General features: G+C 62.4%; 52 protein-coding genes (2 of these 52 cut by a window edge). 25 read left to right on the forward strand and 27 right to left on the reverse strand.

Annotated features, from left to right (window positions below):
- The 11 genes from mrdA to QMN23_RS13575 form a co-directional block, all read right to left on the reverse strand.
- A protein-coding gene (mrdA, locus tag QMN23_RS13525) for a penicillin-binding protein 2 (protein ID WP_281999855.1) crosses the window boundary here: on the reverse strand, positions 1 to 1,186 show its 5' portion. 737 nt of this gene lie to the left of the window's left edge; the window shows 1,186 of its 1,923 coding nt (coding positions 1-1,186); its start codon is at positions 1,184 to 1,186; its stop codon lies off the left edge, out of view.
- Positions 1,183 to 1,668, reverse strand: coding sequence for a rod shape-determining protein MreD (gene mreD / locus QMN23_RS13530; RefSeq protein WP_281999856.1), 486 nt, complete (start codon positions 1,666 to 1,668; stop codon positions 1,183 to 1,185). Before mreD ends, mrdA begins: the two co-directional genes overlap by 4 nt.
- Positions 1,661 to 2,485, reverse strand: a complete 825-nt coding sequence (gene mreC / locus QMN23_RS13535) for a rod shape-determining protein MreC (protein ID WP_281999857.1) — start codon at positions 2,483 to 2,485, stop codon at positions 1,661 to 1,663. The genes mreD and mreC overlap by 8 nt, the downstream gene beginning before the upstream one ends.
- 133 nt (positions 2,486 to 2,618) lie before the next feature.
- Positions 2,619 to 3,107, reverse strand: coding sequence for a dTDP-4-dehydrorhamnose 3,5-epimerase family protein (locus tag QMN23_RS13540; protein ID WP_282003908.1), 489 nt, complete (start codon positions 3,105 to 3,107; stop codon positions 2,619 to 2,621).
- Positions 3,091 to 3,999, reverse strand: coding sequence for a glucose-1-phosphate thymidylyltransferase RfbA (gene rfbA / locus QMN23_RS13545; RefSeq protein ID WP_281999858.1), 909 nt, complete (start codon positions 3,997 to 3,999; stop codon positions 3,091 to 3,093). Before rfbA ends, QMN23_RS13540 begins: the two co-directional genes overlap by 17 nt.
- Before the next feature lie 99 nt (positions 4,000 to 4,098).
- On the reverse strand, positions 4,099 to 4,680 hold the full coding sequence (gmhB, locus tag QMN23_RS13550; protein ID WP_281999859.1) for a D-glycero-beta-D-manno-heptose 1,7-bisphosphate 7-phosphatase: 582 nt from the start codon (positions 4,678 to 4,680) through the stop codon (positions 4,099 to 4,101).
- 1 nt (position 4,681) lies between these two features.
- A complete protein-coding gene (gene rfaE1, locus QMN23_RS13555; RefSeq protein ID WP_281999860.1) occupies positions 4,682 to 6,148 on the reverse strand; it encodes a D-glycero-beta-D-manno-heptose-7-phosphate kinase in 1,467 nt (488 codons plus the stop codon).
- 32 nt (positions 6,149 to 6,180) lie between these two features.
- The gene (locus tag QMN23_RS13560; RefSeq protein WP_281999861.1) at positions 6,181 to 7,137 is read right to left on the reverse strand and encodes a hypothetical protein; all 957 of its coding nucleotides are present in this window, start codon (positions 7,135 to 7,137) and stop codon (positions 6,181 to 6,183) included.
- Positions 7,134 to 7,703, reverse strand: coding sequence for a D-sedoheptulose 7-phosphate isomerase (gene gmhA, locus QMN23_RS13565; protein ID WP_281999862.1), 570 nt, complete (start codon positions 7,701 to 7,703; stop codon positions 7,134 to 7,136). Before gmhA ends, QMN23_RS13560 begins: the two co-directional genes overlap by 4 nt.
- A gap of 33 nt (positions 7,704 to 7,736) precedes the next feature.
- On the reverse strand, positions 7,737 to 8,834 hold the full coding sequence (locus QMN23_RS13570) for a glycosyltransferase family 2 protein (protein WP_281999863.1): 1,098 nt from the start codon (positions 8,832 to 8,834) through the stop codon (positions 7,737 to 7,739).
- Positions 8,835 to 8,979: 145 nt separating this feature from the next.
- On the reverse strand, positions 8,980 to 10,023 hold the full coding sequence (locus tag QMN23_RS13575; protein WP_281999864.1) for a rod shape-determining protein: 1,044 nt from the start codon (positions 10,021 to 10,023) through the stop codon (positions 8,980 to 8,982).
- 194 nt (positions 10,024 to 10,217) lie between these two features.
- On the opposite strand from QMN23_RS13575, the gene QMN23_RS13580 reads away from it, so the two are divergent.
- Positions 10,218 to 11,804: a peptidylprolyl isomerase gene (locus tag QMN23_RS13580; RefSeq protein ID WP_281999865.1), complete on the forward strand. Its 1,587-nt coding sequence runs from the start codon at positions 10,218 to 10,220 to the stop codon at positions 11,802 to 11,804.
- A gap of 89 nt (positions 11,805 to 11,893) precedes the next feature.
- Complete coding sequence (locus tag QMN23_RS13585; protein ID WP_281999866.1) at positions 11,894 to 12,784, forward strand: phosphoribosylaminoimidazolesuccinocarboxamide synthase; 891 nt, start codon at positions 11,894 to 11,896, stop codon at positions 12,782 to 12,784.
- A gap of 91 nt (positions 12,785 to 12,875) precedes the next feature.
- Here QMN23_RS13585 and QMN23_RS13590 read toward each other — a convergent pair whose 3' ends face one another.
- From QMN23_RS13590 to rpsA, 9 genes are all read right to left on the reverse strand, one after another.
- The gene (locus QMN23_RS13590) at positions 12,876 to 13,166 is read right to left on the reverse strand and encodes a YciI family protein (protein ID WP_281999867.1); all 291 of its coding nucleotides are present in this window, start codon (positions 13,164 to 13,166) and stop codon (positions 12,876 to 12,878) included.
- A gap of 26 nt (positions 13,167 to 13,192) precedes the next feature.
- Positions 13,193 to 13,693 carry a DUF3124 domain-containing protein gene (locus tag QMN23_RS13595; protein WP_281999868.1) on the reverse strand — a complete coding sequence of 167 codons (501 nt, stop codon included), beginning with the start codon at positions 13,691 to 13,693 and terminating at the stop codon, positions 13,193 to 13,195.
- A gap of 40 nt (positions 13,694 to 13,733) precedes the next feature.
- A complete protein-coding gene (locus tag QMN23_RS13600; RefSeq protein ID WP_281999869.1) occupies positions 13,734 to 14,261 on the reverse strand; it encodes an FUSC family protein in 528 nt (175 codons plus the stop codon).
- A 25-nt stretch (positions 14,262 to 14,286) separates the two neighbouring features.
- Positions 14,287 to 14,898 (reverse strand): HD domain-containing protein, encoded by a 612-nt coding sequence (locus QMN23_RS13605; RefSeq protein ID WP_281999870.1) that lies wholly within the window; start codon positions 14,896 to 14,898, stop codon positions 14,287 to 14,289.
- A 17-nt stretch (positions 14,899 to 14,915) separates the two neighbouring features.
- The gene (locus tag QMN23_RS13610) at positions 14,916 to 15,386 is read right to left on the reverse strand and encodes a flavodoxin family protein (protein WP_281999871.1); all 471 of its coding nucleotides are present in this window, start codon (positions 15,384 to 15,386) and stop codon (positions 14,916 to 14,918) included.
- Positions 15,386 to 17,422: a monovalent cation:proton antiporter family protein gene (locus QMN23_RS13615; protein WP_281999872.1), complete on the reverse strand. Its 2,037-nt coding sequence runs from the start codon at positions 17,420 to 17,422 to the stop codon at positions 15,386 to 15,388. The genes QMN23_RS13610 and QMN23_RS13615 overlap by 1 nt, the downstream gene beginning before the upstream one ends.
- 21 nt (positions 17,423 to 17,443) lie before the next feature.
- Complete coding sequence (locus tag QMN23_RS13620; RefSeq protein WP_281999873.1) at positions 17,444 to 18,514, reverse strand: mannose-1-phosphate guanylyltransferase; 1,071 nt, start codon at positions 18,512 to 18,514, stop codon at positions 17,444 to 17,446.
- Between the two features lie 61 nt (positions 18,515 to 18,575).
- Positions 18,576 to 19,067, reverse strand: a complete 492-nt coding sequence (greB, locus tag QMN23_RS13625; protein ID WP_281999874.1) for a transcription elongation factor GreB — start codon at positions 19,065 to 19,067, stop codon at positions 18,576 to 18,578.
- A 9-nt stretch (positions 19,068 to 19,076) separates the two neighbouring features.
- Positions 19,077 to 20,375 (reverse strand): 30S ribosomal protein S1, encoded by a 1,299-nt coding sequence (rpsA, locus tag QMN23_RS13630; RefSeq protein WP_281999875.1) that lies wholly within the window; start codon positions 20,373 to 20,375, stop codon positions 19,077 to 19,079.
- Positions 20,376 to 20,588: 213 nt separating this feature from the next.
- On the opposite strand from rpsA, the gene QMN23_RS13635 reads away from it, so the two are divergent.
- Positions 20,589 to 22,124 carry a R3H domain-containing nucleic acid-binding protein gene (locus QMN23_RS13635; RefSeq protein ID WP_281999876.1) on the forward strand — a complete coding sequence of 512 codons (1,536 nt, stop codon included), beginning with the start codon at positions 20,589 to 20,591 and terminating at the stop codon, positions 22,122 to 22,124.
- On the opposite strand, the gene ald is transcribed toward QMN23_RS13635, so the two are convergent.
- Positions 22,103 to 23,215, reverse strand: coding sequence for an alanine dehydrogenase (gene ald / locus QMN23_RS13640; RefSeq protein WP_281999877.1), 1,113 nt, complete (start codon positions 23,213 to 23,215; stop codon positions 22,103 to 22,105). The two genes, QMN23_RS13635 and ald, sit on opposite strands and share 22 nt — an antisense overlap.
- A 206-nt stretch (positions 23,216 to 23,421) precedes the next feature.
- Between ald and QMN23_RS13645 the strand changes: the two genes are divergently transcribed.
- The 7 genes from QMN23_RS13645 (at position 23,422) to QMN23_RS13675 (ending at position 32,492) form a co-directional block, all read left to right on the forward strand.
- Entirely contained in the window at positions 23,422 to 23,733 is a 312-nt protein-coding gene (locus tag QMN23_RS13645) for an RNA recognition motif domain-containing protein (RefSeq protein WP_281999878.1), read from the forward strand.
- Positions 23,734 to 23,735: 2 nt separating this feature from the next.
- Positions 23,736 to 24,374, forward strand: coding sequence for a LysE/ArgO family amino acid transporter (locus tag QMN23_RS13650; RefSeq protein WP_281999879.1), 639 nt, complete (start codon positions 23,736 to 23,738; stop codon positions 24,372 to 24,374).
- A gap of 418 nt (positions 24,375 to 24,792) precedes the next feature.
- Positions 24,793 to 28,659, forward strand: a complete 3,867-nt coding sequence (locus QMN23_RS13655) for a choice-of-anchor D domain-containing protein (protein WP_281999880.1) — start codon at positions 24,793 to 24,795, stop codon at positions 28,657 to 28,659.
- A gap of 90 nt (positions 28,660 to 28,749) precedes the next feature.
- Positions 28,750 to 29,436, forward strand: coding sequence for an FKBP-type peptidyl-prolyl cis-trans isomerase (locus tag QMN23_RS13660; RefSeq protein WP_281999881.1), 687 nt, complete (start codon positions 28,750 to 28,752; stop codon positions 29,434 to 29,436).
- Between the two features lie 85 nt (positions 29,437 to 29,521).
- Entirely contained in the window at positions 29,522 to 29,989 is a 468-nt protein-coding gene (locus QMN23_RS13665; RefSeq protein ID WP_281999882.1) for a hypothetical protein, read from the forward strand.
- Positions 29,990 to 30,177: 188 nt separating this feature from the next.
- A complete protein-coding gene (locus QMN23_RS13670; RefSeq protein WP_281999883.1) occupies positions 30,178 to 30,747 on the forward strand; it encodes an SCO family protein in 570 nt (189 codons plus the stop codon).
- Positions 30,744 to 32,492, forward strand: coding sequence for an ABC transporter substrate-binding protein (locus QMN23_RS13675; RefSeq protein ID WP_281999884.1), 1,749 nt, complete (start codon positions 30,744 to 30,746; stop codon positions 32,490 to 32,492). The genes QMN23_RS13670 and QMN23_RS13675 overlap by 4 nt, the downstream gene beginning before the upstream one ends.
- 89 nt (positions 32,493 to 32,581) lie before the next feature.
- Here the strand turns inward: QMN23_RS13675 and QMN23_RS13680 are convergent, their stop codons facing one another.
- The gene (locus QMN23_RS13680; RefSeq protein WP_281999885.1) at positions 32,582 to 33,055 is read right to left on the reverse strand and encodes a response regulator; all 474 of its coding nucleotides are present in this window, start codon (positions 33,053 to 33,055) and stop codon (positions 32,582 to 32,584) included.
- A gap of 338 nt (positions 33,056 to 33,393) precedes the next feature.
- On the opposite strand from QMN23_RS13680, the gene QMN23_RS13685 reads away from it, so the two are divergent.
- The 3 genes from QMN23_RS13685 to QMN23_RS13695 all read left to right on the forward strand — a co-directional run bounded on the left by QMN23_RS13685 (position 33,394) and on the right by QMN23_RS13695 (position 36,518).
- A complete protein-coding gene (locus QMN23_RS13685) occupies positions 33,394 to 33,843 on the forward strand; it encodes an HTH domain-containing protein (RefSeq protein WP_281999886.1) in 450 nt (149 codons plus the stop codon).
- 300 nt (positions 33,844 to 34,143) lie between these two features.
- On the forward strand, positions 34,144 to 35,496 hold the full coding sequence (locus QMN23_RS13690; RefSeq protein ID WP_281999887.1) for a multiheme c-type cytochrome: 1,353 nt from the start codon (positions 34,144 to 34,146) through the stop codon (positions 35,494 to 35,496).
- A gap of 425 nt (positions 35,497 to 35,921) precedes the next feature.
- The gene (locus tag QMN23_RS13695) at positions 35,922 to 36,518 is read left to right on the forward strand and encodes a hypothetical protein (protein WP_281999888.1); all 597 of its coding nucleotides are present in this window, start codon (positions 35,922 to 35,924) and stop codon (positions 36,516 to 36,518) included.
- Between the two features lie 7 nt (positions 36,519 to 36,525).
- On the opposite strand, the gene QMN23_RS13700 is transcribed toward QMN23_RS13695, so the two are convergent.
- Positions 36,526 to 36,759 (reverse strand): hypothetical protein, encoded by a 234-nt coding sequence (locus tag QMN23_RS13700; RefSeq protein ID WP_281999889.1) that lies wholly within the window; start codon positions 36,757 to 36,759, stop codon positions 36,526 to 36,528.
- A gap of 542 nt (positions 36,760 to 37,301) precedes the next feature.
- On the opposite strand from QMN23_RS13700, the gene QMN23_RS13705 reads away from it, so the two are divergent.
- Positions 37,302 to 37,682, forward strand: a complete 381-nt coding sequence (locus QMN23_RS13705; RefSeq protein ID WP_281999890.1) for a hypothetical protein — start codon at positions 37,302 to 37,304, stop codon at positions 37,680 to 37,682.
- A gap of 79 nt (positions 37,683 to 37,761) precedes the next feature.
- On the opposite strand, the gene QMN23_RS13710 is transcribed toward QMN23_RS13705, so the two are convergent.
- Positions 37,762 to 38,232, reverse strand: a complete 471-nt coding sequence (locus QMN23_RS13710) for a nucleoside 2-deoxyribosyltransferase (RefSeq protein WP_281999891.1) — start codon at positions 38,230 to 38,232, stop codon at positions 37,762 to 37,764.
- A gap of 94 nt (positions 38,233 to 38,326) precedes the next feature.
- On the opposite strand from QMN23_RS13710, the gene QMN23_RS13715 reads away from it, so the two are divergent.
- Complete coding sequence (locus tag QMN23_RS13715; protein WP_281999892.1) at positions 38,327 to 38,758, forward strand: PPC domain-containing DNA-binding protein; 432 nt, start codon at positions 38,327 to 38,329, stop codon at positions 38,756 to 38,758.
- Here QMN23_RS13715 and QMN23_RS13720 read toward each other — a convergent pair.
- A complete protein-coding gene (locus QMN23_RS13720; RefSeq protein WP_281999893.1) occupies positions 38,755 to 39,633 on the reverse strand; it encodes an ATP-binding protein in 879 nt (292 codons plus the stop codon). The two genes, QMN23_RS13715 and QMN23_RS13720, sit on opposite strands and share 4 nt — an antisense overlap.
- Before the next feature lie 195 nt (positions 39,634 to 39,828).
- On the opposite strand from QMN23_RS13720, the gene rbr reads away from it, so the two are divergent.
- Together rbr and QMN23_RS13730 are read left to right on the forward strand one after the other, a co-directional pair.
- A complete protein-coding gene (gene rbr, locus QMN23_RS13725; RefSeq protein WP_281999894.1) occupies positions 39,829 to 40,401 on the forward strand; it encodes a rubrerythrin in 573 nt (190 codons plus the stop codon).
- 218 nt (positions 40,402 to 40,619) lie between these two features.
- On the forward strand, positions 40,620 to 41,180 hold the full coding sequence (locus QMN23_RS13730; protein ID WP_281999895.1) for a cytochrome C: 561 nt from the start codon (positions 40,620 to 40,622) through the stop codon (positions 41,178 to 41,180).
- A gap of 57 nt (positions 41,181 to 41,237) precedes the next feature.
- Here the strand turns inward: QMN23_RS13730 and QMN23_RS13735 are convergent, their stop codons facing one another.
- Together QMN23_RS13735 and QMN23_RS13740 are read right to left on the reverse strand one after the other, a co-directional pair.
- Positions 41,238 to 43,526, reverse strand: coding sequence for a sensor histidine kinase (locus QMN23_RS13735; protein ID WP_281999896.1), 2,289 nt, complete (start codon positions 43,524 to 43,526; stop codon positions 41,238 to 41,240).
- 222 nt (positions 43,527 to 43,748) lie between these two features.
- The gene (locus QMN23_RS13740) at positions 43,749 to 44,657 is read right to left on the reverse strand and encodes a hypothetical protein (RefSeq protein ID WP_281999897.1); all 909 of its coding nucleotides are present in this window, start codon (positions 44,655 to 44,657) and stop codon (positions 43,749 to 43,751) included.
- A 143-nt stretch (positions 44,658 to 44,800) separates the two neighbouring features.
- On the opposite strand from QMN23_RS13740, the gene QMN23_RS13745 reads away from it, so the two are divergent.
- From QMN23_RS13745 to QMN23_RS13780, 8 genes are all read left to right on the forward strand, one after another.
- Positions 44,801 to 46,498, forward strand: coding sequence for a mechanosensitive ion channel family protein (locus QMN23_RS13745; protein WP_281999898.1), 1,698 nt, complete (start codon positions 44,801 to 44,803; stop codon positions 46,496 to 46,498).
- Between the two features lie 112 nt (positions 46,499 to 46,610).
- Entirely contained in the window at positions 46,611 to 46,955 is a 345-nt protein-coding gene (locus tag QMN23_RS13750) for a hypothetical protein (RefSeq protein WP_281999899.1), read from the forward strand.
- Between the two features lie 138 nt (positions 46,956 to 47,093).
- Positions 47,094 to 47,933 (forward strand): trehalose-phosphatase, encoded by an 840-nt coding sequence (locus QMN23_RS13755; protein ID WP_281999900.1) that lies wholly within the window; start codon positions 47,094 to 47,096, stop codon positions 47,931 to 47,933.
- A 25-nt stretch (positions 47,934 to 47,958) separates the two neighbouring features.
- Complete coding sequence (locus QMN23_RS13760; RefSeq protein WP_281999901.1) at positions 47,959 to 49,107, forward strand: Na+/H+ antiporter NhaA; 1,149 nt, start codon at positions 47,959 to 47,961, stop codon at positions 49,105 to 49,107.
- Between the two features lie 116 nt (positions 49,108 to 49,223).
- Positions 49,224 to 51,107, forward strand: a complete 1,884-nt coding sequence (locus QMN23_RS13765; RefSeq protein WP_281999902.1) for a potassium transporter Kup — start codon at positions 49,224 to 49,226, stop codon at positions 51,105 to 51,107.
- 225 nt (positions 51,108 to 51,332) lie between these two features.
- On the forward strand, positions 51,333 to 53,171 hold the full coding sequence (gene treZ, locus QMN23_RS13770) for a malto-oligosyltrehalose trehalohydrolase (protein ID WP_281999903.1): 1,839 nt from the start codon (positions 51,333 to 51,335) through the stop codon (positions 53,169 to 53,171).
- A 2-nt stretch (positions 53,172 to 53,173) separates the two neighbouring features.
- Entirely contained in the window at positions 53,174 to 55,633 is a 2,460-nt protein-coding gene (locus QMN23_RS13775) for a DUF3536 domain-containing protein (RefSeq protein WP_281999904.1), read from the forward strand.
- Positions 55,630 to 57,671: the 5' portion of a malto-oligosyltrehalose synthase gene (locus tag QMN23_RS13780; RefSeq protein WP_281999905.1), read on the forward strand. The gene runs 967 nt beyond the window's last position; the window shows 2,042 of its 3,009 coding nt (coding positions 1-2,042); it begins with the start codon at positions 55,630 to 55,632; its stop codon lies beyond the right edge, outside the window. Before QMN23_RS13775 ends, QMN23_RS13780 begins: the two co-directional genes overlap by 4 nt.

Here is a 57,671-nt window from a genome sequence, read left to right on the forward strand (position 1 = left end):
CAGCGATCCGGTCGATGCCAAGCCGTTCGCCAAGTTGGTAAAAGTACACGTCGCAGGACTGTTTGAGGGCGCGCTTCAGGTTCACCGCCCCATGCCCTTTCTTGTCCCAGCAGCGGAAGGTATTCTTACCGAGGGTGTAGGAACCGGTGCAGACCACGGTGCTCCGCTCGTCGATCAGCCCTTCCCCGAGCCCGGCCAGAGCGGTAATGACCTTGAAGGTCGACCCCGGAGGATACTGTCCTTTCAGTGCCTTGTTCTCTAACGGATGGCGTTTGTCTTCCAGATAGCTTTTCCATTTATCCGGCGGCATGCGGCCGGCAAAGAGTGCCGGGTCGAAGCCAGGATTGCTGACGAATGCCAGGATCTCCCCACTGTTGACATCCATGGCAACCGCTGCCCCGGCCTGCTCGCCAAAGCTCTGCTCCGCCCGCTTCTGCAGATCGGTGTCAATGGTCAGGACGAGACTGCTGCCGACCACCGGCGGCGTTTCCGAAATGGTCCTGAGCACCCGGCCACGGGCATCGACTTCGATCTGCCGGCCGCCGTCCTTGCCACGCAAGATATTCTCCCAACTTCGCTCGATGCCGCTTTTGCCAACGTAATCACCCAGGTTGTAGCCGTTATAGGCGGGATTCTTCAACTCATCGTCCGAAATCTCGCCAATGTAGCCCAACAGATGGGAGGCCAGCATCCCGTCCTCGTATTCCCGGATCGGCTTCATTTCCACTTCCAGCCCCGGTAGCCACAGCCGCTTTTCCTCGAGCAGTTCCATCTGATCGCGGGTAATGTCAGAGGCAAGCACCACCGGGTAGTAACGAGCCCGGCCCTTCCCCTTTTCCCATTTGTCGACCAATTCCTGGCGATCGATGTTCAGGTATTGCGCCAACCGGCTGAAAAACGTCTCGCGATCCCTCACCTCCTGAGGGATCATTGCCACGCTGAACGACGGGCGATTGCTGACCAGCACCTTGCCGTTGCGGTCAAAGATGGTCCCCCGCGACGCGGCAACGGGAACGAGGCGCAAGCGGTTGTTTTCGGAAAGGTTCTGAAAATTTTCGGCTTTGACGATCTGCAGATACCAAAGCCTGGTCAGCAGCAGGAAAAAGACAGCTGCCGCGAACAGGGAAAGCAGAATGATCTGCTTCTTCGGTTCCTGGCTTTCTCGAACAAACCGGTGGTCTGTCATCGGGCTTCTCCCAGTCGGGCCAAGGGGCTGAAGGTAAAGATTATCGATGCCGCCAGGGCATTGACCAGCGCTTGCGGGATCAGGCTCTGCAGCAGGGTGGCATAGATCCCGTCCGCCGCGGAGAAGAGGATCAGCAATAGGAGGTTGAGTACTCCGTTGAGGAGGGTGGCAGCAAGAACGCCGAGGATCATCAGCGACCGCCGGTCGGTAAACAACCGGTCGGCGACCAGGGTCAGCAGGAGGAAAATGATCAGGTAGGAAAACCCGTCGAGCCCCAGGTAGAGGCCACTGAAGCTATCCTGGATAAGGCCGAGGAAATAGGCGAGAATGCCCCAGGCGAGCGATTCCCGGAGGCCCATATAGACAATCAGGATGATCAGCAGATTCGGCTTGAAGGGGTCGGCAAAATACGCCGGGAACAGGGTAAACTGGAAAATCAGCGTCGCAAAAACGAGAATGGCGTACCAAAGGGTCTTAATCATCGCTCTTCTGCAGCAGGACGAGCACTTCTTCAAGCTTCGCCATATTTACGGCGGGACGGAGGTCGATGGTCTGGAAAATTCCGTACTCGCCTTTCTTGACCATAGTTACTTCGCCAATGACCAATCCCTTGGGGAAAATCCCCCCGATCCCCGAAGTAACGATCATGTCGCCGACCTTGACATCTTCGTCGCGCAGGGAAAACTCCAGCGAGCAGAAACCGCTCCCTTTCCCCTTGACCACCCCTCTGGCCCGTGAACGCTGCACCAGCGCCGCAATCCCGCTGGCGTGATCCGTCAGTAGCAGTACCCGGGCGCTGCCGGCCGCCACCTTGACAACCTGGCCGACGACCCCGTTGGCCGCCACCACCGGCATCCCCTCCGCCAGGCCGTCGACCGAACCGCGGTTGATCACCAAGGTCTTGAACCAGGGAGAACTGTCCTCACCAATAACCAACGCCGCAACGGAAGGGGCCTTGACCGACGATTTGAGTTCAAGCAGTTGCTTGAGCCGATCGTTTTCATGAATCGCTTCGCGATCGGCCACCAACCGCGAATTCATAATCTTCACCGTCTCCCGCAGCTGCTTGTTTTCTCGCCGGACATCGACCAGATCGATGTAGTCGCTCCAGAGAGCGGCAAAGAAATTGTTTACCCCGGAACCGACATTGTCCACCGGCGAAAACAGGTTCATCACCAGCCGCTCGAAGCCGTTGGCATGTTCCTTGTCCCGCAGGTTGAGCGAATAGAAGGTGAATGCCGCCAGGACCGAGACGCCGATGATGATATAAACTTTGTATTTTCTGATCAGATCCAGCATGGGCAAATAGTACGGTCAGGCCATCCCGGGGAAATATCCTGTCCTTGCAGGAACAGGGGACAACGGGTAAACAGTTTGAAGGAGCACGCCGCAAGACGCCGGCACGCCAAGCGCAGTGGTCCTCCCCCAGCGCCTAATCAAGACGGAAGGGACTCCCCTCGACCTCTTCGTGGCGGATCTCATCCACCGGCGAGCTCTTTCCCTCGCCGGCATAAAGTCGGTTCGGCCCATTGAAGACGATTCCGTTCTCCCGGCCGACGTTTCGATACGCATGAATCACTCCCGGTGGGACGATCAGGGCCAGCGGCTGATCCACTCCGGCAAAGATCGTCTGCCGGACGCCGAAACTCGGTGAATCGCGCCGGGTATCCCAGAGGTATACCTTGAAGTTGGCAGGGCCGATGAAACAGAAGTAGTCGGTCTGCTCCCGGTGTTCATGGGGACCACGGGCTACCCCGGGCTGGGTCATCGAGATATAAGCCATTACCGGCATCGTCTCGGCAGCCAATTCGTCGCACCGGTACAATTCCGCCAGCCATCCCCGTTCGTCAAGGTATTTGGCCAGGGGACGCACCACCACATCGTGAACCTTCCCCGGGCTGAACTCAGCCACGATTTCCATCATTCCTCCCACCGCACAATTCGATCTCGTTATAGACCCGCGCCAGGTAATCGCGATAGGTCGACGCCGGTGTGGCGTCAATCGCCGCAGCCATCGCCCGGCAGTCGATAAACCCCATGCGCAGGGCAACCTCTTCGAGGCAGGCGATCTTCAACCCCTGCCGCGCTTCGAGCGTACCGATAAAATGGCTGGCCTCCAGCAGACTCTGATGGGTGCCGGTATCGAGCCAGGCGATACCGCGCCCCAGCTTCTCGACCAGCAGTTCGCCCCGCCGCAAATATTCCAGGTTGACATCGGTGATTTCCAGTTCGCCCCGAGCCGACGGCGTAAGGGCACGGGCGATCTCCACCACCCGGCCGTCGTAGAGGTAGAGCCCCGGTACGGCGTAATTGCTCTTCGGTCGGACCGGCTTCTCCTCGATGCCGATCGCCCGGCCGGCCGCATCGAACTCAACCACCCCGTAGCGCTCCGGGTCATTGACGTAGTAACCGAAGATCTTCGCCCCGCCGGCGAAGTCGCGAACCGCCCGATCGAGGGCCATCTTGCCGTAGAAGATGTTGTCGCCAAGAATGAGGCAGACCGGATCGCCGGCAAGAAACTCCTCGCCGACCAGAAAGGCCTGGGCGATCCCCTTCGGTTCCGGCTGCACCTGATAGGAAAGCCTGATTCCCCAGCGGGACCCGTCGCCGAGCAGCGACTGGAAACGGGGGACATCATGCGGGGTCGAAATGATGAGGATATCGCCGATCCCGGCCATCATCAGGGTGGCCAACGGGTAATAGATCATCGGCTTGTCGTAGACCGGCTGCAGCTGTTTGCTGGCCACCAGCGTCAACGGGTAGAGCCGGCTCCCCGCTCCGCCGGCGAGGATAATCCCTTTGGTAATCGCCATCAGCAGCCCCCCACTGTACCTTGTACGGCAGCACCAAAACACTTATCAGTTAAGCGCTTATAGCACGGTGCCAAGAAACGCGTCAAACAGTAAGTCCCATTAATCACTGGCCGACTCGGCAACAATCAGCCGGGCGGCGGCCAGGATATCGGCACAGGCAGGCACTCCCGGCGGCAGCTGTGCGGCCTCGGCTGCGCCGTATCCCGTGTTCACCAACAGCGGCCGGCAGCCGGCCCGCAGGCCCGCCACGACGTCGGCAAGCTTGTCGCCGACGATGTACGATCGGCCGAGGTCGATCCCCAGGTCGGCGGCGGCGGCAAGAAGCATCCCCGGCAACGGCTTGCGGCAGGCGCAATCGCTCCCGGCGCCATGCTCCGGATGATGGGGGCAGAGATAGTAGGCGTCGATCACGGCACCGACCCGGGCCAGCTCGCCATCGACGAAGCGATGCAGCCGGTGGACCGCCGCCTCGTCGTAATAGCCCCGGGCGATTCCCGACTGGTTCGTCACCACCACCACGAGAAAGCCGGCCTCCTTGAGCAGGCGGATCGCCTCCGGAGCGCCGGGAATGAATTCGAATTCTTCGGCCCGGTAGAGGTACGACTTCTCGATATTGATCGTCCCGTCACGATCGAGGAAGACGGCCGGTCGACCGCCGGTGGCGCTGCTCTCCGGCGCCATCTCAGGAATAGCTCTTGAGAATTTTCTCGACGATGTTGGTCGTCGAGCGGCCGTCAACGAATTCCACCAGTTCGACCCGACCACCGTAGGACTCCACCACATTCTTGCCGACCACCCCTTCCGGGGTATAGTCCCCTCCCTTGACCAGCACCGCCGGGCGGAGGGTTTCGATGAGCCGGAGCGGCGTGTCCTCGTCGAAGAGCACCACGTAATCGATGCAGTCGAGCGCCGCCAGGATGTGCGCCCGTTCATCCTCGCCGATCAGCGGCCGCTTGTCCCCCTTCAGCCGCCGGACCGAGGCATCGCTGTTCAGGCCGAGCACCAGGATGTCGCCGAAGCTCTTCGCCTTCTGCAGATATTTCACGTGGCCGACATGGAGCAGATCGAAACAGCCGTTGGTGAAGACTACCGTTCGGCCGCGGGACTGCTCGCCGGCAATGATCCCGGCCAGGACATCGAGATTCTTGATCTTGGCGTCGCTGTCGCCGTGCTGGAACCCCAGGGAACCGATAATCTCGGCCGGGGAGACGGTGGAAGTCCCCACCTTCCCCACCGCCACGCCCGCAGCCGCGTTGGCCAGCCTGGCCGCTTCGGCGAAACCGGCACGACCGGCCAGGGCGAGGCCGAGAACTGCCAGGACGGTGTCGCCGGCGCCGGTCACGTCGAAGACCTCGCGGGCGAAGGTCGGGATATGGACAACTTCGCCGCTACGCAAAAAGAGCGACATCCCCTCTTCGCTCCGGGTGATCAAAAGCGCCGTCAGATCGGCGACCTCGAGCAGCCGGGCGCCGGCCCGACGAAGCGATTCCTCGTCGCGAATGGCGATCCCCGACGCCGCCTCGGCCTCCTTGCGGTTCGGAGTAAGGATGGTCGCCCCACGGTACTTGGCGTAATCGTTCCCCTTGGGGTCGATCACCACCGGGATGCCCCATTCCCGGGCCATGGCGGTAATCGCTTCGAGCAGGGCCGGGGTCAACACCCCCTTGAGATAGTCGGAAATAAGGATGACATCGAATTCGCCGCGCCGCTGACGGAGGAAATCAACGATCTTCGCCTCGTATTCGGCGGCGATCCGCTCCCGCGATTCCCGGTCGATCCGGACGATCTGCTGGTTGGCGGCCAGCACCCGGGTCTTCCGGCTGGTGGTTCGTTGCGGATCCTCGAAGATCCCCTCGACGGCAATTCCCTTGCCGGAAAAGGCATGGAGCAGCACCGTACCGTCCTCATCCCCCCCCACTACGCTGGCAACCGCCACCTGGCAGCCGAGAGAAACGAGGTTGTTGGCGACGTTGCCCGCCCCGCCGATCCGCAATTCCTCGCGCGTCACGTCCACCACCTGGACCGGCGCCTCCGGCGAGATCCGCTCCGCTTTTCCCCAGAGGTATTCGTCGAGCATCAGGTCGCCGACCACCAGGGCCCGGAGCGTGCCCACCCGGGCAAAAAGCGATTCCACATCCTTCCGTTCCATGCAAACTCCCTCTCGGCTTGATGAGCCGGCCGTCAGCGGCCCGCTGCCGCCCGATCGAGAATGCCCGCCGCCAGCAGCGGGATCATGATCTCGTGATGGCCGGTAATGGTGTATCCCCGGCCGGTACCGGACGTGGGCCGTTTCACCACGTTCTGTAGCGGCCGGTAATGCTGCTGCATGTCGAAATTGGCGGTCGAGAAGCCGTCGACGTGGTGCCCCAGGTTCTGGGCAATGGAGAGGGCCTTGAGAAACACTTCCGGCAACAGCACGGCACTGCCGACGTTAAGGTAGACCCCGCCGTCGCCCAGTTCGGCCACGACCGAGGTCAGAAGGCGGAAATCGCGAAAGGTCGCCTCGCCGATCACCGCCCCATCGGCCGCCGGATGTTGATGGATGATGTCGGTTCCGAGGGCAACATGGACGGTCACCGGAATATCATGGGTGACGCAGGTCGCTAAGAGGCTCTGCTCCCGGAACGGGTTGTCGTTCTCGACGATGAAGCGGCCCACCGCCTCGCCATAGCCCATTCCCCGGGTAACGCCTTCCTGCAGCGCCCGGTTGATGTCGCGTCCCGTTTCCTCCGCCATCCCGAAGGTGCCGCAATGGAGCACCGCCCCGACATCTTCACTGGTGGCCCCGATCAGGGAAATTTCGTAGTCGTGGATCGAGCCGGCGCCATTGAGCGCAACGGCAGTGATCATCCCCGCTTCGATGAGGTTCCGCAGGACCGGCTGCAGACCGCATTTGATGACGTGGGCGCCCATCGCCAGGATGACCGGTTTCCCTTTGTCCCGGGCGGCAACCACGGCATCGATCACCCCGTTGAGCGCTTCGGCCCCCAGCTGCGCCGGCAGCGCCCCGAGCAGCTCGGCCACGCTCATCCCGGCGGTAATCCCAGCGGCGAAATCCCGGGCCACGCTCACTTTGTTCTTCCGTTCGGCCAGCGGATAGGTGGTAACGGCGGCAAGATCGATCGGGCGGTACTTCACGCGAACAGCCCCTTTTCGACGAGATCGCAGAGAATGTGGATAATGGTAATGTGCCCTTCCTGAATCCGTGGCGTATCATTGCTCGGCACGGTCAGGGCGAAGTCGGCCAGCTCGCGGATCGTGCCGCCGTCACGTCCCAGCAGGCCGACGGTCCGGCAGCCCAGTTCCCGGGCCAGGAGCAGCGCCGCGGCCACGTTCTTCGAGCTCCCGCTGGTGGAAATCCCCACGACCACATCTCCCGGTGCAGCCAACGCTTCCACCTGCCGGCGGAAGATCAGATCAAAACCGTAATCGTTTCCCAGGGCCGTCAGGATCGAGCTGTCGGTGGTCAGGGCCACCGCCGGCAACCCTCGTCGCTCCAGCTTGAAACGGCCGACCATCTCGGCAACGAAGTGCTGGGCATCGGCGGCCGACCCGCCATTCCCCATGACCAGGAGTTTTTTCCCCGCACGGAAGGCCTCGATCAACAGTTCGGCAACCGCGGCAACCGGCGCCGCCAGGTCCCGCTCGATGGCCTCGATCACCTCCCGGTGAGCGCGAAGCTGTCTCGTCGTTTCTGCTATCATCCCATCCCCCTGCCGCATGTCATTCCTTTCACTTTACTGAAATCCTGGCAGACTGTCATCAGATTTCCCGGCCACCGGAAGGTAATGGTGCGTCTCCTGTTGTGCCAGTCGCTCCTCCAGCCACGCAAAGGGCCGACCGTTGTCGATCCCCGGAAAACTGCCGCCGCTCATGTCGGCCACCACCGAGGGTTGGGCGTCGGCAGGGAAAAGCCGGCTCAGCAGTTTGCGAGTCTCAGCGGCGGCAAAAAAGCGCGGAATCTTCTCCAGGGCGACGGTACGATGGAGCTTTCCGTAACCATGCTCGTGGAGCAGACGATAAAGCTTACCCTGGGCCAGGACGACAAACCGGTGGCCCATCCGGGCGCCGCGCAATATAACCGTGAACTCTCGGCGAACCTCCTCGGGATCGGCATCCCGGGCCAGACAGAGGCAGAACGACTCCTCCCCACCCCAGCGCTCTTCATAGACGGCCGCACTATGCCGCTCCAGCTCCTGGCGCCTGGCCAGCGAACCGAGCGGTGCCTCCTCGACGCAGATAACGCTACTCCCCGCCACGGTGCAGGTAAGGTAACCATGCCGCAGTGACCGGCGGGAGTAATCCTTGAGGCACCAGAGGGCGCCATCCAGTCCTTCGTCAAATCCTCCCTGGCACGCGAACAGCTCTTTCCTGATCAGCATGGCGGCAAACGAGCCATGGCCGATCTCGGTTGCCGACGCCAACGGCCGCCGGCGCAGTTTAGCCGGCGGCGCCCCGGCCGGTTCCAGCAGCTGCGGCACGATCAGGCCGACTTCGGCACGGCTGTCGGCCAGTTCGAGCATCGGTTCGAGCCAGCCGTCGGTAACGGTCGTGGTATTGCGCACCACGATCGCATATGGCGCTTCGGCCCGGGCCAAGCCGCGGTTAATTGCCCGGACGAACCCCTGATTGATACTGTTTTTCAGAAACAGCGCCCGCTCCCCCAGAAGCTCGGCAAACTCTTCCAGCAGCCGCTCCGATTCCCGGTCACAACCATTATCGATCAGGATCAGACGAGCTGTCGGACAGGTATTGAGCAGCCCCACCAGACAGGCGCGGGTCTCGACGGGACGGTTCCAGACGGGGACGATTATGTCGACGGTGAAGGATTCCATCAGGTTATCGGCAAAACAGTGAGAGGTTCGTTGGCATAAACAAAACCGCACCGGTGACGGCATCCGGAGGCAAGTGCCCCGGGAACCGGCATCGATGCGGTCAGCCGTTGACGGCCGGCGGAAACTCCGGCCAAGGTTCGGACGATCAGGAGGTTACGGCGACACGACGGAGCAGATTCAGCTCGTCGAGCACCTTGCCGGACCCGAGGACGACGCAGGAAAGCGGATCTTCGGCGGTAACCACCGGCAGCCCCGTTTCTTCGCGGAGCAGCGAATCGAGATTGCGCAGCAGGGCACCACCACCGGCCAGGACGATCCCCTTGTCGACAATATCGGCGGCCAGCTCCGGCGGCGTCCGCTCCAGACAGATGCGCACCGCATCAACGATGGCGTTGACCGGCTCCGAAAGCGCTTCGCGAATCTCGTCCGAATTGATTTCGGTGGTCTTGGGAATCCCCGATACCAGGTCGCGCCCCTTGACCTCCATGGTCCGCACTTCGCCGCCCGGATAAGCTTCGCCGATCTCGATCTTGATGATTTCGGCCATCCGGTCGCCGATGAGCAGATTGTACTTGCGCTTGATGTACTGAACGATCGCTTCGTCCATCTTGTCGCCGCCGACCCGGACCGACTTGGTCAGCACGATGCCGGCCAGGGAGATGACTGCCACCTCGGTGGTCCCGCCGCCGATATCGACGATCATGTTGCCGGAAGCCTCGGTGATCGGCAGGCCGGCGCCAATTGCTGCCGCCATCGGCTCTTCGATCAGATAGACCTCGCGGGCGCCGGCCGATTCGGCCGACTCCTTGACGGCCCGCTTCTCCACCTGGGTAATGCCGGAGGGAACGCAGATCACGATCCGGGGCCGGACCAGGGTCTTGCGGTTATGGACCTTATGAATGAAATAGCGGAGCATCTCCTCGGTGATGTCGAAATCGGCGATAACCCCGTCCTTCATCGGCCGGATTGCCGTGATGCTCCCCGGAGTCCGGCCAAGCATCTTCTTGGCTTCCATCCCCACCGCCAACACCTTCTGTTGGCCGCTATTCATCTTCTGAACGGCAACCACCGACGGTTCACGGACGACAATCCCCTTCCCCTTCAGGTAAACGAGGGTATTGGCAGTGCCGAGGTCAATAGCCAAATCATTAGAAAAAAGCCCGAACAGGGCATCGAAGATCTTGAGCATGACTGCATTCCTTTCAAGTATACGGAAACTATGTTTTTTCGAAGCGTTGAATCGTAGCAGAAAGGTTGTGGCCATGCAAGCGGGAAAAGCTGCCGGTATCGTGCATATTGCTTTTGCCGGGCAATTATATTAGTATGCGAAGCCATTGTTTCACGGTCGGAATAGATCCCTGCGGCATAAAGGAGTCCTCGCGAATGCTTGGCATCATGCGGAAGTATCAGCAGTCCATCGTCATCAAGATCGTCTTCGGCATCATTGTTCTCAGCTTCATCGGCACGATCTTCCTCGTCTGGGGCAGAGGGGAGGGGCAGCTCACCCCTTCCAGCTATGTCGCCAAGGTCGATGGCACCAAGATCAATTACGAAGAATTTCAGCGGACCTACTACCGGCTGCGCGACATCTATTCCCAAATCTACGGCCAGTCACTCACCCCCGAGATCGAAAAACAGCTCGGCCTGAAGAAACAGGCGCTCAACTCGCTGATCGATGCCATGCTGGTCCGCAACGCCGCCGAGGATATGGGCATCAAGGTTTCCAAGGACGACGTGCAGCAGGCCATTGCCGCCATGCCCGCCTTCCAGAAAAACGGCGCTTTCAATTTCGACCTGTACGTCCAGTTGCTCCGGGCCAACCGGATTTCCCCCGACGACTTCGAGAAAAGCAAGCGGACGGACCTGATGATCAAGATGGCCGAGGACAAGATCAAGGCTCGTGCGCAGGTATCCGACGAGGAGGCCCTCCAGTATTTCCGCAAGAAGAACGACAAGATAGATATTCTCTTCAGTTCGTTCTCGCCCGACGATGTCAAAGGGGAAATCAAGCTGACCGATCAGGAATTGAACGACTTCCTCGCCAAGAACCAGAACGACTTCAAGACTCCGGAAGAAGTCAGCATCGCCTATGTACTGATCGACCCGCTCAAGCTCGGCGGCAACGTCCAGGTTTCCGATGCCGACATCCAGTCATGGTATCAGAAGCATCTCGACGAGTACCAGGGGAAAGGCGGGCTGCTCCCCCTCGCCGAAGTCCGGGATAAGGTCAAGGCCGAGGCCCATCGTTTCTATGCCGGTCAGAAGGCTTACGAAGTAACGGCGGAAACCTTCAACAAGATGAAGGCGGGCGGAGACCTGAACGCCATGGCCAAGGCATTGGGAACCACGGTCGTCGAAACGCCGCTCTTTACCGCCCAGCAGCCGGCCGCTCCCCTTGCCGGCGAAGCCGAAGTAATCAGCCGGGCCTTCCTGCTGAAGCAGAACGAACTGGGCGGGCCGATCGAAACCCCCAAAGGGATCTACCTGATCAAGCTGAAGGACCGGAAGCCGGCCGATGTTCCGCCGCTGGCGAAAATCCGCGCCAAGGTTGAAGAAAAAGCCAAGGCGGCCAAGGCGGTGGAAGTGGCGCAGCAGAAAGCCGAAGCAACCGAAGCCCGGCTTGCCAAGGGCGATACCGCCGGGCTCAAGCTCCAGGAGACCGGCAGCTTCGGCTACGACCCCAAGGGAGTTGTCCCGAAAATCGGCCCGGCGCCGGCATTGATGGAGGCGGCCTTCAAACTGACAACCGCCGCCCCCGCCCCGACCGCGCCGCTCAAGGTCGGCAACCGTTGGTACGCCCTCCGGCTCAAGGAACGGATCGAACAGAATGCTGCCGCCTTTGCCCCCGAGAAAGAGCAGATTAAGAAGACCCTGCTGCCCCAAAAGCAGGAAGAAGAACTGCAAAAGTGGCTCAAAGAGTTGCGGAGCAAGGCGAAGATCGAGATCAACCCCGCGCTCAAGGATATTTAAAGGACGGCAGCGCCCGAACCTCTGATAACCTCCGGGACCGGTCACGCCGGCCCGAGACATTGCCCACACGGCGCAAAGGAGAACCCGCTATGGCTAACCTGGTCCTCAAGACCGATTTTCCCGATCTGAAGCTTGCCGGCCGCGGCAAGGTCCGCGACATTTACGATCTCGGCGATGCCCTGCTGATCGTTACCACCGACCGGATTTCCGCCTTCGACGTCATCATGAACGAAGGGATTCCGGACAAGGGTTACGTGCTGACCCAGATTTCCGCCTTCTGGTTCCGCCAGATGGAGGACATCATCCCGAATCACATCATCTCGACCGACGTCAAGGAGTTCCCGGCGGCGTGCCAGAAATACGCCGAGATCCTTGAAGGGCGGTCGATGCTGGTCAAGAAAGCCCAGCCGCTCCCGGCGGAGTGCATCGTCCGCGGCTACATCTCCGGCTCCGGTTGGAAGGACTACAAAGCGACCGGCGCCATTTGCGGCATCACCCTGCCGGCCGGCCTGGTGGAGTCGGACAAGCTGGAAGAGCCGATCTTCACCCCGTCCACCAAGGCTGAGCTCGGCACCCACGACGAGAACATCTCCTTCGACAAAATGGTCGAAATGGTCGGCCGGGAGACCGCCGAGAAGGTTCGCGACGTCACCATCGCCATCTATAAACGGGCACGAGACATCGCCGACACCAAGGGAATCATCATCGCCGACACCAAATTCGAGTACGGGATGTACGACGGCCGGTTGATCATCATCGACGAGTGCATGACTCCCGACTCCTCCCGTTTCTGGCCGAAGGACAGCTACCGGCCGGGCGGCCCCCAGCCGTCGTTCGACAAGCAGTTCCTCCGCGATTACCTGGAGACCCTCGACTGGAACAAGACCGCGCCCGCCCCGCCGCTGCCGGACGAGATCGTCCGCAAGACCGGCGAGAAGTACATGGAAGCGCTGGTCAGACTGACCGGCTCAGGGAAATAATCCCCAACAAACAGAGCAGATACGACAAAGCCCCGGCCATCACGGTCGGGGCTTTGTCGTTCAGAGGGTCGACTGGTCGCCGGACGGCGACTCACCCTTCGCGCAGCATTGTCAGCTCGGGGGCCGTCATGCTCGGCACGAACTCGACAACCTCGTAATCGGCAATCCGCCGGTGATAAAAGGGGTCCTCGGCGAGAATCCGCAGCAGGGTCTGCCGGTCGGCCGCCCGAGCGAGAATGATACCGCCGGTTCGCGGTACCTTGCGCCCCGAGGCGAGGAAGACCCCATCCCGGTACTGCCGCTGCAGATACGCCACATGCTCGGCCAAATGGGCGTCGACCTCCTCCAGTGGCTTGACATAGGTAAGCGACACGATAAACATGACAAGCCCTCCTTGGCCGGCGACGGCTAACGGCCGCCGCTCCCGATCACCTGTCCCGGGCTGACAAACGAGATCCCCTGGCCCGATCGGGCGCCGATCATCACGCACTCGATGACCGGCGCGCTCACTTTCTTCGCTGCCTGCCAGCGGACGATGAAACTCGCCCCGAAGCCGCCACTGCTGTCCTTTTCCGGGATGAAGACCTTGGTCGAGGCCAGTGGACCCAGCACCACCGGCTTGGCGACGTACCGGCGGAGCAGCCGGCCGGCGGAGTCGTAGTAGTCCGCGCCGAGCAGGGTGATCGACTCCCCGCTGCTGGTGTTCCTGATGCTCAGCGTCGCAGCCAGGTTGAACGGCAGCGCCCGGTCGCCGCTGTAAACATTGGAGTAGACCGGCACGTACACCGTTTCCCCGGCCGTCTGCCGCAATTCCGCCGCCCGACCGCTTCCGGCCGCCGCAACGACCAGGGCCAGGCCGATCATCCAGCACGCGACATAGTTCCCGCCGATTCCGGCACTGCGACTCATTCGTCTACCTCCCGCATTCATTGGAATTCCCCCGACACCTTCAATTGCGGCCGCCGTCACCCCGCGGCCAGAGCAGGATGACCAGGACGGCCATCGCCGCGCCGATGCCCGACTCGCAAAAACGGAGGGCGGCGTTGAGCAGCGGGTTCAGTGCCGGATTGGCGGCGGAAATCACCATGATGATCGCCACCGTCAAGGCAGCCAGTCGACCGTACTCAGGCACATTGAGAGCATGGCAGATCAGGACGGTCACCCCGATCGAAAACGCCATCCCGAGCGGGCTGAACGGCAAGAGCACCAGGTAGCCGCCGCTGACCACCGCCCCGATCGCAGTGCCGAACACCCGGACACCGGCCGATTTCCAGGTGTCACGACTGGTCGACTGCAGCACCACAATCCCCGAAATGACCGACCAGAGCCCGCCCATCCCTGCCGATTCGCCGTGGAACAGCGCGGTGAACCGGGAGCCGCAGAGGTAGGCGGCAAGGCAAACCAAGGCATACCGGGCAGCGGCGGCCAAGCCTTCCCGACCGATTGGGCGACGGGTGACGGCAGGATTATCGTCCATCAGCGGCACACTCCCGTTCCGTTCGTCATTGCGGCACCGGCAAGCCGTTTTCCCCGGCGAGCAGCTCGGCAATCCGGATGATTTTCCGTCCCTTGTCGCTGCCGCCGTGGGAGCCGGCCGCATCGGCCAGGCAGACCTGGAGCAGCAACGGGAACAGCGGATGCGCCAGAAAACGGCGCTGATTACGGCTGAAGCGGAACTCCGCTTCGAGATTCCAGGAAAAATGGAACGTATGGTGCCTGACCAACCAGGCGACATCGTCGGCCAGCTCAGCCAGCCCGAGCCGTTCGAGCACCGCCGGGACCAGCTCGCTCCCCGCCTCGGCATGCCCCCACGACCGCCAGCGCCCCCGAATGAAGGCGGTGGTGGCCGCCTTGCCGATGTCGTGGAGCAGCACCCCCCAGAAGACCCGCGGATCGGCCTCGGCGGGTACCGCCGCCATCGCCAGCATGGTGTGGACGTAGGCATCGCCTTCGGCGTGATACTCTTCCGGCTGGGGGACGTCCTGCAGCCGCATCACTGCGGGCAACCGATCGGCAAAGCTCCCGTCGGCCAGCCAGCACTCGACCAGCCGGCGGCAGTCGCCGGCGCTCCGGCACGCCGCCGGAGCGGCAGGCTCGCCGGCAGGGGGGAGCATTCGTACCGGCGGGGTGTTCAGAGCCGCTCCACCAGCGAGGCGAATTTCTCGCTGAAAAAGCCGACCTCGTTGGCAATCCGTTCGTCGGGAGCACCGACCGCCACCGGACCGTAATGCCCGGCGCCGGTCAGCCCCTGGACGATGCACCCGTGGATGAGAAAGGCTTTGAGGATATCGAGGGCCACCGTATCCCCTCCCCCGCCGATCATCCCTTCGGAGGTAAAGGCGGCCGCCGCCTTGCCGTCGAGCTTTTTGAAGTACTTGACGCTCTCGTCGACGAACTTTTTGATCGGCCAGGCCATAGTGCCGAAATAGTTGGGCGAGCCGACGACAAAGCCGTCGTAGTCGGGAAGGGAATCGATCGCCACCTCCTCGACCTTTTTCAGCTCGACGTGAATCCCCTTGACCGTCAATCCGTCGGCGATCATGCGCGCCATCTTTTCGGTATTGCCGCTGCGGGTGTAATAGGTTACCAGGACTTTCTTCATCAGGCTGCTCCTTTGGGTTGAGTATGGGTACCGGTCCGCTTGCCGCTGTCCGGGAAAGCCGCCGGCTCGAACAGCGGCAGGGCCGCCGCCAGCTGCTCGGAGGTGCCGAGCAGCAGGACGATGTCCCCTTCACGCAGCTGCCAGACCGGGTCGGGATTGGTGACCACCTCGGCCCCCCGCTTGATCACCAGCAAGGTCGCCCCCGAACGGTTGCGCAATGTTCCCTGGCGCAGGCTCTCCCCGGCCAGGGGTGCCCCCTTGCGGACCCGGAAGGTACCGATCTCCGCCCCGGCAAGGTAGCCGGCAATGCCGACAGCGTGGCTGTGGCGTCGGCTCATCGTCCGGAACATATCGTAGGAATCCCGCCGTACCGCGGTAACACACTGGTCGATCAGGTCCGGGGCAACCAGATAGTTGCGCAGCACCCGGGCAAAAATCTCGATCGAGGTTTCGAACTCCTCGGGGATCACCTCGTTCGCCCCGAGGCGATATAACGGCTCCATCTCGGCCACGTAGCGGGTCCGGACAATAATATGGAGGGTCGGGTTCAGCTGCCGCGCCTGGGCCACCACTCGGCGGCTGGCGGCGGCATCCGAGATGGCGATGACGATGATCCGGGCAGTTTCGACGGCGGCATGGGCCAGGACCTCGGGACTGCTGGCATCGCCGAACATGATCCGCACCCCGTTTTTCTTCTCGGCGCTGACCGTAAAGGGATTGGTTTCGATCACCAGGTGGGGGATCTGTTGCCTGGTGAGCACCCGGGCAAGATTCCGCCCATTGACCCCAAAGCCGACGATGACGACATGATCCGCCAGCGCCACGGCTGCGGTTTCCATGTCCAAAGCCAGCCGCCCCCGCACCAGCGGGCCGGGCAGGAACCCGGCCACGGCATCGGCCAGCGGCGGCGCCCCCTTCAGCAGCAGGGGCGTGAGGGCCATGGTGAGCACCGAAGCTGCCAGGAAAACCTGGTACCGTTCCGGCGAGAGGAGCCCGTGCTGCATGCCGGTCTGGGAGAGAATGAAGGAAAACTCCCCGATCTGGGCGAGGGAAAGGCCGGCGATCAGGGCCACCCGCGCCGGCAGGCCGAGCACGAAACCGGTCCCGGCCGTCACTGCGGTCTTGATCAACAGGATGATCAGGACGAGTGAGCCGACCAGCAGCGGCCGCTCGACCAGCACCGACGGATCGAGCAGCATCCCGACCGAGATGAAAAAGATGCTCATGAAGGCATCGCGAAAAGGGATGATGTCGCCCAGCGCCTGCTGGCTGTACTCCGATTCCGAGATGGCAAGCCCGGCAATGAACGCCCCGAGCGCCAGGGACAGGCCGACCTGGGCGGTAACCCAGGCGGTGCCGAAACCGACGAAGATCAGGGCGAGGATGAACAGCTCCCGGCTGCGGGCCCGAACCACCTGGCGAAAAATCCACGGCACGGCGAAGCGGGCGCCGAAGTGGGCAATCACCACCACCGCCAGAGCCTTGGCGAGCACCGCGGCGATGCCGCGTAAGCCGTCGCCGGCGCCGCCCAGAAACGGGGTGAAGAGCATAAGCGGCACGACGCAAAGGTCCTGGAAGATCAGCATCCCGAGGGCCGCTTTGCCATGGGGCGCATCGGTTTCGCCGGCATCCATCAGCAGTTTCATCAGGATCGCGGTACTGGAGAGCGCGACCAGGAACCCGAAAAAGACTGCCGGCCGGGCAGGGACGCCGACCACCACGCCGAGGAGGGCAACCACGGCAATGGTCAGCAGGACCTGCATGCCGCCCCCCCACAACACCAAGTGCCTGATCCGCATCAACTCCTTGAGCGAAAACTCGATGCCGATGGTGAAGAGCAGCAGCACCACCCCGATCTCGGCCATCTGCTCGACCTGGCGGGTTTCCCGGATAAAGCCGAGGGCATAGGGGCCGGCAATGATGCCGGTGGCGAGAAAGCCGATGATCGAGGGGAAGAGCAGCTTGCGGAAAAGGATGACCGTCACCACGGCCAGACCGAGCAGTATTTCCAGATCTTGGAGCATCCCGTGGTCCATCACCGCGTCCTTAAAGGAGAACTAGAGTAACCGTCCCAGCTTGCGCCGTTCCAGTTCCTCTGTCACCTGCTTCACCTCCTGGGCCCGCTCCCGGGCACAGACGAGCAAGGCATCGGGGGTATCCACCACCACCAGATCGGTAACGCCGACCAGGGCGGTGAGCTTGTCGCCGCGCACCACGCAGCCGTGGCTGTCGATCACCACCGTTTCGGTATCGATGACCACGTTGCCGGTGCCGTCCGGATCGAGCACGTCGGGAATGGCGCCCCAGCTGCCGACGTCGCTCCAGCCGAAAGCGGCCGGGAGCATCATCACGTTGGCCGCCCGCTCCATGACCCCGTAATCGATCGACTGGCCGTCGACCATGGTATAGACCGCTTCGATCTGGGGGATGAGATCGGCCGGCTCCCAGATATCCGGAGAAAAGGTCAGCCCGGCAAAGGCGCGGGCCAGCGCCGGCATCAGGGCGGCAATCTGGTCGAGGATCACATCGGCCCGCCAGAGGAACATGCCGCTGTTCCAGAAGAAGGTGCCGGCGGCGAGGAATTCCAACGCCCGCTGCCGATCGGGCTTCTCGATGAAGCGTTTCACCGGATACGGCCCGCTGCCGCGCAGCTCGGTCTCCGCTTCGAGATAGCCGTAGCCGGTCTCGGGGCGGTCCGGGGCGATGCCGAGGGTGACCAGGTAGCCGTTGCGGGCCACCTCCGCCCCCCGCAGCAGGGTGGCGGCGAATTCGTCCTCGTCGCGAATGTAATGGTCGGCCGGGAGCACCGCCATCACCCCTTCCGGCTCGTAGCGGGCGATGATGGTGGCGGCGAGGCAGATTGCCGGCGCGGTGTTGCGCCCCAACGGCTCTTCGACCACCTCGATCCGCACCCCGCGGAGGTAGTCGAGCTGGCGGCGGGTCTCGGCGGCCTGGAGGGTATTGGTAACGACCAGGATCCGCTTCGGCTTGAGCGGCAGCACCCGCTCGACGGTCCGCTGCAGCATCGATTTGCCGCCGAAGACCGACATCAGCTGTTTGGGGGTTTTCTTGCGGGACAACGGCCAGAACCGGGTGCCCGAGCCGCCGGCCAGGATCACGATATACATGGGGCGCCCTCCTCTCTGAATAGCTGCAATCTTCGGTACCGCGGGGGAAAGCGCGAAAGAATCAGCCGAGCGGCTGGTAGCTGATCTCGATCACCGTAAAGAGCGCCTCGCCGGCCGGCCGGCGGACCGGGAACTCGTCTCCTTCGCAGCGGCCGAGCAACGCTTTCCCCATCGGCGAATCGATGCTGATGAACCCCCGGACGGCATCGCTTTCGTCGGGGCCGACCACCCGGTAGACCACTTCGTCCCCCTCCTCGTTTTCGAGCCTGACCCAGGCGCCGAAAAAGACCTTGTCGGTCCGCGGAGGCGCGGTATCGACCACCGTCAGGAGATCGAGCCGCTGGGTGAGGAAGCGGATGCGGCGGTCAATCTCCCGCAGCCGCTTCTTGCCGTAAATATACTCGGCATTTTCCGAGCGGTCCCCTTCGGCGGCGGCGTCGGAGACCCCCTGGGTCACCCGCGGCCGCTCCTCCTTCCAGAGCCAGGTCAGCTCGTCGCGGAGCTTCTTCGCCCCTTCCGGGGTGATGTAGTTCGCCTGTTGCGTCTTGCTCACCGGCCGCCTCTACTTTTTCGACCGGTCGTGCTTCGGTTTCAGCAGGTCGGCAAAGGAGCCGAGGGACGCCGCCGCGCTGTCGGCGCTCTGGCGCCGGAAGGTGGAAAGCGTCTGCTCCTCCTCGTCCTGCGCCCGGCTGACTGCGGCCAGGGAAAGCGACAACCGGCGGTTCTCCCGGTCGACGCCGTCGACCTTGACCTCTACCGTTTCCCCTTCCTGCACCACCTCGCGCGGATGATTGATCCTTTTCCCCTGGCCGAGCTTGGAGATGTGGATCAGGCCGTCGATGCCGGCCGCCAGGGTGACGAAGGCGCCGAACGGGGCGAGCCGCGCCACGGTGCCGGTCTGGAACGACCCTTCGGGGAACTTCTCGACCACGCTCTCCCACGGATCGGCCAGGGTGTCGCGGAGGCTGAAGGAAAACTTGCCGGCATCCCAGTCGAGCTTCTTGATCAGCACCGTCACCTGCTGCCCGACGCTGAGCACGTCGCGGATATCCTTCACCCGGGTCCAGCCCACTTCCGAGATCGGGATCAGCCCCTCGATGCCGCCGATGTCGACGAAGGCGCCGAAATCCTTCAACTGGGTAACGGTGCCGGCGACGGTCATCCCCTCCTGGAGTGACTCGCGAAGGGCGTCGCGCTGCCGGCGCTGTTCCTCTTCGAGGATCTGCCGGTGGGAGACGATGATGTTGCGCCCCCGCTCGGCGTACTCGGTGATCCGGAAGGGGAGATGCCGGCCGACGAAGGCGGCGGCATCCTCGACCCGGCGGAGGGAGATCTGCGAATAGGGGCAAAAGGCCCGGACGGTGCCGGCGATCTTCACCTCGAAGCCCCCCTTGATCTCCTTCTCGACGTACCCCTCGACCGGAATCCCGGCCCGGTAGGCATCCTCCAGCTGGGCATGGCCGGCGGCGCCGGCCCCCATTTTCACCGTGAAGCGGAGCTCGTTGCGGACGCTGCCGACGAACCAGACCGGCAGGGTATCCCCCTCGGCCACCGTCACGTTCCCTTCGGCATCGGCCAGTTCCTTGCGGTCCAGGACCCCTTCCCCCTTGCTGCCGATGTCGAGGAAGACCCACTCGGCGCCGACTTTCAGGATGCGGGCCTCCACCCGGTCGCCCGGCTTCAGCCGCGCCGTCTTCTTGCAGCTCTTTTCGAACAGCTCGGCAAAGCTTTCTTCTTCGGGGGAGCTGCTGGTTTCTTTCTCGTCGATGACCATATGTTCCTCGTTTTTGTGAAATGATGGCCGCTGGGCCTCTGCTTGCAGCGGCACGATGAAAGTAGTCGAAAGGCGCCGTTTAGTCAAGCCAATGCCGCCTGGGCGGAAAAGAACCGTTTCCGGATGAAACCCAGATATCCGGGCAGACAACCGCACCTCGACCGGCCGCCGGGAAAATGCGCCCAATGGGCCAGAATCGGCCGCCGGCCCGGGTCAAGTGCGCTATACTGGCAACAGCAATACGAATCCAGCCGGGGGCGCGTCAACGACACCGGCAACCACGCCGACGAGAGAACGACCATGAAAAGCAACCGGACGAAGATCACCCGCGACGAAGAAGATACCCTGCTGCTGGTGGCGACCCTGCCACCGGCGTTGCGGGCGGCGCTGCGCAATCTCCCCCTCGACGAACTGCTCGAGGTAGTGATGGACCTCGGGCGGCTCCCCGAGGCCCGCTTTCCCGACCGGGTGGTGCCGCTGGCCGACCGGCCGGTCGGCCACGACGACCTGGCCCATGTCACCGCCCTGACCGGCGCCTTCGGCGACGACAACCGCGCCGGCATCGAACGGACCCTGCACCGGATCTCCGCTATCCGCAACCGCAAGGGGCAGATCGTCGGCCTCACCCTCCGGGTGGGACGGGCGGTGGTGGGAGGGATCGACCTCTTGCGGGATTTGGTCGAAACCGGCCAGAGCCTCCTGATCCTCGGCCGGCCGGGGGTCGGCAAGACCACCAAGTTGCGGGAGATGGCCCGGGTGCTGGCCGACGACTTCCACAAGCGGGTGATCGTCATCGACACCTCGAACGAGATCGCCGGTGACGGCGACATCCCCCACCCGGGGATCGGCAGCGCCCGGCGGATGCAGGTACCGCGACCCGACCGCCAGCACGCGACGATGATCGAGGCGGTGGAAAATCACATGCCGGAGGTGATCATCATCGACGAAATCGGCACCGAGGCCGAAGCGGCCGCCGCCCGGACCATCGCCGAGCGGGGGGTGCAACTGATCGGCACCGCCCATGGCACCACCCTGGAGAGCCTGCTGAAAAATCCGACCCTTTCGGACCTGGTGGGCGGGGTGCAGGTGGTGACCCTCGGCGACGAGGAGGCCCGCCGGCGGCGGACCGCCAAAACGATCAGCGAGCGGCGCGCCCCGCCGACCTTCGAGATCGTGGTGGAGATGGTCGACCGGGACGAGGTGATCATCCACCGGGAGACCGGCGCCGCCGTTGACGCCATCCTGCGCGGGTACGCTCCCCGTGGCGAGGTACGGGAGCAGGCCGCCGACGGCCAGGTGCACATCCGGGACGAGGAGCCGGCCCTGACCGCCGCGCCGCCGCCAACCACCGAACTGACCCAGCGCCAGGGACCGGTCCGCATTTACCCTTACGCCTTGTCCCGGGATATTCTGGAGCGGGTGATCCGCAGCCTCGGCCTGAGCGCCCGAACCGTCGGCGTCCCCGAGCAGGCCGACCTGCTGATTGCCCTCCGCGCCCGGGCCGACGACCTGCGACTGAAGCGGCTGACCGAAGGGGGCGGCGTCCCGCTCCACTTCATCAAACGGAATACCGCCAACGAGATGCGCCGGCTCCTGGAGCGGCTCTTCCACGTCATCGAGGGGGTGGAGGGGGATGAGGTAGCCGAGCTGGTGCGGGAGACGGAAGCGGCCATCCACCAAGCGCTGGCGGAAAGCGCCGAAATCCCGCTTGCCCCCCGCCGGCCGGCGCTGCGCAAACTCCAGCACCGGATCATCGCCGGCCACGGTCTGGTGGCCCAGAGCCGCGGCCGGGAGCCGGAACGGCACCTGGTGATCTATCCGCCGGAAGAAGAGTGAAACGACCGATACGGTTCCCCCAGCGCCTCGGCGAGAGCGCGATGGGCGATGGCGCCGCGATAGGTATTGAGAGCTCCGGCCAGTGCAGGATCGGCGGCCAGCGCCCCGTCGATCCCCCGCGCGGCGAGTTCCCGGACGAATGGCAGCGTCGCGTTGGTGAGCGCCAGGGTCGAAGTCCGGGGAAAAGCGCCGGGCATGTTGGCAACCGCATAGTGGATAATGCCGTCGACCATGTAGACCGGATCGTCGTGAGTGGTCGGCCGGCTCGTCTCGGCGCAGCCCCCCTGGTCGATCGCCACGTCGACGATCACCCCCCCCGGCTTCATCGACCCGAGCAGTTCCCGCTCGATCAGCAGCGGCGTCCGGCCGCCGGGGACCAGGATCGCCCCGACCACCAGATCGGCGTTCCGCAGTTCCTGGACCAGCACCTCCCGATTCAGCACCCTGGTCTGCAGCCGTCCCCGGTAGAGTCCGTCCAGCCGCTGCAGACGGTCGACGCCCCGATTCAGCACCACCGTCTCCATGCCGAGACCGACGCAGGTCCGGGCGGCACCGGCACCGACGGTCCCGGCGCCGAGAATCAGCGCCCGCCCCGCCGGCACCCCCGGCACTCCCGTCGGGAGAACGCCGGTGCCGCCGGCAAAGCGCTGCAGATGAAAGGCACCGACCAGCGGCGCCATCCGTCCCGCCACCTCGCTCATCGGGACGAGCAGCGGCAGTGCCCCGTCCTTCGCGACGGTTTCATAACCGATGGCGGTCACCTGGTGGCGGAGCAACTGCTCGGTCAGCGGCCGGTTGGGCGCCAGGTGCAGATAGGTAAAAAGCGCCTGTCCCGCCCGGAGCAGTTCGTATTCGCCGGCCAGCGGCTCTTTCACCTTGACCAGGAGCTCCGCCGCAGCAAACAGTTCCGCCCGGCCGCTGATCGCCGCGCCCGCCTGACGGTATTCGGCATCGGTAAAGCCGCTTCCTTCGCCGGCACCGGCCTCGATCAGCACCCGGTGCCCCTCTTGCACCAGTTCTGCCGCGCCGGCCGGCGTCATTCCCACCCGATACTCGTGACGCTTGATTTCCTTGGCTACGCCGATGATCATGGCACTCCCTCCACCGCCCGGGATATCTCCCCGCTTCTCGGAAGATAAGTATAGCCGATTCCGGCCGGCTTGTTGGCTCCGGCGCCAATTCGGCGGGAATAACCGGAATTATCCGCTTGTCAGGGCGCGAGGATTACCCTAGAGTACGGGTGGCACGCCCCCAAATTCACCGGCAGCCGCAGGGCTCGCCCCAAGGAATAGCAATTATGGCCAACGAACTCTATGTGGGAAATATTTCCGACAAAGCGACGGAAGAGGACCTGCGCCGGCTCTTCTCCGTGGCGGGGACCGTGACCTCGGTCCATTTGATCACCGACCCGGAAACCGGCCAATTCAAGCGGTGCGGCTACGTCAGAATGAGGTCCGCCGACGAGTTGCGGGAGGCGATCGCCACTCTGGACGGCGCCCTGCTGATCAACAAGGTCATCACCGTTTCCATCGCCCGGCCGCAGAAACAGCAGTCGGCCGGCAAGCGGGGCCGCGAAGGCGGATCACGTCCGGCCAAGGGACGACGCTGACCATGGCGGGCAGTTCGGCTCTCGCCCCGCTGTTGAGCGGTTTCAGCCTCGGGGCGAGCCTGATTGTCGCCATCGGCAGCCAGAACGCCTTCGTCCTGCGCCAGGGACTCAAACGGGAGCATGTGTTCGTCGTCAGCACCGTCTGCTTTCTCTGCGATGCCCTGCTGATCGCCCTCGGCGCCGGCGGTTTCGGCGCGCTGGTCGCTTCATCGCCGACGCTCCTGACGGCGGCGCTCTGGGGCGGCGCCGCCTTCCTCCTGTTTTACGGCCTCCGCTCCTTTCAGGCGGCCTGGCGCCCCGGCACCCTCGAAGCGTCACGCGATGACGCCCCTCTCGCCGGGTTCCTGCGGGTCGTCCTCACCACCCTGGCCCTGACCCTGCTCAACCCTCACGTCTACCTCGACACCGTCCTGCTGCTCGGCAGCCTGGCCGGCCAATACCCCGCCATGGCACGCGTCCGCTTCGCCATCGGCGCCATGCTCGCCTCCTTTGTCTGGTTCTACGGCATCGGCTACGGTGCCCGGATTCTGGCGCCGTTGTTCCGTCGTCCTGCCGCCTGGCGCGCCCTCGATCTGCTGGTCGGCTGCACCATGTGGTTCATTGCCGGCAATCTGGTCTGGGGCAGGATCGGTACCCCCTGATCTCCCCGCAGCGTCACGAGACATCCCCTTCGACAACTCTCGCCTTGAACACCCGGACCGCGGACACAATTAGTTACATTAAGCACTGCTATTATTTTGTTTTAATGTAATTGACACGTTTTCCCACTATGGTAATCTTCTCAAAAACATTTTAGCAACAAAGACACAACAATAAAAATCAAACACTTGTCACCACACTCACCGACGAAGTTGAGGGATGGTCGCCTGACGCCCCCGTCGGAGGAGCCAGCAACGCGAGCTTCGTCCATCGTCCGGCTCAATTGGCGAGATAGTTTTTAATCGCCACGACGAATGGAGGGAGATTTGCGCAGTAAATTTGCCAGCCAATTTTTTCTTGTTATAGTTTAGGCCATTGTAAACGTGCGTATCAAACCACAGCGTAGGAAAAGGGGAATCTATGGAGCGACGACATCTCACAACCATTATGTACCTGGCAATGGTAATAGCCGCCCTTCCATGGGGAAACCTGGCCTTTGCCGGTGCCGGGGTCGGGAGCAGCACCAACTCTGCAGGAACACCGATCCAGATCCCAACCTACTATGCCAACAGCCCGGCCGGCACCTGGACCGACTGGACCGGAGCAATTCACAATTCCGGCATGGCGCTCCGCAAGTTTGTCGACGGCCTGCCCGGCGTTCCCGGGCTGACCTCGTATAACGCCGGCACCGGCTACACCAACGGCGCCAACGACCTCGGCCAGTACATGCCGCTGGGCGTCCCGGACAAGAATGCCTATCCCGGTAGCGATTACTACGAAATCGCCATCGTCGAATACGCTGAGAAAATGCACAGCGATCTCCCCAACCCGACCGCCCTGCGCGCGTACGTGCAGCTGGAAACGCCGGCGAACGCCGGAGTCAGTAAACATGTCGCCCTGAACTACCCGGACGGCTCACCGATTCTGGATGCGAACGGCGTCCAGGTTTACGGAATCGACAATCCCCACTACCTCGGGCCGATCATCAACGCCACCCGGGGAACGCCGGTGCGGATCAAGTACACCAACTATCTCCCCACCGGTCATTTCAATGCGACAACCGGCCAGCGCAACGGCGATCTGTTCATCCCGGTGGACAAGACCCTGATGAGTTCCGGGGCCGGGCCGCTCGACGCCAACGGCAACCCGTGCGACAACACGGTTACGCCGAACAACTGTGCCGTCTACACCGAAAACCGCGAGGTTATCCATCTCCATGGCGGCGACACCCCCTGGATCAGCGACGGTACGCCGAGCCAGTGGACGGTACCGCGAGGAGAGGTTACGCCGTTCAAGGTCGGCCCGTCTTATGAGAACGTTCCGGACATGCCGATCCCCGGCGAAGGTTCGGGCACGTTGTACTACAACAACGGGGAAAGCGCCCGTCTGATGTTCTATCACGACCACGTCCTCGGGATCACCCGGCTCAACGTCTATGCCGGTCTGGCGGCCGGCTACCTGCTCAACGACCAGCCGGGCGTCGGAGAAAACGCCCTGGTGTCTGCCGGTGCCCTCCCGTCCGACCAGATTCCGCTGGTTATTCAGGAAAAGACCTTCGTTCCCCAGGACATTGCCCAGCAGGATGCCAAGTGGGATACAACCCACTGGGGCAAGTACGGCGATCTCTGGTTCCCCCACGTTTACGAGACGAACCAGGATCCGAATTCCTTCGACGGGACCAACCCCGTCGGCCGGTGGGACTGGGGTCCCTGGTTCTGGCCGATCTTCCCGGCTCCGGATCCGTTGCCGACCGGCGTGTACGGTGACGCCAGCACCACTCCGGAAGCGTTTGGCGATACGCCGGTAATCAACGGCACCCTCTACCCGACCGTCACGGTTGACCCCAAGGCCTATCGTTTCCGGCTCCTCAACGCCAGCAACGACCGTTTCATCAACCTCGGCCTCTATATCGCCGCCGACAAGACGACGGTCAACCCCGCCGATCCGATCAATTCACCGGCGATAGCGCTTTGCGACGGCAGCAATCCGAGTATTCCGGTCACCAACTGTACCGAAGTCAAGATGGTTAACTTCTCTCCCGGCGCCATCTTCCCGGCCGGGCCCAATTTCCCGGGCGGGACCTTCCCGAGTACCGGCGGGCTGCAGGGGACCGGTTGGGGAACACCCGACGCCCGGGTCGGCGGGGTACCCGATCCGAGCACAATGGGTCCGGATATCATCCAGATCGGCAGCGAAGGGGGCATTCTGCCGCAGCCGGCGATCATCCCCTCGACCCCGGTCAATTACGAATACAACAAGCGAAGCGTCACCGTGCTGAATGTTCTGGAACACGGGCTCTACGTGGGACCGGCAGAGCGGGCCGATTTCGTCGTCGATTTCTCGGCCTTTGCCGGCAAGACGCTCATCCTCTATAACGACTCTCCGGCACCGGTCCCGGCTGGCGACCCCCGCCTCGACTACTACACCGGCAACCCCGACCAGACCGCTGTCGGCGGCGCCGCCTCGACATTGCCGGGCTACGGCCCCAACACCCGGACCATGATGCAGATCGTCGTGCGCAACACCGCCCCGGCCGCCGCTTTCGACGCCTCGCCGACCGGACCGCTGGCAACCAACCTCCCGGCGGCCTACGCCGCGACCCAGCCCAAACCGGTCGTGGCCGAGTCGGCGTATAACAGCGCCTTCCTGACCAATTACGGCGACACTTACGCGAAAATCTACACCGGCTCGATCAATCAGCACACCTTCGACTTTACCGCCGGCGACACACTGACCTACTATCCGGAAGGGTCGACGACCCCGGTAACGGTTACCGAAGGCCAGCTGGCCCAGATTCCGGTCCTCAACAAAGCGATCCAGGAACTGTTCGACTCCCACGGGAGAATGAACGCCACCCTCGGGGTCGAGCTGCCGTTCACCGGCTCTAACATCCAGACGACCATTCCGCTCGGCTATGCTGATCCGACCACCGAGACGATCAAGGACGGCGAGACCCAGATCTGGAAGATCACCCATAACGGCGTCGACACCCATCCGGTCCATTTCCACCTCGTCAACGTCCAGGTCATCAACCGGGTCGGCTGGGACGGCACGGTGAAGCCGCCCTACGCCAACGAAGTCGGCTGGAAAGAGACCGTCAAGATGAATCCGCTGGAAGACATCATTGTTGCGGTACGGGCCAATGCGCCGTCGCTCCCCTTCGGCTTGCCGGTCAGCATCCGGCCGGAATCGCCGTCGATCCCGTTGGGGAGCTCGATGGGCTTCACCCAGATCGATCCGCTCACCGGCAACCCGCCCGCCACCCCGATCACCAACGTCGTGGCGAACTTCGGCTGGGAATACGTCTGGCACTGCCACATCCTCGGCCATGAGGAAAACGACTTCATGCGGCCGTTCGTCTTCCAGTTCCCGGCAGTCGTTTCCAGCGCCCCGACCAACCTGACCTCGACGGGCGTCAGTTCTACCCAGAACGATCTCTCGTGGACCGACCCGACACCGATCGACTACCTGAACAGCGCCACCTTCGGCAGCAAGGCCAACGAAATCGGTTTCCGGATCGAGCGGGCCTCGACCAATTCGGGGTTTGCCCCCATCGGCTACGCCTTGGCCAACCATACGACCTACAGCGATACCACCGCGGTAGCCGGCACCCAGTACTGGTACCGGATCATCGCCTACAACGCCGCCGGCGATTCGGCACCGTCCAATGTCGCCCCGGCCGCCTCGCTGATCACGGTGACTCCGCTCTCGACCGCCTTCGGCAGCATTGCCGTCAACTACACGTCACCGTCCGTTGGATACACGATCAGCAACCCGGGTGCTCTCCCGCTCAACGTCAGCGCGATTACACTGGGCGGGACCGACAGTGCCCTGTTCGCTCTGCAGAACGGCTCCTGCGGCACCACGCCGTTCACCCTTGCCCCCGGCACCAGCTGCAACATCGCGGCGACCTTCACCCCGACCAGCGCCGGCAGCAAGTCGGCAAACATCCAGGTGACATCCGACGCCCTGGTTGCGGCATCAGCCATCAACCTGACCGGTACCGGCGTTAACGGCTCAACCCTCCCGGTCCGGATCAACCTGGCACCGCCGGTCTACTATTCGACCCTGGCAGCCGCCTTTACCGCCGCCAAGTCGGGAAATACCATCCAGGCATGGGGGGTCCAGTTCATCGAACCAACGGTAACGCTCAATACGACCGGCACCATAACCTTCGGCGGCGGCTATGACCCGCTCTTCGGAACCAGCACCGGGATGACCGCTCTGAAGGGAGCCCTGTCCGTTACCAAGGGGACGCTGGTCGTCGGCAATCTGACCATCATGTAAGCCGCAGACCGGAAAATTTCGGCAGGCACAGAGGGCCAGTGCCAACGCACTGGCCCTCGCATATTCCGCCCAACCAACCAAGGAGATGCAATGGGACTGAAATGGATATCCGTCGTAGGAATCGCGCTGCTGGCCGTCCCGGTATGCGCCCAGGAAACACCTTCTCTTAAGACCGAACAGGAAATCATCAGTTACGGCATCGGTTACGACGTGGCGAAAAACCTCAAGAAACAAGGGGTTGACGTTAATCTCGACCTGCTGGTGAAAGGGCTGAAAGACGGCTATGCCGGCCAGAATCCCCCGCTCGCGGAAAAAGAACTGCGGCAGGTCATGCGAAAATTTCAGGCGGATGTGCGGCGCGATATCGTCCTGAAGCGCCGGGCCGAGGGAGAGCAGAACAGAAAGCAAGGGGCGGGTTTTCTGGCAGCAAACAAAACCAAGGAGGGGGTCGTAACCCTGCCGAGCGGGCTGCAGTACAAGATTCTCAAAGAAGGACACGGCAAGAAGCCGGCCGATTCGGATACCGTCCAATGTTACTATCGCGGCACGCTGATCGACGGCACCGAATTCGACGCGACCGAGGCGGGGAAACCGGCGGACCTGAAAATCTCGCTGCTCATCCCCGGCTGGAAACAGGCCCTGAAAATGATGCCGGTCGGTTCACACTGGCAGATCTTTGTTCCTTCCCAGCTCGCCTACGGCGACCGGGGCGCGGGCAACGAAATCGGCCCGAACGCAACGTTGATTTTCGACGTCGAGCTACTCGCCATCAAATGAGCCGGTGACGACCGGGCGCTCGCGGAACGCTCCGGGAAACGGCGCCGGCCGCGGTGAGCCATTCCGGTGGCACGATGGAGGTATCATGAAAACGCTGATTACGATGCTGGTCATTGCCCATGCTGCGGTTGCCCTGGCAGCCGAACCAAAAATAACCGAGACGGACCAGGGGATCACCGTTGAATACACCGGCACCCCGAGCGATGGGAGCAGCAGCGCTCCGGCCACCGACCAGGGAACGGCAAACAAGACCTCAACGATGGACAGCGGCACCGCTGCCCGGGTGAAATCGCTGTCGGGGCAGATCCAACAGCTGCAGGCGGAAATCGCCACCCTGTCGAAGACGACGGGGAGCGAATCGGCCGACGAACTGGCAGCACGGCAACAGCAGATCGACGAGAAAAAACTCCTCATCCAGCAGTATGCCGATGAAGTCCGCCAACTCACCGGCGTCTCTCCGGACCTGAAGACGCTCTACAACCCGCCGAATACGCCGCGATCGCTGTTGCGGCGCCGGGTAAAGGAAATGCAGAATATGCCCCAACCACAATAGCGCGTTTGTCGACCGCTTCGACGCGTCCCGCAGCCTCTTGGGTGGCATTGCTCGGAACCATTTCCCTACCAGTCAGGCCATCAATACTTGCATGATTCCGAATTATTGATTCAATGAATTATCACTTTCTACCAAGGAGCGACGAACGAATGCGATCAGCCAATCAAACTGGAGCCGCAGAAAAACCGATGCGGGCGAGAATCTTACCGATTCTGGCGCTCGCGGCAACGCTCGCCGTGAACGGAATTGCGGGAGCTGCGGATAACAAGCCCCGACGCAGCATTGAAACCTATACCATTCCCAACGTCGTGCTGGTCAACCAGCACGGGGCGAAAGTGAAACTCAAATCGGTCATCGACTCGGGCAAGCCGGTGATCCTCGATTTCATCTACGGCACCTGCACTACCATCTGCCCGGTCCTGTCCGCCGGTTTTGCCAGTTTCCAGCGCAAGCTCGGTGCCGATACCCAGAAGGTCCAGTTGATCTCCATTTCCATCGACCCGGAGCACGATACGCCCAAAGTCATGAAAGAGTATCTTGGCAAATTCCGGGCAAAACCGGGCTGGGATTTTCTTACCGGCAGCCGGCAGGATATCGATGCGGTGATGAGGGCATTCGACAGTTACGTGCCGGACAAGATGTACCATCAGCAGCTGACCTTCATCCATGCCCCCGGCTCCTCTCAGTGGGTCAGGATCAACGGCCTGATGGGCTCATCGGAACTGATGGCCGAGTTCCAGAAAGCGGGGAAACCATGATAAGCCGCCGCCCCGTGCTCCGGAAGATGGCGCTCCTGACAGCTCTGCTGGTGTTCCTGGCCGCCCCGTTGGTCCGGGCGGCAGAACAGGCGCCGGCAACGCCGCTCTCCCGCGAAGAAACGCTACGTCTGGGAGAGCGGATTTATCGCGAGGGGATTCTGCCTTCGGGAGAGCCGCTGACGGCATTCGTTGAAAAGGACATCCCGGTGGAAGGGACCATGTTCTCCTGCGTCAGCTGCCACCTGCGGAGCGGTCTCGGCTCGTTCGAGGGGGGTGTCCTGACCCCGCCGACCAACGGAGCGAGTCTCTACATCCCCTATGACAGTCGCCCGGCAATCCGCGAGCCCGGCATGGGCGAAATGGGCGAAACCGGCAAGATTCGCCAGTTGTCCATCTACCTGCTCGGCAAATACGGCAATTTTCCCCAGCGACCGGCCTATACCGACGCGACGCTGGCTGCAGCCCTGCGCGGCGGCGTCGACCCGGCGGGACGGGAATTCATCCAGGTCATGCCCCGCTACTACCTGAACGACCGGGATATGGGAATCCTTATTACCTACCTGAAATCCCTCTCCGCGGAACCGGCGCCGGGGGTGACGGAGACGAATATCCACTTCGCCACGGTGATCACCGAAGAGGTCAGCCAGCAAGAACGCACCGAGATGCTGACCCCCCTCGAAAGCTATCTGCGCAGCCGGAGCAACCCGGCGTTGCGGCCGAGCAACATGCGGCGGCGCGGCATGCTGAAGAACGTGGTCGATCCGGCCTTCCGACACATGTCGCTGGCCCACTGGGAGCTGAAGGGCCCGCCGGAAACCTGGCGCAGCCAACTGGAGGAATATTATCGCAAGGAGCCGGTCTTTGCCCTGCTCGGCGGCATCTCGACCAAAAGCTGGCAACCGATCCACAATTTCTGCGAAGACCACCGACTCCCCTGCCTGTTCCCGATCACCGACCTGCCGGTCATTTCCTCCAGCAGCTGGTACACGCTCTATTTTTCCAAGGGGGTCTACCAGGAGGGAGAAGCGGCCGCCCGCTACCTCGGCAGACAGGGTGACGCGGCACTGCAAAAAAATGTCGTCCAGGTTTACCGGGATACGCAGGAAGGTCGCGCTTTTGCCGAGGGCTTCAGGACTGCCTGGGCAGAATTCGGCGGCGTGCCGCCGGTCGAGCGGGCGCTGCCGGCCGGGACGCCGGTCACCAAGGAGCTCCTGCAACAGCTTACCGGCCGTGACAAGCCGACCGCGCTGGTCCTCTGGCTGGGTGCCGAAGCGCTTTCGCCGCTGGACGCGCTCGTCACCGACGGCGGCCCCCGCCCGGAGCAGGTTTATGTGTCGGCGACCCTCCTCAAGGAAGGATTATTGACAATGCCGGAGCAACTCCGGGATCTCACCTACATAACCTACCCCAAATGGCTGCCACAACCGGTGCCGTCGATGCCTCCCCGTTGGGGGGAAAGCTGGGGGGTCAAGCAAACCCCGGCCATCGTCGGCCGGCAGATCACCTATAAGATGATCTCACTCGGAACGGTGCTGAGTGAGGTGCTGACCGACATGCGGACCAATTTTTATCGGGATTACCTGCTCGACATCGTCGACGGGATCGACCTGGCGGTCGATTCTCCCTACGAACGGCTCAGTTTCGGGCCCGGCCAGCGCTATGCATCGAAGGGGTGCTATATCGTCCAGTTGGGGCACGGAACCGGAGCGAAAGTCGAGCAGAAGAGCGATTGGGTCATCCATTGAGCGGGGGAGAACGCCGAAAAGGTTCACGTTCTTCGGTCGAAAGGTAACCGGCGGCCTGCTTTCCGAGACAGGGGAGCAGGTCGCTCGGCTCAACAGACGGCGGAGGGACAGCGGTTGACAACCACCCAGTAGCTGCTGATCGAGCACAGCACCGAATCGTACAGCCGGGAATCGACCGGTTTGCTGACATAACCGTTGGCACCGAAGCGGTAGCTATCGAGCACGTCCTGGTCTTCAGTCGAAGAAGAGAACATCACCACCGGCACCCCGCTGAGTCGGCCGTCGGCGCGGATGGCGCGCAGCACTCCCAAGCCGTCCACCCGGGGTAGCTGGATGTCCAACAACATCAGCTGCGGAAGTGGAGTACCGTTTTCCAGACACTCCCGATGCAGGTAATCGAGGGCTTCGGCACCATCCTTCACCCAAACGATCCGCTTGGCGATACCGGCTTTTTTCAGTGCCCGCTTGGCCAGCAGCGCTTCATCTTCGCAATCTTCAACGAGCAGGATATTCTTGCCGTTTGTCCCACAATCGTTGCACTTCAGCATGTTGCAACACTTCAAAAGCACCTCCCTGTTTAACGGCATCCAGACAATGCCGGCGGCTTGCACCACTCCGGCACTCCCTTCCCGCAAAGGACCATTTTCACCTGAGTGAATAAGGGACCGTCTCCGGGCAAACTCCTTGCCCAACCGCGCGGGTCGTATACTACATCATGCTGACGACAGATTCCGTCGTCTTTAGTACATTTTTGCACCTTTGGTGTTATAATTGATTCATGAATGCGATACCCCTCTCTACACCCCGGAAATCGCTTGTCGCAAATTCTTCGCCCGGCGAAAGACAGTGATGATCCCACCCATCCTGCTACCACCGGCCGATCATGCCAAGGAGGGACGCAATGAACAAGCTCGACGTAGCGCTTAATCTCTTGCAACTCCTCAATGAAAGAGAACGACTCAATTCGCGGCTCATCGCCGCCGAACTGAATGTCAGCCTGCGAACCGCCCAGCGGTACCTGTTGGAGCTGTCCCGTTTGCCGTGCGTCATCTTCGACGAGAACGACCACAGTTACCGGCTCAACGCCGACTATCGGCTGAAAAGCGCCATCACGACCAACGGCAACAGCCACCACGAAGCGAATCAGCAACCGTTGCAGCAGACATTCAACGGCCGCCAGCCGCTGAATTATTATTATTGTGCCGTCTGCGGCCACAAACGGAAAGATTTCCTGGCAATCCCGTCACTGCTGGCCAGAGCCGGCAATCACAAGAACCCTCAACAGGCGATCAGCCAGCTCGCCAAAATCATCCGCGATCGGCTGTCAGCAAAGAAGTGCAGCTTTCCGTAACCTGCCGCCACCACAACGATGCCGGGGAATTTTACCACGGCATATCAGCTGAACAGGCACGTTCGTGGCGCCGACTCCTCTCCGGCACGGGAGGAGGCCCCCAATCAATGGCAGTCGTCGCCTGGCCGGCATCCACGCGGACATCCCCACCAAACATCAGGATACGGTAAATCCCTGCCATTCCCGCCATACCTGGTAAACTTTGTCCATCAATGGCCGATGCCGGAGCGGTGGGGGCCAGGCGCAACGTTGCCATTATCCGGTGCTTGCTTATTATCACGGGCCGTGAAAGGAGGAGCTATGTCAAACGGGAACATTGTTGCCACGCTACTGCTGGTCGCCGCCGGTACACTGGCCTTTGCTCCGGCGGGAGGAGCCGCCGGGACGAAGAAAGCGCCCCTCAAGCTGTCGCAGGAAGGGAAAGCCTGTCTCGGCTGCCACGAATCCCAGTCCCCCTCCTTCGTCAAGGACTGGCGTGAAAGCCGGCACGCGGCCAAAGGGGTCGACTGCTACAGCTGTCACCGGGCCGAACCAACCGACGTCGACGCCATGAAGCACTACGGCTACACCATCGCCGTGCTGGTCACCCCGAAAGACTGCGGCACATGCCATCCCCGGGAAGTCAAGGAGATGACCGGCAGCCATCATGCGAAGGCCGGCGACATCCTCAATTCTCTCGACAACTATCTGGGCGAGGTGGTAGGCGGCCCCGAGGCGGCAACGGTCGGCTGCGTCCAGTGCCATGGCGCCAAGGTCAAGGTTCTGGCTAACGGCAAGCTCGACACTGAGAGCTGGCCAAACACCGGCATCGGCCGGATCAATCCGGACGGCTCAAAAGGCTCTTGCTCCGCCTGCCACACCCGGCACAGCTTTTCCGTAGCTCAGGCCCGCCAACCGGAAGCCTGCGGCAAATGCCACCTCGGACCCGATCATCCCCAGATGGAAATATACAACGAATCGAAGCACGGCATCCTCTATGTGGCCAAGAAAGAGCAGCTGAACCTGGATCGGCGTTCCTGGGTCGTCGGCAAGGACTATACCGCGGCCCCCACCTGTGCCACCTGTCACATGGGTGCCACCGCCGACCAGCCAGTAACCCACGATGTCGGCACCCGGCTCAGCTGGACTCTGCGCCCTCCCATCTCCAAAAAGCTGGCAAACGCCGACCAGAATCGGGCGGCAATGAAAGACGTCTGCAGCAGCTGCCATTCCGCCCCCTTTGTCGACGGGCACTACAAGCAGTTCGACGAACTGGTTGAGCTTTACGACAGCAAATTTGCCACCCCCGCCGCCGGCATCATGAAAGAACTGGCGCAGCGGGGGCTGATCAAACCGGTGGAATTTGACAAGAAGCTCGACTGGACGTACTTCGAACTCTGGCACCACGAAGGACGCCGTGCCCGGCACGGCGCGGCAATGTCCGGCCCAGACTACGCATGGTGGCACGGCATCTACGATGTCTCGAAGAATTTCTATACTGAATTCCTGCCGGAGGTTAAGGAACTGGCCGGCCCGGCCGTCTATGACGAACTGGTGCAAAAATATCTCGCGCCGGACCTCCGCCACGAATGGTATACCAAGGGGATGAGCAAGGAGCAGCTCGACCGGATCAAAAAATATTACCAGGAACGCTACGGAGAAAAAGTTCAATAACCGCACAGGAGAACCGGCGAGGGGTTCGCTCCCGCTTGCACAGTTAAGTTGTCACCCGCCGGGGGGGCCGCACTGCGGGGCTCTCCCGGTAATTTTACGGGCTCGGCATCCTACCCGGCACCGGCCGGCTCAGATCCCCGATCGCCACTTGACCGGCTAGCCGGCCTACATTAAGTACCGGCACCAGGAGCTGTTGCAGGTTGCCGCCCGTATCGTCTGGAGCAACACCCGCGGGAAGAATCTCGCCTGCGGTCTCGAATATCGGCACCGGAACAGCGACAGATCGTCACCATCCGCAGTTGAGAATCGCCGACGGCTGAAGTGCTGCCGGCTTTTCGCCGCCCGGCCGGCGGTTGCTGGCAAATAATGGCGACAGCGGGAAATTTTTCCTGTATAAGATGGCGCAACCTGTTCAAGGAGACGCCATGGACCACCGGATCAATGACCTGCTCGGCAGGATCAAGGAACTCGAAGAGGAGCTGGAAAGCGAATTCACCCGGAAGCGTGACGAATTTCACTTTATCGTTGAAGAAAAGCGGATTCGTTTCGCCAAAGAGATCGTTGCCCAGCAGCGACGGCTGAAAACCGGCCTTTTCCGCTACCTGATCGAGGCACGGCCACTCAACATCCTTACGGCGCCGGTCATTTACGGTGGGCTCGTCCCCTTCCTCATTCTCGATCTGTTCGTTACCCTGTATCAGACGATCTGCTTCCCGATCTACGCCATCCCCAAGGTCCGCCGCCGCGACTACCTGGTCTTCGACCGGGAAGACCTCCCCTACCTCAACGTCATTGAAAAGTTCAACTGCTTTTACTGCTCTTACGCCAACGGCCTGGCCGCCTACCTCCGGGAAGTGGCAGCACGGACCGAGCAGTACTGGTGCCCGATCAAGCATGCGCGGCGAATCATCACCCCTCACCCCCGCTACGGCCGGTTTTTCGAATTCGGCGACGCCGAGAGCTTCAGCAAAGGTCTGGATCGGTTACGCAAGGAACTCGAAGAGGAGGAGCAGCGGCGCTGAAGGGTCTTCATTCCTCGGTCCACTCACCGCTCTGCTCACGATAACAGAGCATATGGCTTCGCCAATCGCTCCCCTTGACCCGGAAACAGCGCCGCCGCTCGCCACCGGCGGCGCTCTCTTCAACCCAGCGATCAAGGACTTTCAACACATCGACCCAGTTCCCTTCTTTGATGAACGCCCGGGGGGTTTCCTCCTCCCGGTAGCCGGAATAGGCAAACACCTTGATTTTCTCAGCCGCCATCGCTTCCTCCATCATCTTGCCTCAGCAGCACCCCACAACATATTAATAGTTATTAACACAGTGTAACCGAAATCCGGCGAAAAGCATCCCTCGAAATAGTAAACCGCCAGTGACCTGATGAACCATACCAAAGGGAACACATCGCTACTTAGCAATATATAATAAAATAAATATAATTTAGCATCATCTCCCCCCAAAAGGCCTTAACACCCACCGCTTTACCGCCAATTGACGACAATTAACGTGCTTTAGCCACCACAACACGACCGCAATCACGACAGGCACAATCGGTATATTTTGTTGATGTTATTGCGTTTTTGTTCCTAAAGCATTCGTTCGGCAGCCATAACGACACTTTTTGCACCGCCAAATAGCAAACCCAAAAAATAGTTGCCATCGGCGTGGCAGCTGATTTATATTCAAATAGTACGATATTTCAATACCTTCATAACACCCGCCCGGATCGCGTGGCAGGATAACCAGCTGGCAACTGACTTGCTCTTCTCCAGCCAACAGGCATCAGCATCGTAAAGGAGGAGCAGATGAATACTCTCAACACAACGATGATTCTTCTGACCGTCACGGTCGCCGCACTAATGATCCCCCGGATGATGCTTGATTGGCTCAGATACCGGGAATTGCTCAACGAACGCGACGAAGAAGGGTTGAGAGGGCTGATGGCCGGTCAGCGGCGGTGGCTGGTGCGGCACGGCAGCTGCGCCGCAGCGGCAACCATCCTCGTGGTCGGCGTGAGATACCTGCCCGAGCTGGCACGGTACGATATGCTGGCAAACGGGCTGATTGCCTACGCCATGCTCTCGCTGCTTTTCACCCTGGTGGAATCGATGCTGGCCCAGCGTATCGAGGCTACTCTCCAGGCAAAGGTCGGCACGGAAGAAGCCGCATCCGACTTCGGCCAATAAACCATCCTTTTCGAGACAAAAAAGCCCGTCGCCTTCCGGCGCGGGCTTTTTCTTTGTCTTTTCCCGCCATGGTCCCCACTCAGGGGAGAACGATCTCACCAATACTCCGGAAAAGCCGACCGCCGCTTCGCTCGATGAAGTGGAGCACCTGCAGGTTGATGGGCACGCCAGCGAAATCACCGCTGTCACGGAGATCGGTCCGCAGACCGTAACAGCTCTTGCCGAGTGCCGCGCCGAAGCCGACTTCGCTGGCGGTTCCCGAATCGAGTTCGGCGCCGTCAAGGATGGCGAACACCAACGTCGCCGCCCGAATCCCCTCTTCATTGACTCGACCGATGCCGGCGGCAAGCCTGCGAAATGCTGCAACCTGTCCGGCGACATCGGTCAGCGCCCGCGCCCGGGCAATCTCACCATCGAACTGGTTCTGTTGCCACGGATCGAAAATCGAATAGCCGAAGCCGGCCAGACAATTTTTCACCCGGCCGAGATAGTCGCGGTTTTCGGGGCTGAAGCCGAGTGGCGAGGCGAGATAGATCGAGTTACCGGACATCGGACCTCCTTGAAGACAATGGGCTCAGGTGGGATGACAATCGACGAATTGTCGTTAAAATTTTCAAACAATAAATTATTCGGGAGGACAGGCGATGATGATCATGGGGAATTTACCGTTTAAATCGGATCTGATACGGGAGTTGACGAAGCTGGCCATCGACCGCGGCTTGCAGGCAGGGGTCGTGCAGCTGTTCGGCAGCCTGGGAAGCGCCCGTCTTTCTTACTTCGACCAGATCAAGCGGGCATACCAGATCCGCGGCTTCGACGCCCCCTTCGAGATCGTCTCCGGCACCGGCAACATCTCGCTGAAGAATGAACTGCCGTTCGTACACCTCCACCTGGCGATCGCCGACCATGACGGCAAGGTTTTCGGCGGCCACGCCCTCGACGGCTGCCGCATCTATGCCGTCGAATACGCAATCTGGCCGTTCAGCGGGCCGGCCCCGAAGCGGGTCCATGACCACGTCACCGGCCTCTACCTCTGGGAACGGGAACGCTACGAGCCGGCAGCCGGCACCTCTTAGGCGCGGGCGAGCAGCTGTTGCCCAACCCAGTGGCTGGCGAACTGGTAGGCGATCCGCCCGCTCCGGTCGCCTTTCTTCTGGGCCCAGAGGATCGCCTCGTCCCGGACCTCGCGGGACCACTCGACGGTCGTGCCGCTCTTGGTGCAGAGCTTGTCGATCCAACGATGCACCACTTCCAGATACTGATCCTGGCTGAAGGGATGGAACGACACCCAGATGCCGAAGCGGCCGGAAAGGGAGATTTTCTCCTCCACCGCCTCGCCGTGGTGGATCTCCCCTTCGACCATCATGGCGCCGCGGTTGTCGCTCTCGTATTCGGGAAGCAGGTGCCGGCGATTGGATGTGACATAAATCAGCACGTTCTCCGGCGGGGCGTAGACCGAACCATCCAGGGCGCTCTTCAGCATCTTGTAGCTCGATTCACCCACCTCGAACGATACATCGTCGGAAAAGATGATGAACTTGTAGGGCTGATTCTTGACCTCGTCAACGATGTCGGGAAGATGGATCAGATCGTCCTTGTCCACCTGAATGACCCGTAGCCGCCGACCGGCGTAGCTGTTGAGCAGCGCCCGCACCAGCGACGATTTGCCGGTGCCGCGGGTTCCCCAGAGCAGGATGTTGTTGGCGGGGTAGCCGGCGAGGAACTGGCGGGTATTCTCCTCGACGAGCCGTTTTTGCTTATCGATCCCGAACAGGTCGTCGAGATGGATGTTCTCGATTTCGGGAACGGGCTCCAGGCAGCCGGAAAACGAATGCCGGCGCCAGTTGGCGGCGTGACACACCGCCCAGTCGATCCGGTCAACCGCTTTCGGCAGGATCATTTCCAGCGAAGCGAGTACCCGTTTCAGTTGCTCAAGCAGTTCCTGGTCCATGGTTGCCCCCCCGGTTCGCCCGCGCCGCAATGCCGATAATGAGCGGGCGTATACGCTCAGCACTCTAGAAGAGCGGGTCCCCCCCTGTCAACGAAAAATCCGGCCGCCCCGGCACGAATTCCTTGACAGGCCGAAGCAGCACGCTAGGATAGGTACACGTCGAATCAATTGTCACCAAGTCAGAGGGAGGATCGGATGAAACTGCAGGGCACTGAAACGGAAAAAAATCTGCTCAAGTCGTTCGCCGGGGAAAGCCAGGCCCGCAACCGTTACACCTACTTCGCCGGGCAGGCACGTAAGGAAGGATACATTCAGATCGCCGAGATCTTCGAGGAAACGGCTAACCAGGAAAAAGAGCATGCCAAGCGTTTTTTCAAGTTCCTGGAAGGAGGCGAACTGGAAATCACCGCCAGCTTCCCTGCCGGGATTATCGGCACCACCGCCCAGAACTTGGCGGCGGCCGCCGCGGGGGAGCATTACGAGCAAAGCGAGCTGTATCCCGGCTTTGCCGCCGTCGCCCAAGAAGAAGGCTTCGCTGAAATTGCCGCCGTCTTCCGGGCGGTCTGCGTGGCTGAGCGCCAGCATGAGAAGCGCTACCGCGACCTGCTCGCCAACATCGAGAACAACCGCGTATTCACCCGTGACGAACCGGTTGTCTGGCGCTGCCGCAACTGCGGCTACCTCCACGAGGGGCCGGGAGCCCCGGAGCGCTGCCCGGCCTGTGCCCATCCAAAGGCCCACTTCGAGCTGCTCGGGGAAAATTACTAAGGAACTGTCGCCACCGCGGCATGGTCGACCACGGCCATGCCGCCCCTACCCTGCCGCAACGGGAGCATCCCCACCCCGGACGCACCTTTTTCCATACCCCCGGTCAATTTCAATATTTTATATTGATTAAATGCAACTAATATTGTTATAGGTAATGGTAAAAGGACATCATCGATCCCCCCTGCACCTGTCCCGCACCCTACATTCGGAGGCCCACCATGCCTGCACCTGCCCGTTCGTTATCCCGGCTCTGCGCGGCACTGCTCCTGCTACTGGCCGCCACCGCCTTCACCAGCCGGCCGGCCGGAGCACTCACCATGACGGCCGAGCTTTGCACCAGATGTCATACCGGTGACAATCCCGATCGCCATCACGCCCTGATCCAGAGTGCCGGCAAGCTGTGCCTCGACTGCCACCAGCTCGTCAGCGCCCCCGACGGCTCCTATACGGTGCCGCTGGTGCGTGACTGCGTCGTCTGCCACTCCGCCCAGCAACACAGCACCGTCCAGCATACGGTAGAGGCACCCCGTGGCTGTGCCCGCTGCCACAGCGGGACGCTGATCCAGATCCACACCGGTGACGGCTATTCGGGAAAAGACCCGCTCATCACCAACGAGATTTACCCATGCCTGCGCTGCCACACCAGCACCCTGCCGGTGGTGGTGGCAAGCGTCAGCGCCGGGTTGTCCGGGCAAACGATCACCTGCTGGAACTGCCACCCGGACGGGATGGCCGGTGGCGGCGGGACAGTCGCGCCGTCGCTCAGCAACAAAAAATAGTGGGGTTGGGGAGAGATGGCAGGATGAGGCGACAGCCCGGCCGTGCCGAAAAAGCGTCTAGAGCGTGAAGTAGAAAACCGCGCCCTTGCCGAGCTGGCTTTCCGCCCAGATCCGGCCGCCGTGACGGTGAATGATCCTCTGGACCGTCGCCAAGCCGACGCCGGTCCCCTCGAATTCCTCCTGGCGATGCAGGCGCTGGAACGGCCCGAACAGCCGCTCCGCATAAGCCATGTCGAAGCCGGCGCCATTGTCACGGACAAAGAAAACGGTCCGTTCCTCTTCGATGGCCGCTCCAACGTCGATGCGCGCTTGTTTCCTTTTGCCGGTGTACTTCCAGGCGTTACCCAGCAGGTTTTCGAGGGCAATCCGTAACAGGCTGCCGTCGCCGATCGTCTTAAGGCCAATGCCGACCGTAATCTCCACCTGCCGTTCCGGCTCCGCCTGCCGGAATTCACCAATAATTTCCCGCGCCAACATCCCAATGTCGACCCGCTCTTGCTTGAGCTGCCCCCTGCTCAGCCGGGAGAGGTTTAGCAGCGCATCAATCAGCTGCCCCATTCGTCCCGTCGCCCCCTGCATCCGCTGCAGCAACAGACGGCCTTCGTCGTCGAGCAGATCGCCGTAATCCTCGACCAGCACCTGGCCAAAGCCGGAAATATGGCGCAGCGGCGCCTGAAGATCGTGGGATACGGAGTAGCTGAACGCTTCCAGTTCGCGGTTTGCCACCTCCAGCGCCCGCTTCTGCCGTTCAAGATCGTCATTCAGCCAGCAGATTTCATCCTGGGCCTGAATCCGCTGGACGATTTCCCGGCGGAGCGACTCATTGGCCGTTTCCAGCTGGGCGGTCCGCTCGATCACCCGTTCCTCCAGTTCGGCATTGAGCCGCCGGATCTCGTCCTCCGCCTCTTTCCGCGCCGAGATATCCTCGATGACGGCAATGAAGTATTTCGGCCGCCCGACCTGATCGTGAATCAGCGAACCGGTCTGGGTGACCCAGACCATGGAGCCATCCTTGCGGTGATAGCGGTTATCGGTGGCACAGGAACCGGCCCCCTCGAGCAGGTGCTCGCGACAGGTTTGGTAACGTTCCAAGTCTTCGGGGAAGGTGATATCCATGAAGGTCATCCCGTCCATCTCCCCGTCGGTATAGCCAAGGATCTCGCAGAACCGGTGATTGACCCGGGTAAATCTGCCGTCCATCCCCACATGGGCAATCCCGACCGCCGCCTGCTCGAAGGTACAGCGGAACCGCTCCTCGCTCTCCTGGAGAGAGTCGGTACGGCTGTCGAGACATTTCACCATATCGTTGAATTCGGCGGAAAGCTCGGCGATCTCATCGCCGGTTTCGAAGGCGATGAAACGGGCATCACCCGATTTTACCGGCAATTCTTTGATGTGGCGGGTAAAGACGGTCAAAGGCCGGGTCATCCGCCGCATCAGGATCGTCATGACCACGATAACCGCGACAAGCCCCAGCGCCGTGGTGAAACCGAGGAAGAGCCGGGCCTTGCGGATCGGTTCATAGGCCTCGGCAAGCGGGTAATTGGATGCCAGCACCCAATCCTTGGCGGCCAATTTGCGCACGGTGGTCAGCATCGACTGGCCGAGATTGTTAACCGTTTCCCGGGTACCGATAAATCCGTGCAGGGCATCTTCGACGACATTGTCGAGCGCGGGCGAGACGTGGCGGAGAAGGCAGGCATCGGAGGGATGGAGCAAAATGGTCCGATCGGGGGAAATCAGCTGCAGGTACCCCCCGCGGCCGATTTTCATACTGCTGAAGCGGGAAAGAATATTTTCCTTCTTAAGAGAAAAGCTGCCGACCATCACGCCGCGAACGGCGCCTTGACGATCGCGGATCGGCGCGGTAATGACAATTTCCGATGGGATATGGCCGTCACAGCAACTGGTCAGATCAGAGATCAACGGCTTCCCCGTTTTCACCGTTTCCTGGAAAAAGGGTTCGTCGGTGAAATTGCTCTGCAGGCGTCGCCCGGGCGCGACGTTGGTCGCCGCCACCAGATCGCCGCTGGCGGCAATTACCATCATCTGATCGTTGAACAGTTTGTTGAGACCGGTTCGACTGGCCAGGAACTGCTTTGCCTGGTCCGGCGACTCCAGGGCACCGAGCGGGAAGCTGTCGGCATTGGCGACCAAAAGTCGCTGGGCGGTGAGGAGGGTATTGTCGACTTCGTTGGCAATGTAGGTGATGATCGAAAGTTGCTGCGCGGAGATGTTCTGGTGGAGGTTCCGCTCAAAATAGCCGAGGATCACGCAGGCCATGACGGAGGCGAAGACCACCATCAGGGCCGAGACGGCAACCGTCATTTTCCGCTTGAGATTCATTCCTGCTTACCATCGGCACCGATCCGACCCGCGCCTGGCAGGGGCCTGATGCCATTACACCGGGACGGCCGGAGCCATTGTCCTTCCTCTACGCTTCTCATCCCCTCCATGGGCGGCACTGCATTTACATCGGCAAACAGTAACGCATGATTGTAACAGTGCTGCCATAAAAATGTCAATATTTGAATATATTAAAACTAACAATTCACCTCAAGCTTGGTGCTAATGCCGCGCACCACGCGCTTCCAACTCCTGCAACAGATCATCGTAGGCAACCGTTTTTTTAATGAGCGGGACATCCTTCCGCGCCGCGTCTTCGAAGATCCTGAGCTTGTTGTTAAATTGCCCAGTCCGGGTCCTGAGCCCTTCCAGACTCGAGGTAAGAAAGCTTTTTTCGTGTTTGTCCACATCCTTGCGCATGATGAACGATTTGGTCTTGTTCCAGTATTCGTCGCTGCTCCCCATATACTGGTTGACCGTCTCCAGGAAGGACAGCGACGACGACGAGATTTCGGCAGTCGTCTTGAGCCGGGTCTGGACATCGAGCATCTCCTTGAGGAGTTCCGCATCGGCAAAACGGGCAGCGTCGGCAAGTTGCGTCGAGGTCAGGCCCTTTGCCGGGTCAAGAGCGTCGACCTTGGCAACGAACTTGCCGGAGGTATCGAGATACTTGGCGATGGAAACAGAGGTGGCGTTAAGCGCCAGGACCCCTTGAGAGACGAACTTGGTCAGGACCGAGGCCTGACCGGCATAGGGGATCGGCAGCACCCGGGCAAAACCGGCAACTACCGATCCGGCCTCGATATACTTGGCATAGCCGGAGAGGCTCCCCCCCATCCAGCGGACAAAGTTTTCGAAATCGGCCATGCTCTGCCGCTGGACGCGGGTATTTGCCGCCAGCTCCTGTAACTGCCGGTAGTTGCGCTGGAGCAGTTCGTCACGGGAGATGACGGGCGTACACTCCATCGTCCGCATTTTTTCAGCCAGGGCGGTATTTTCCTGGCGGGCAGCTTCGAGCGCCACGCTCTGCTGCTTGACCATTTCCTCGCACGAGGGAACATCTTCGGCAGCAGCGAACGGGGCCGGCAGGGAAGCGGCCGCCAGCAGGGCGGCAACAAGCACACTTTTCACGACGATAGATCTCCTTAGTCACCGCGGACGCTACCGCGGTAATTCATTTCCGGACAAAGCCGGCACACCGGCGGAAATTCTAGTCCTTAGGCCGACGACTGTCCACTCTTTCGTGCCCCCGGCAGTTGAAGAGGTGGTCACCCATGATAGGATGGTTACAGAGATTCTTTTCCCCCGGAGCCATTACCATGTTCACCCGCTGTCTGCTGACCCTCGTCCTTCTTCTTGTTCTGGCAGCGCCGCCGGTCCCGGCGGTCGACCGAAGCGAAACGCCGTCGACACCCGCCGCCACCGGGGCACCGGTAACCCTCAACGGTACGCCGCTTTTTTACGTCCGAGAGAAAGTGCTCTCCTACCCGCCGACGGAACGAGCACGGCTCATTTCGGCACGCCTGGAGAAATTGCTTCATGCGCCGCAAGTCGACGCTGCCACAATCACCACCACCGACAGCGACGCCAGCACCGACATCGTGGCCGGCGACCTGGTGATCATGAGCGTGACCGACCGGGATGCGCGTGGCGAGGGAACCACCCGCCAGGAACTGGCCCGACGCTTCCGGGACCGGATCGTCGCCGCCATCGTCGCCTACCGGGATGAATACTCGTCCAGGAGTCTGCTCGAAGGGAGCGCCTATGCGGCACTGGCGACCCTCGTCCTCGTGGCGGCACTGCTCTTTCTCAAGAAGCTCTTTCCGCTCCTGCACAACCGGCTGCAATCGTGGAAAGGGACGAAGATCCGCTCGCTCAGGGTCCAGTCCCTGGAAATCGTCAACGCCGAACGGATCGTCAGCCTGCTGGCCAGCCTGCTCAGGGGGGGCCGGCTCGTTATTACGCTGACTCTTTTCTACTTCTATATCCCGCTGGTTTTCAGTTTTTTCCCCCAGACCCAGGGTTTTGCCGCACAACTGTTCGGACACCTGATTTCTCCGTTGCGCAGCATCGGTCACGCCATCGGCGCTTACCTGCCGAACATCTTCTTCATCCTCGTCATCCTGCTGGTAACCCATTACGTCATCAAGTTGATCCGCTTCGTCTTCGCCGAGATCGGCAAGGGGACCATCACCATCCCCGGTTTTTACCAGGATTGGGCCGAGCCGACGTTCAAAATCGTCCGCTTCCTCGTCCTGGCCTTCGCCGCAGTAGTGGTCTTTCCCTACCTCCCCGGTTCCAATTCGCCGGCCTTCAAAGGGATCTCGATCTTTCTCGGCGTCCTTTTCTCGCTCGGCTCGACATCGGCCGTCGCCAACATCGTCGCCGGGGTGATCCTTACCTACACGCGGGGCTTCAAAACCGGTGACCGGGTCAAAATTGCCGAGACGGTCGGCGACGTGGTGGAGAAGACGCTGCTCGTCACCCGGATCAGAACCATCAAGAACGTCGACGTAACCATCCCCAATTCGATGGTGATCAGCAGCCACGTCGTTAATTACAGTTCCTCGGCCGACGCCTACGGGCTGATCCTCCACACCAGCGTCACCATCGGCTACGACACGCCTTGGCGCACCATCCACCAACTGCTGGTCGAAGCAGCCAAGCGGACGGAACATATCCTGGAACTCCCGGCGCCGTTCGTCCTGCAGACCGCCCTCAACGACTTCTACGTCACCTACGAGCTGAACGCCTACACCGACCAGCCGCACAAAATGATGGCGATCTACTCGGCCCTGCACCAGCAGATCCAGGACCGGTTCAACGAAGCAGGGGTGGAAATCATGTCGCCCCACTACTCCCAACTCCGGGACGGCAACTCGACGACCATCCCCGAGTCCTACCGGCCGCCCGGTTACGTGGCGCCGTCAATCAGGATCAGTCGCCCCGGCGAGGCCGCACCGACAGAGTGAATAACTGCTGCATCCCCGCCAGCATCAGGCCTCGGCCGATCTGTCTTGACAAAAAAGCTCGCATTATCATATACTTCAAAAACAGCCGGCACGTGTTCCGGCCAATCCGACCATGAAACTTTTCCACATTATCCATAAATGCCTGGCCATTCTGCTGCTGACGGCGCTGCTTTTGTTGAACCTCACGGCCGGCGGCATGGCCCAGGTTCTCGCCAATCACCACGACGACCGGCAGACGGTGACCGTCCAGCCGGCCCAGCTCTCCGACGTGGAAGACGACGGGGTGCCCCTCCCCGACTTCGATATCCCGCCCCTTGACTTCCCGCCACCCGCTAACGAGTGGGGACGAATCCCCCCCTATGCGCCAGAAGTCTCCATGCTGACCCACCACGAGCCGTTTCGCGCCTTGCCACAGATCGTCGCCGACCGCTTCATTCCTCCACAACTCATCTCCTGACAGTCGGCAAGCGTCCACGTTCCGGCACACCATGCCGCATCGTGCCGCCGAACCCCCGTCCCGGCCGATTCGCCGGCCGCGCTAGCTTATCTCGCGGGCAGCTACAGCAATAAGCCCGCCAGACAGGAGGTATCACCCATGACCATCATTACCCAGAGAGAACGACTCTGGATTTTTGCCTTCGACGGCACCATCGTGCCGGCCGCCGACCGGGCCAAGGCCCGGCTGCGCCAACCGATCCGGCAGCTGTTGGAAGAACTTGCCGACAATCCGCGAAACCTGGTGGCACTCCTTTCCAGCCGGCCGCTTGAAGACCTGGCCCCCCGGGTGCCGGTGCCCGGCATCTACCTCGGCGGCGGCTGCGGCGCCGAATGGCATACCCCGGATAACGGCTCCATGACTCTGAGCGGTCGGCCGAAGGAACGGCTGATGGAACGACGCGAGGCGCTGCTGCCATTACTGGCGGACGCCGCCGCACTGCCGGGGATCGAACTTGAGGATCACCGCTGGTCGGTAGCGATCACCGGCGGCGCGGCATCGGCAAAGACCCGAAAAGACTGTGCCGACCGGCTGGAAGAGCTGGTCGGCGACGGACCGGCGACCCGCTTTCGCCGGGCGGCACTGGTCGAAATCCCCTTTATTCCGGAAATCACGATGGAATTCGGCGTCCGCGCCATCTGCCGCCTCCTGTCGTTCGACGGCGAACTGATCTGTGCCGGGAGCGAACAGGGTGACGCTGCCGCCCTCAGCTGGATCATTCGCCAAGGGGGAAAGGCCATCAATATCGGCCGGCGGCCGCTGGTCGCCGAGTCTCTCGCCGTCGCCGATGTACGGGCGCTCAACCGCACGGTACGCAGCATCGCCGGCCTGGCCCCGGCCATCCCGACGCGGCCGCACTGCCAACGCCTCGAAGCGGGGCGGACCGCTGCCGCCCAACCGCTCGACGCGCCGCAAACCGGCTGCAGCATCCGCCGGTAACTTCCGTAATCGAGAAAGGACCATCGTGAGAAAACGTCTCAATATGCTCCGGGAATTTTCAGTCCCGCTGATTGCCGGGGTGGTAATTGCCCTGATCTGGGCCAACCTGACCCCGGAAAGCTATCATACGTTCATCGAAAAGCCGTTTTTCGGCACGCCGAGCCTCCATTTCGTGGTCAACGATCTGTTCATGGTGCTCTTTTTCGGCATTGCCGCCGTGGAGATCACCCAGAGCTGCCTCCCGGGAGGCGAGCTGCATCCGCTCCGCAAGGCAATCAACCCCCTGTTCGCCACCCTCGGCGGCGTCGTCGGTCCGGTGATCGTCTACCTGGGGCTCAACGCGCTGTTCGGCGCGCCGGAGCTCATCCGCGGCTGGGGCATCCCGACCGCCACCGACATCGCCCTGGCCTGGCTGGTCGCCCGCCTGGTGTTTGGCGCCGGCCATCCGGCAGTATCGTTTCTCCTGTTGTTGGCAGTGGCCGACGATGCGATCGGCCTGGTGATCATCGCCATCTTCTATCCGGACCCGACCGTGCCGACCGCCCCGCAGTGGCTCTTTCTGACGGTTGCCGGGATGGTGACGGCCTACCTGCTGCGGGGCGCCAAGGTACGCAGCTACTGGCCCTATGTGATCGTCGGCGGGGGATTGAGCTGGTCGGGGCTGTTCCTCGCCCACCTTCACCCCGCCCTGGCGCTGGTCTTCGTCATTCCCTTCCTCCCCCATCCGCCGAAAGAGGACAAGCATCTGTTCGAGGAGGATCCCCACGACCTCTCGCCCCTCGCCCGCTTCGAGCACGAATGGAAAGTCGTGGTCGACTTCGGGCTGTTTCTGTTCGGCCTGACCAATGCCGGGGTAGCCTTCGCCAGCATGGGGACTGCCACCTGGCTGGTGCTGATCGCCCTTTTGGCCGGCAAGACGGTCGGCATCTTCGCCATGGGCTCACTGGCGGTACGGCTCGGCTTTCCACTGCCGGCCAGAGTGGGCAACAAGGAACTGATCGTGACCGGGCTGGTGGCCGGCATCGGCCTGACCGTAGCCCTGTTCGTCGCCGGGGCCGCCTTCGTGGAGCCGGTATTGGAGGGAGCGGCCAAAATGGGAGCGCTGTTTTCCGCCGGCGCCGCGCTGCTGGCACTGGTGGCGGGACGGGCCGCCGGAATCAGGCGGATCGACTGAACCGCCGGGGACCGGGTAGCGCTCCCGCCCGGCAGCGCTATAATTGATCTACGTGCCGGCCGGTCACCCCTGCTGTCGGGAACAGCCGCGCCAAACCAGACTATTCCGGACCGGATATGAGCGATAGCATCCCCCACAGGCACCAGGCGGTTCCCCTCGCCCTGACAGCTCTCGGCGTCGTCTATGGGGACATCGGCACCAGCCCGCTGTATGCCCTGCGCGAATGTTTCCACGGCGAACACCTGCTGCGGGCGACGCCGGCCAACGTGCTCGGGGTCCTGTCGCTGATCTTCTGGGCGTTGATCGTCATCATCTCGCTCAAATACCTGCTCTTGGTGATGCGGGCGGACAACCGGGGCGAGGGGGGAATCCTGGCACTGCTGGCACTGCTCAACCCGTGGCGCGCACGGCACGGCTGGGGCCGGATGATGACGATTTCCCTCGGTCTGTTCGGCGCGGCGCTGCTTTACGGCGACGGGGCAATCACCCCGGCGATTTCGGTATTGAGCGCCATCGAGGGACTCAAGGTGGCCACGCCGTTGCTCACCCCGGTGGTCGTCCCGACGACCATCGCCATCCTGATCGCGCTTTTCCTGCTGCAGAAACGGGGGACCGCCGGCATTGGTGCCCTGTTCGGCCCGGTGATGATCGTCTGGTTCGCCACCATTGCCCTGCTGGGGATACGGGGGATCACCATGGCTCCGGAAGTGCTCGCCGCCGTCAATCCCCTCCATGCAATCCGGCTGTTCGCCAGGGATGGCATGGAAGGATTCCTGATCCTAGGATCGGTCTTCCTGGTGGTCACCGGCGGCGAGGCGCTCTATGCCGACATGGGACACTTCGGCCGCCCGCCGATCCGCCTCGCCTGGTTCGCCTGTGTGCTGCCGGCGCTTTTGCTCAACTACTTCGGCCAGGGGGCGCTGCTTCTCCGTCGCCCGTTCGAGGCGACCGAGCCGTTCTACCACCTTGCCCCCTCCTGGGCTCTCTACCCGCTGGTGCTGCTTGCCACCGCCGCGACGATCATCGCTTCCCAGGCAGTGATCTCCGGCGCCTTTTCCCTGACCCGCCAGGCAGTGCAACTCGGCATGAGCCCGCGAATGCGGATCATCCAGACCTCCTCGGAAGAAATCGGCCAGATCTACATCCCGGCAGTCAACTGGGCATTGATGGGCGCCACCGTGGCCCTGGTAACCGGCTTCCACACGTCGAGCAACCTGGCGGCGGCCTATGGCGTGGCGGTGACGACCACCATGGTCATCACCACGGTGCTGATTTTTGCCGTGATGCGCAAACGCTGGCGGTGGGGCCTTTTGTCGGCAAGCTCGCTGACCGCCGTACTGCTCACCGTCGACCTGGCATTCTTCGCCGCCAACATGTTCAAGGTCGAAGCCGGCGGCTGGCTCCCCCTGGCGGCCGGGCTGGCGCTGTTCGTGCTGATGAAGACCTGGTACCAGGGACGGGAGCTGCTCTCCGCCCGGCTCCAGGAGAACGTCATCGACCTGCGGACCCTGATGGAGAAGATCTCTTTCGCCCCGCCGATCCGGGTCCCCGGCGTGGCAGTCTTCATGTCCGGCCGCCTCAACCACGCCCCGCCGATGCTCCTCCACCATCTGCAGCACAACCAGGTACTCCACGAAACCGTCGTGCTGCTGACGGTGGTCACCGAGGACAGCCCCCGCGTCGCCGCGGCAGACCGGCTGGAATTGGAAGACCTCAGCCACGGTTTTTACCGGCTGATTGCCCGCTACGGCTTCATGCAGAGCCCCAATGTGCCCGTGCTGCTTCGGGCCTGCGAACCGCTCGGCCTGACCATCGACCCCGACGAGGCCTCCTATTACCTCGCCCGGGAGACACTGATCCCCACCGAGCGGGTCCGCGGCATGCCGATCTGGCGGGAAAAACTGTTCGCCTTCATGGTTCGCAATGCCCTGCAGGCGACCGCGTTCTACAATCTTCCTCCCGATCGAGTGGTCGAACTGGGGCAGCAGGTGGAAATTTAACCCCGGCCGACCACCGCTAAACAGTCCTACTTCCGGCATGTTACGCCACCACTGGCCCGGACAATTTGATTTGTGCACAAATTATATGTACAATAACGATATTCATTCCGGAGGAATCATGAGCTACTCGCAGCATATCAGCCCTGTAAGCAGCGGTTTTTTGTTTATTGCCGTCAGCATCATTACCACCCCCACCGCGACCGCCGGGCCGCCCGGAGCGGCCAGATGACCGCCCCGAGCTGGCAGCTCGATCTCGGGGCAACCCCTTCCCCGGCCGGCACCCGGTTCCGGGTCTGGGCCCCGCGGGCAAAGACGGTCAGCGTCATCGGCGCCGGAGAGACGGCGCACGAGCTCCCCCTGCACCGGGAGGGCGAATACTTCGTCGGACAGAGCACCGACTTCCGCGCCGGCGACCGCTACCGCTACCTGCTCGACGGCACCCTGCTCCGCCCCGACCCCGCCTCCCGCTGCCAGCCCGAGGGCGTCCACGGCCCCTCGCAGGTGGTGGACCTGACGGGCTTTGCCTGGTCCGACGCCGACTGGCGGGGGATCGACCTCACCGACCTGATCACCTACGAACTCCACGTCGGCACCTTCACCCCAGCCGGGACCTTCGCCGCCATCATCGAAGAGCTCGAATACTTGGTCGAGCTAGGGATCACCGCCATCGAGCTGATGCCGGTCGGCCAGTTCCCCGGCAGCCGCAACTGGGGGTACGACGGCGTCTACCCCTACGCCCCCCAGCACTCCTACGGCGGCCACGCAGGCCTCAAGCAGCTGGTCGATGCCTGCCACCGCAAGGGATTGGCGGTCGTGCTCGACGTGGTCTACAACCATCTCGGCCCGGAGGGGAACTACCTTCACGCCTTCGCCCCCTACTTCACCGACCGCTATCGCACCCCGTGGGGGGAGGCGGTGAACTTCGACGGCCCCTACAGCGACGGGGTCCGCCACTATGTCGTTGCCAACGCCCTCCACTGGCTGACCGAATACCATGTCGACGCCCTGCGGCTCGACGCCATCCACGGCATCTTCGACTTCAGCCCCCGGCACATTCTTCGGGAACTGGCCGAAGCGGTCCACGAGCTCTCCGAAGAGCTCGGCCGCCCCCTCCAGGTGATTGCCGAGAGCGACCTGAACGACGTCCGGACGATTACGCCTGTCGACCGGGGCGGCCATGGTCTCGACGCCCAGTGGGCCGACGACTTCCATCACGCCCTGCGGGCTTTCCTGACCGGGGAGCGCCAGGGGTATTACGGCGATTTCGGGGCCTTCAGCCAATTGGTGACCGCCTTCCGGGAAGGGTTCGTCTACTCCGGCCAGTATTCGCCATTCCGCAAGCGCCGGCACGGTAGCTCGACCGCCACCGCCCCCCCCCGGCAGCTCCTGGTCTTCGCCCAGAACCACGACCAGATCGGCAACCGGCCGCGAGGCGACCGGCTCGGAGCGGTCCTCACCGCGGACCAGTTGCGGCTGGTGGCGGCGGCAGTAATCCTTTCGCCCTACCTGCCGCTCATCTTTATGGGGGAAGAGTACGGTGAGCCGGCACCGTTCCCCTATTTCGTCAGTCATGGCGACTCCGCCCTCGTCGACGCGGTCCGCCGGGGAAGGCGGGAGGAGTTCGCCACCTTCGCCTGGCAGGGAGAAATACCGGACCCCCAGGGCGAAGCGACCTTCCGCGCCGCCCGGCTCGATCGCACGTTGCGCGACCGGGAACCGCACTGCCGGTTGCTCGCGTTCTACCGGGAGCTTTTCCGGCTCCGCCGGGAACTGCCGCCACTCCGCCGGCCGAGCCGCGCCGGAACCGGGATAACGGCTTTCGGCCGGGAACAGGTGCTGGTGATGGTCAGGAGCGCCGACGCCGAGACGCTGGTCTGCCTGTTCAACTTCAGCGCCGGGGAGCAGGCTTTGCCCCTCCCCGGTCCTGCCGGCCGCTACCGGAAACTCGTCGACTCCGCCGCCGAACCGTGGGGCGGCGCCGGCAGCCCCGCCGCGGGCCATACCGCCGCCACAGCGCTGGTGCTCCTTGCACCGTTCTCGGCGGTCGTCTACCGGAAGGAATGATCATGGAACGGTTCATCTGCATTCACGGTCATTTTTATCAGCCCCCGCGGGAAAACCCCTGGCTGGAGGGGGTGGAAATCCAGGATTCCGCCCATCCGTACCACGACTGGAACGAGCGGATCACCGCCGAATGCTACGCCCCGAACAGCGCTTCGCGGATCGTCGACGGCGCGGGGCGGATCCTCGACATCGTCAACAGCTACGCCCGGATCAGCTTCAATTTCGGCCCCACCCTCCTCTGCTGGATGGAGCGCTCCTCCCCCGAAGTCTACCGGGCCATCCTGGAAGCGGACCGGCTGAGCATCGCCTGGCGCTCCGGGCACGGCAACGCCCTGGCCCAGGTCTACAACCACCTGATCATGCCGCTCGCCAACCGGCGGGACAAAGAGACCCAGATCCGCTGGGGAATCAGGGACTTCGAGAGCCGCTTCGGCCGTTTTCCCGAAGGGATGTGGCTGGCGGAAACGGCCGTGGACGGCGAAACGCTGGAGCTGCTCGCCGAAGCCGGCATCCGCTTCACTATCCTCGCCCCGCACCAGGCGGCCCGCTGCCGCCCCCTTACCGGCGGCCGCTGGCACGACGTCGGCGGCGGCCGGATCGACCCGAGCCGCCCCTACCGCTGCCGGCTCCCCTCTGGCCGGAGCATCGTCATCTTTTTCTACGACGGGCCGATCTCCCGCGCCGTCGCCTTCGAGAAGCTGCTCGACCGGGGCGAGACCTTCGCCCACCGGCTGCTGTCGGGATTCGCCGAGCACCGGCAGTGGCCGCAGCTCCTCTCCATCGCCACCGACGGCGAGACGTACGGGCACCATCACCGGCACGGCGACATGGCACTGGCGTACGCCCTCAACTACTTGGAAGGGAACGGCCTGGCCCGGCTGACCAATTACGGCGAATTCCTCGACCACTCACCGCCGACCCACGAGGTGCGAATCGTCGAGAAGAGCTCCTGGAGCTGCCTCCACGGCATCGAGCGCTGGCGGGGGAACTGCGGCTGCAATTCCGGCAGCCACGGCGACTGGCACCAGGAGTGGCGGGCGCCGCTGCGGGCCGCCCTCGACTGGCTGCGGGACGAGCTGGCCGAACGGTATGCCGCCGCGGCCGGGCAGCTTTTCCACGACCCCTGGCAGGCGCGCGACGATTATATCGACGTCATCCTCGACCGGTCGCCGGGACGGCTCGCCCCCTTCCTGGATCTCCATGCCATCCGGCCGCTCCGGGACGACGAACGGGTGACCCTGCTGAAACTGCTGGAGATGCAGCGGCACACCCTGCTGATGTACACCAGCTGCGGCTGGTTCTTCGACGAACTGTCGGGGATCGAGACCGTCCAGGTGATCCAGTACGCCGGCCGGGCCGTCCAGCTGGCCCAGGAGCTGTTCGCCAACGGCATCGAGCACGCCTTTCTCGCCCGGCTCGCCGAGGCCCGGAGCAATCTCCCCGAGCAGGGGGACGGTGCCCGGATCTACGAACGCTTCGTCCGGCCGGCGATGATCGACCTGGTGAAGGTCGGCGCCCATTATGCCATCAGCTCCCTCTTCCAGGAGTATGACGAGGAAACCGCCATCTTCAGCTACCGGGTCCGGCGTGAAGCGAGCCGGCTGGTCCAGGCGGGAACGACCCGGCTCACCATCGGCCGGGCCGTTGTCGGTTCCGCGGTCACCACCGAGGAGGAGCTGATCACCTACTGCGTCCTCTACTTCGGCGGCCACGCCCTCAACGGCGGAGTCCGCAGCTTCCGCGGCGACGAGGCCTACCGCGCCATGGGCGGCGCGATCGTCGCCGCCTTTGAGCAGAGCGATTTCGCCGCGATCATCCGGCTGATGGACGAGCATTTCGGCATGCACACCTACTCGCTCCGGGACCTGTTCCGCGATGAACAGCGGCGGATTCTCCACCAGGTGATCGCCGCGACCCTCGGCGAATTCGAGGAGAGCTATACCCGGCTCTACGATAACTACCGACTGCTGATGAGCTTCGTCCGCGAGACCGGCATGCCGGTACCGAACCAGTTCCGGACCACCGCCGGGCTGGCCCTCAACCTCAAGCTGGCCAGTGCCTTCGCCGCCGCGCCGCTTCGCCACGGCGAGATCGAGGAACTGCTCGGCGAAATCGGCGAATGGGCCGTTCCCCTCGACGCGGTCGACCTGGAATTCCAGGTCAGGCGCCGCCTAGAGGGGATCATGGCCGCGCTGCGGAAGTCCCCCGCCGACGAGCAACTGCTGGAAGAGGCCTGCAGCTCCCTGGCGACGGTCGCCCGGCTGCCGGTCGAGATCAATTTCTGGAAATGCCAGAACGACTACCTGACGATCGCCCGCACCACCGGGCGGGCCATTGCCGCCCGGGCCAGCAGCGGCGATCGGGCAGCCGGCCGCTGGCTCGCCGCCTTCCGCACCATCGGCGACCAGCTGCGCTTCGCTACCGCGGCCGTCATTCCGGCCGCAGCGGGAGACGATACATGAGCCAGCACGACCTCCCCCCGGTCCGCATCCCCGTCGCCACCTACCGCCTGCAGTTCAACCGCTCGTTCCGCTTCGCCGACGCGACCGGCCTTGTTTCGTACCTGCGGGAGCTGGGGATCAGCGACATTTACGCCTCTCCCTACTTCCAGGCCCGCGTCGGCAGCATGCACGGCTACGACATCGTCGACCAGAACCGGCTCAATCCCGAAGTCGGCAGCGCCGCCGACCACGACCGGTTTTGCGCCGAGCTGGCCCGGCACGGCATGGGCCAGCTGCTCGACATCGTCCCGAACCACATGTGCATCGAGGGGGGAGAAAACGAACGGTGGCTCGACCTTTTGGAAAACGGTCCGAGCTCGCTCTATGCCGACTTTTTCGACATCGACTGGCAGCCGGTCAAGAAGGAGCTGACCGAAAAGGTGCTGCTGCCGATCCTCGGCGACCAGTACGGTGCTATCCTGGAAAACGGCGAGCTCCGTCTCGCCTTCGACGAGGGGGCCTTTTCCGTCCGGTACTACGAGCACCGGCTGCCGATCATCCCCAAGACCTACCGGGCGATCCTCGGTCACCGGCTCGACGAGCTGACCCGCCAGTTCCCTCCCGATTATCCCGATTTCCAGGATTTGATGAGCATCATCAACGCCCTCGACCATCTTCCCCCCTACACCGAGCAGGACGAGGAGAAGATCCGCGAGCGCTACCGGGAGAAAGAGGTGATCAAGCGCCGGCTCTGGGCACTCTACCGGGAGAACCCGATCATCCGCGAATTCGTCGAGACGAACGTGGCGATCTTCAACGGCGAGCCGGGCAATTCCCACAGCTTCGACCTCCTCGACGATCTGCTCCGTCAGCAGGTTTACCGGCTCTCCCACTGGCGGGTCGCCACCGAGGAGATCAACTACCGGCGGTTCTTCGACATCAACGCCCTCGGCGCCATCCGGATGGAGATCCCCCGGGTCTTCGAAGAGACCCACCGGCTGGTTCTCGAACTGGTCCGCCAGGGGAAGGTGACCGGCCTGCGAGTCGACCATGCCGACGGCCTCTACAACCCGGCCGATTACCTGCACCGGCTCCAGCGGGCCTGCTTCCTCCAGAGCCGGCTGGCCCTGCTCGGCGAACTGGCGGCAAACCGGTCGCCGGAGCAGGGGGAAACCGAGCTGGCAGAAAACATCCTCCAGCTGTACGACGAATTGGTCGAAGTCTCCCCCCAGGCCAAACCGTTCTTCATCATCGGCGAAAAAATCCTCATGAAGGGAGAACGGCTGCCGGAGGAGTGGCCGGTCTACAGCACCACCGGGTACGAATTCGCCAACGCGGTCACCGGCCTTCTGGTCGATACCCGCAACGCCCGGGAGTTCGACACCATCTACAACCGCTTCGTCCGGGAACGGATGAACTTCGCCGAGATCGCCTACGACAAGAAAAAACTGGTCATGCAGGTGGCGATGGCGGGAGAAGTCAATACCCTCGGCCACTACCTGAACACCATCTCCGAGATGAACCGGCACACCCGCGACTTTACCCTCAACAGCCTGATCAAGGCGCTGGTGGAGGTCATCGCCTGTTTCCCGGTGTACCGGACCTACATCAACAGTCGGGAGGTCAACGACCGGGACCACCAGTACATCGAGTACGCCGTCGCCAAGGCTAAGCGGAAGAACCGGGCGATGAACGAATCGATCTTCGCCTTCATCGAGGACGTACTCTTGCTCCGCTTCTACGAAAGCACCGGCGGTCGGGACCGGGAGGAGTGGCTCAACTTCGTCATGAAGTTCCAGCAGATCACCGGCCCGGTGATGGCCAAAGGGCTGGAGGACACCACCTTCTACGTCTACAACCGGCTGGTGGCGCTCAACGAAGTAGGGGGGACGCCGGAACGGTTCGGCATCACCGTCGAGGCGTTCCACGGCCAGAACATCGAACGGGCCAAAGGGCAGCCGCTGGCGCTTTTGGCTACCTCCACCCACGATACCAAGCGGAGCGAGGACGTCCGGGCGCGGATCGCCGTCCTGTCGGAAATCCCCGGCAAGTGGCGGGA

The sequence above is a fragment of the Geotalea uraniireducens genome, assembly GCF_027943965.1.
GTDB classification, from domain to species: domain Bacteria; phylum Desulfobacterota; class Desulfuromonadia; order Geobacterales; family Geobacteraceae; genus Geobacter; species Geobacter uraniireducens.

Excerpts from the sequence above, each read along its gene's own strand:
- QMN23_RS13570 (WP_281999863.1), bottom strand. The coding sequence starts at position 8,834 with ATGGAATCCTTCACCGTCGACATAATCGTCCCCGTCTGGAACCGTCCC.
- QMN23_RS13645 (WP_281999878.1), top strand. The coding sequence starts at position 23,422 with ATGGCCAACGAACTCTATGTGGGAAATATTTCCGACAAAGCGACGGAA.
- QMN23_RS13765 (WP_281999902.1), top strand. The coding sequence starts at position 49,224 with ATGAGCGATAGCATCCCCCACAGGCACCAGGCGGTTCCCCTCGCCCTG.
- QMN23_RS13595 (WP_281999868.1), bottom strand. The coding sequence starts at position 13,693 with ATGAGTCGCAGTGCCGGAATCGGCGGGAACTATGTCGCGTGCTGGATG.
- rfaE1 (WP_281999860.1), bottom strand. The coding sequence starts at position 6,148 with ATGGAACGGAAGGATGTGGAATCGCTTTTTGCCCGGGTGGGCACGCTC.
- QMN23_RS13705 (WP_281999890.1), top strand. The coding sequence starts at position 37,302 with ATGAATACTCTCAACACAACGATGATTCTTCTGACCGTCACGGTCGCC.
- QMN23_RS13730 (WP_281999895.1), top strand. The coding sequence starts at position 40,620 with ATGCCTGCACCTGCCCGTTCGTTATCCCGGCTCTGCGCGGCACTGCTC.
- QMN23_RS13585 (WP_281999866.1), top strand. The coding sequence starts at position 11,894 with ATGGCTAACCTGGTCCTCAAGACCGATTTTCCCGATCTGAAGCTTGCC.
- QMN23_RS13745 (WP_281999898.1), top strand. The coding sequence starts at position 44,801 with ATGATAGGATGGTTACAGAGATTCTTTTCCCCCGGAGCCATTACCATG.
- QMN23_RS13685 (WP_281999886.1), top strand. The coding sequence starts at position 33,394 with ATGAACAAGCTCGACGTAGCGCTTAATCTCTTGCAACTCCTCAATGAA.
- rfbA (WP_281999858.1), bottom strand. The coding sequence starts at position 3,999 with ATGGCGATTACCAAAGGGATTATCCTCGCCGGCGGAGCGGGGAGCCGG.
- QMN23_RS13675 (WP_281999884.1), top strand. The coding sequence starts at position 30,744 with ATGATAAGCCGCCGCCCCGTGCTCCGGAAGATGGCGCTCCTGACAGCT.
- ald (WP_281999877.1), bottom strand. The coding sequence starts at position 23,215 with ATGATCATCGGCGTAGCCAAGGAAATCAAGCGTCACGAGTATCGGGTG.
- gmhB (WP_281999859.1), bottom strand. The coding sequence starts at position 4,680 with ATGGCGCCGGAGAGCAGCGCCACCGGCGGTCGACCGGCCGTCTTCCTC.
- QMN23_RS13620 (WP_281999873.1), bottom strand. The coding sequence starts at position 18,514 with ATGTATATCGTGATCCTGGCCGGCGGCTCGGGCACCCGGTTCTGGCCG.
- QMN23_RS13700 (WP_281999889.1), bottom strand. The coding sequence starts at position 36,759 with ATGGCGGCTGAGAAAATCAAGGTGTTTGCCTATTCCGGCTACCGGGAG.
- gmhA (WP_281999862.1), bottom strand. The coding sequence starts at position 7,703 with ATGATAGCAGAAACGACGAGACAGCTTCGCGCTCACCGGGAGGTGATC.
- mreC (WP_281999857.1), bottom strand. The coding sequence starts at position 2,485 with ATGCTGGATCTGATCAGAAAATACAAAGTTTATATCATCATCGGCGTC.
- QMN23_RS13610 (WP_281999871.1), bottom strand. The coding sequence starts at position 15,386 with ATGAAGAAAGTCCTGGTAACCTATTACACCCGCAGCGGCAATACCGAA.
- mreD (WP_281999856.1), bottom strand. The coding sequence starts at position 1,668 with ATGATTAAGACCCTTTGGTACGCCATTCTCGTTTTTGCGACGCTGATT.
- QMN23_RS13605 (WP_281999870.1), bottom strand. The coding sequence starts at position 14,898 with ATGCTCCCCCCTGCCGGCGAGCCTGCCGCTCCGGCGGCGTGCCGGAGC.
- QMN23_RS13710 (WP_281999891.1), bottom strand. The coding sequence starts at position 38,232 with ATGTCCGGTAACTCGATCTATCTCGCCTCGCCACTCGGCTTCAGCCCC.
- QMN23_RS13635 (WP_281999876.1), top strand. The coding sequence starts at position 20,589 with ATGAAAAGCAACCGGACGAAGATCACCCGCGACGAAGAAGATACCCTG.
- QMN23_RS13695 (WP_281999888.1), top strand. The coding sequence starts at position 35,922 with ATGGACCACCGGATCAATGACCTGCTCGGCAGGATCAAGGAACTCGAA.
- QMN23_RS13650 (WP_281999879.1), top strand. The coding sequence starts at position 23,736 with ATGGCGGGCAGTTCGGCTCTCGCCCCGCTGTTGAGCGGTTTCAGCCTC.
- QMN23_RS13540 (WP_282003908.1), bottom strand. The coding sequence starts at position 3,107 with ATGGAAATCGTGGCTGAGTTCAGCCCGGGGAAGGTTCACGATGTGGTG.
- treZ (WP_281999903.1), top strand. The coding sequence starts at position 51,333 with ATGACCGCCCCGAGCTGGCAGCTCGATCTCGGGGCAACCCCTTCCCCG.
- QMN23_RS13575 (WP_281999864.1), bottom strand. The coding sequence starts at position 10,023 with ATGCTCAAGATCTTCGATGCCCTGTTCGGGCTTTTTTCTAATGATTTG.
- QMN23_RS13580 (WP_281999865.1), top strand. The coding sequence starts at position 10,218 with ATGCTTGGCATCATGCGGAAGTATCAGCAGTCCATCGTCATCAAGATC.
- QMN23_RS13775 (WP_281999904.1), top strand. The coding sequence starts at position 53,174 with ATGGAACGGTTCATCTGCATTCACGGTCATTTTTATCAGCCCCCGCGG.
- QMN23_RS13660 (WP_281999881.1), top strand. The coding sequence starts at position 28,750 with ATGGGACTGAAATGGATATCCGTCGTAGGAATCGCGCTGCTGGCCGTC.
- rbr (WP_281999894.1), top strand. The coding sequence starts at position 39,829 with ATGAAACTGCAGGGCACTGAAACGGAAAAAAATCTGCTCAAGTCGTTC.
- QMN23_RS13600 (WP_281999869.1), bottom strand. The coding sequence starts at position 14,261 with ATGGACGATAATCCTGCCGTCACCCGTCGCCCAATCGGTCGGGAAGGC.
- QMN23_RS13690 (WP_281999887.1), top strand. The coding sequence starts at position 34,144 with ATGTCAAACGGGAACATTGTTGCCACGCTACTGCTGGTCGCCGCCGGT.
- QMN23_RS13720 (WP_281999893.1), bottom strand. The coding sequence starts at position 39,633 with ATGGACCAGGAACTGCTTGAGCAACTGAAACGGGTACTCGCTTCGCTG.
- QMN23_RS13750 (WP_281999899.1), top strand. The coding sequence starts at position 46,611 with ATGAAACTTTTCCACATTATCCATAAATGCCTGGCCATTCTGCTGCTG.
- QMN23_RS13715 (WP_281999892.1), top strand. The coding sequence starts at position 38,327 with ATGATGATCATGGGGAATTTACCGTTTAAATCGGATCTGATACGGGAG.
- QMN23_RS13755 (WP_281999900.1), top strand. The coding sequence starts at position 47,094 with ATGACCATCATTACCCAGAGAGAACGACTCTGGATTTTTGCCTTCGAC.
- QMN23_RS13670 (WP_281999883.1), top strand. The coding sequence starts at position 30,178 with ATGCGGGCGAGAATCTTACCGATTCTGGCGCTCGCGGCAACGCTCGCC.
- QMN23_RS13665 (WP_281999882.1), top strand. The coding sequence starts at position 29,522 with ATGAAAACGCTGATTACGATGCTGGTCATTGCCCATGCTGCGGTTGCC.
- QMN23_RS13590 (WP_281999867.1), bottom strand. The coding sequence starts at position 13,166 with ATGTTTATCGTGTCGCTTACCTATGTCAAGCCACTGGAGGAGGTCGAC.
- QMN23_RS13615 (WP_281999872.1), bottom strand. The coding sequence starts at position 17,422 with ATGGACCACGGGATGCTCCAAGATCTGGAAATACTGCTCGGTCTGGCC.
- QMN23_RS13655 (WP_281999880.1), top strand. The coding sequence starts at position 24,793 with ATGGAGCGACGACATCTCACAACCATTATGTACCTGGCAATGGTAATA.
- QMN23_RS13735 (WP_281999896.1), bottom strand. The coding sequence starts at position 43,526 with ATGAATCTCAAGCGGAAAATGACGGTTGCCGTCTCGGCCCTGATGGTG.